The organism is Variovorax endophyticus, assembly GCF_025376855.1.
In the GTDB taxonomy this organism is placed as follows: domain Bacteria; phylum Pseudomonadota; class Gammaproteobacteria; order Burkholderiales; family Burkholderiaceae_C; genus Variovorax.
The window spans coordinates 1-46,675 of sequence record NZ_JAHUTH010000047.1 but is presented as its reverse complement, the minus strand read 5'-3'; the positions used below and the strand labels follow the sequence as shown (position 1 = coordinate 46,675).

Below are 46,675 nucleotides of genomic sequence, written 5' to 3'. Positions count from 1 at the left end.
GTCGGTGACCATGGTCACGGGCCTGATCTTCGTGATCTGCGTGCTCGCCTTCCGCAAGGGGATCATGGGCGAGATCATCGCTTTCATCGATCGGCGCAAGGCCCGATGAAGGCGCGGGGTCGGGCGCTCGCCTAGAGCTTCAGCGGCGCCACGTACCCCGTCATCTCCAGATAGCCGCGCCCCACGCGCCGACCCTGGCCATCGAGCAGGTCGCTCAGGCCTTCCCAGTACACGCCGCCGGTGGAGCCGCGGCTGTCGAGCTCCTGGTCGTCGAGCAGCGCGCGCACTTCGAACTCGCCCGCGGGCGTGCGCACGCGCCACTGCACGGGATAGCGCGCCTGCGTGCGCGGGCTGTTCCACGGGCGGCCGGCCTCGAAGCGCACCTCGTCGGGGCCGAACACGCGCAGCGTGCCGTCGCCCGCGCGAAACGAACCGCCCGACCACAGCGCGCTGCCGTCGGCGCGGCGCAGGTGGAAGGCCGTGAGTGCGCTGCCGTCGTCGAGGTTCATGCCGATCCAGTCCCAGCCCACGGCCTCGGGGTGCAGCAGCGCCTCGCTCCATTCGTGGTCGAGCCAGGCCTTGCCGCGCACTGCGAAGGGCCGGCCGTCGAGCACGATGCGGCCCTGCGCCGCGAGCTGCGGCTCGCTGTAGTAGTAGCTGGCCTGGGCCTCGTCGGGCCCCTTGCGCGAGAGGCCCGCGCGGCCCTGCAGCAGCACCGGCTGGGTGGGCGCGAAGCGCAGCTCGAGCGTGAAGCCGCTGGCGGGAATGCGCGCCGTGTAGCCGTCCGCGCCGCGCAGCAGCGACCAGTCGCGCAAACGCAGCGCGGTGTCGGTTTCGCTGGCCGAGGCTCCGCCCAGGCCCGCGCGCGCGATGCGCTGGTCGTGCCGCAGCGCGCGGCCCTCGAGGTCGGTCACGGCCGCGTGCGCGAACACCAGCTGCTGCGCCGCGAACTTCGAGCGCATGCCCTGCGTCGCGTCGACGCGCGAGCGGAAGAAGGTGACCTGGAAGCCGAAGTCGCGGCCGCCCTCGGCCTGCGCATGGCCCGTGATGTACCACCACTCGGTGCGCAGCTCGGGATGGCTGCCGAAGTCGCGCGGGAACTGCAGCATGCGCGGCGGCAGGGCCCAGGCGGGCGCGAGGCCTGAAGAGGCAGCGAGGGCCGCGAGCAGGAGGTCGCGGCGCGACAGGAGGGCGGGTGGCATGGCCGCACGAGTCTACAAGCGGCCTCGTCACGCGTTGTAACCCACGCGCGGGCGAAAGCGATTACCGTGGGCCGGCCCATAAGAAAGAAGGAGACGAGATCCATGAAGCGCACGCCCCGCCCGCGCCCTGTCGCGCGGCGCATCGCATCCCCCCGTTCCGGTTCCCTCGCCCTGCGGCTCGTGCCGCTGGCCGTGCTGCTCGCGCTCGCGGGCTGCGCCTCGGGACCGCCCGCCGAAACACCGCCATCGACGAGTACACCGCCACGCGCGCCTTCGTCGTTCGCCGTGCCGGGCCTCGAGAAGCCGGCCGAGGTGCTCGTCGACCGCTGGGGCGTGCCGCACCTCTACGCGGGCACGCTCTACGACGCCTTCGTCGCGCAGGGCTTCATCGCGGCGCGCGACCGGCTCTGGCAGATGGACCTGTGGCGCAAGCGTGGCCTCGGCGAGATGGCCAAGGACTTCGGTCCCGCCTGGGTCGAGAGCGACCGCGCCGCGCGCGCCGTGCTCTACCGCGGCGACATGTACCGCGAGTGGCTGGCCTACGGTTCCGACGCCAAGCGCGTGGCCGAGGCCTTCACGGCCGGCGTCAACGCCTACGTGGCGCAGGTGCGCGCGCAACCCGACCTGTTGCCGCCGGAGTTCAAGCTGCTCGGTTACCAGCCCGCGACCTGGTCGTCGGAGGACGTGGTGCGCATCCGCCACCATGGCCTCACGCTCAACCTCACCTCCGAGATCGAACGCGCGCGTGCCTACTGCGCGGGCGGCCCCGGCATCAAGGCCGACTGGCTGCGGCGCGAGCTCGACCCGCCCGTCAATCCGCGCGTGCCGCCCGGGCTCGATCCCTGCACCGTGCCCGCCGCCGAGCTGCGCGCGGCCTATCTGCGCGCCACCGAGGCACCGCAGTTCACCAAGGCCAACACGCCGCTGCCGCAGCAGGGCGCGGGCCCCGGCAGCTTCGCGGTGTCGCAGGCAGGCGACGAGGCACGGGCCGAGCAGGGTGACCCCACGGCCGCCTACGGCAGCAACAACTGGGTGATCGCGCCCAGGCTCAGCGCCACGGGCCGGCCGATCCTCGCGAACGATCCGCACCGCGCGCACGGCGCGCCGAGCCTGCGCTACATGGCACACCTGAGCGCGCCCGGCATGGATGCGATCGGCGCCGGCGAGCCCTTCCTGCCGGGCCTGTCGATCGGCCACAACGGCACCATCGCCTTCGGGCTCACGCGTTTCTACATGGACCAGGAGGACCTCTACGTCTACCAGCTCAATCCGCGCAATCCCAACGAGTACCGCTACCAGGGCCGCTGGGAGCCGATGGTGCGCGTGACCGAGCGCATCGCGGTGAAGGGCGAACGCGCGCCGCGCGAGCTGGTCAACACCTTCACGCGCCATGGGCCGGTGCTGCTGTCCGAGCCCGGCAAGCGCCGCGCCTATGCGTTGCGCGCGGCCTGGCTCGAGCCGGGCATGGCGCCGTACTTCGGCTCGATGGACTACATGCGCGCGCAGAACTGGGACCAGTTCCGCGCCGCCATGAACCGCTGGGGCGCGCCCGGCGAGAACCAGGTCTATGCCGACCGCGACGGCAACATCGGCTGGATCCCCGGCGGGCTCACGCCGATCCGCCCGAACTGGGACGGCCTGATGCCGGTGCCGGGCGACGGCCGCTACGAGTGGTCGGGCTTCCGCAATGGCGACGAGCTGCCCTCCGAGTTCAATCCCGCGCGCGGCTATGTGGTGACCGCGAACGAGAACAACATCCCGAGCGAGCACCCGGCCGCGAAGAAGGGCATCGGCTACGAATGGAGCGATGCGGCGCGCGCGCGGCGCCTGAAGGAGCTGTTCGCGGACAAGGTGGCCGCGGGCCAGCGCTTCACGCTCGAGGATTCGCAACGCATGCAGAACGACATCGTCGCCACGCCGGCACGGCGCCTGCTCAAGCTGCTCGCGGGCCTGGGCAGCAGCGATGCGCAGACCGCGGCCGGCCTCGCGATGCTGCAGGGCTGGGATGGCACCATGGACCGCGACAGCGCGGCCGCCGCGCTCTACGAGGTCTGGAGCAGCAAGCCGCTGCGCCAGGCCGTGCTCAAGGCCGGCGCGGGCGAGTCGGCCGTGCAGTACGCGCTGCCGGGCGACAACACGCGCATGATCCTGCTGCTCGAGAACCCCTTCGGCTGGGTCAGCAACGCGCAGCGCGATGCGATCCTGGTGCAGACCATCGCGCCCGCCATGCAGGAACTGAGCAACAAGCTCGGCGCCGACCCCGCGGCCTGGAAGTGGGGCGCGCTGCACCGCGCCGAGTTCCGCCATCCGCTCGGCGGCATCGTCGATGCGGCCACGCGCAGGAAGCTCGACGTGGGCGACTGGCCGATGTCGGGCTCGTCCTTCACGCCGATGGCCGCGAGCTATCGCGCGAGCGACTATCGGCTGACCTCGGGTGCGTCCTTCCGCATGGTGCTCGACGTGGGCAACTGGGATGCCTCGCGCGTCATCAACACGCCGGGCCAGTCGGGCAATCCCGACAGTCCCAACTACCGCGACCTCGCGCCGCTGTGGCTCGAAGGCAAGTACGTGCCGCTGGTCTACAGCCGCGCGGCCGTGGAAAAGGAAACGGTGGAGCGGATTCGTCTCACGCCCGCGCCATGAAGCTGCATGGCGGCGCCTAGACTGCGTTTTTTGCATCGGGCCCGCACCATGACCTTCGACGAACTCCAGCGCCGACTCGCCGAGGTACCGGCGCGCCACAAGGAGCTCTCGGTCATCGCGAGCCTCGACGACGAGCCCGCGCGGCCCAGCGCTCGCCTGCTCGACATCGCGCTGCGGGCCGCCTCGGCCGCGCGCGAGATCGCGCTGACCGTCTACGAGGGCCGTCCCTCGGCCGAACCGCACTGGTTCGACACCTGGCCCGGCGAGCACTACCGCCTGCTCGCCGCGCTGGTGCGCACGCTGAAGCCGATGCGCGTGGTCGAGATCGGCACCTTCACCGGCATGGGCACGCTCGCGCTCGCGCAGGAATTGCCCGCGGGCGGCAGCGTGACCACCTTCGACCTGCATCCCTGGCACGGCTTCGAACAGACCTGGCTGGCGCCTGCCGATTTCGAGCAGGGGCGCGTGCGCCAAGTGCTGCACGACATCTCCGCGCCCGGTGGCGTCGAGGCGCATCGCGCGCTGTTCGAGGCCGCCGACCTGGTCTTCGTCGACGGACCCAAGGACGGCCACACCGAGGCGCGGATGCTCGACAACCTCGCGACGCTGAACCTGCCCGCGCATGCGCTGGTCGTGTTCGACGACATCCGCGTGATGAACATGGTCGCGACCTGGCGTCGCATCGCGCGGCCCAAGCTCGACCTCACCTCGTTCGGTCACTGGAGCGGTACCGGTCTGATCGACTGGAACGCTTAGCGCAATCGGGTTGCATCGGCCGATCGCGGCGATGCAAATACCCCCGAGAGGTCTTCCGTATTCACTTCTCCCATCGCATGCGGCGGCCGTTGCATGTGCGTGACTTTTGGCACTGTTTGCCGCGACTCGCGATGCATACGCTCGGTCCCCTTCGATGCATCGCATGGCATGGCGCGCATCGGAATCCGACGCTGCTGCATTGCAGCCGCACTCATCGATCAGTTGCTACAGAGGGGGAGAACACCCATGAAATTCAAGATTGCAGTGGCCGCCGTGGCGGTCGCGTTGGCCGTTGCCGCGTGCGGCGGCGGCAGCGGAAGCTCCGGCTTCGCGTTCCTGCCGCCCGGTCAGAACGGCGGCGATCCCGGTGATCCGGGTGACCCGGGCGGTCCCGGCACTCCCGTGCGCAAGGACGCAAAGGTCACGGGCCGCGTGACCAACGCCCTCGACGGCGCCGGCATCGCGCAGGTCAAGGTCACGGCCGATGGCATCAGCGCCATGACCGGCGACGACGGTTCCTACGCGCTCGAAGGCATCACCAACGGCACCTCGGTGCTGCTGAGCTACGAGAAGAGCGGCTTCGCACCGCAGAGCCGTGCCACCGCCGCGCTCGCGGCCGCCGAGGCCAGCACCGTCATCAACATCCCGATGCTGCCGGTGGCCTTCAGCGACACCTTCAATCCGGCTCTTGCGCGCGACATCGCGGTGCCGGGCTCGACCGCGATGGTGCGCTTGCCCGCCAACGCGTTGCGCCGCGCCGATGGCAGCGCGCCCACTGGCCAGGCCACCGGCCGCCTCACGCCGATCGCGCCCGCGACCAACGTCAACCTGATGCCCGGCAACTACCTCGCCGCCACCAGCGGCGAACCGGCGGCGATGGAGAGCTTCGGCGCGCTCGATGCCAGCTTCGTCGACGCGGACGGCGCACCGCTGCAACTCGCGCAGGGCGTGAGCGCCACCGTGCGCATCGCGCCTTCGTCGCGCAGCGCCGCGCTGCCGCCGACGGTGCCGCTGTTCTTCTACAACACGAGCACGGGCCTGTGGGTGGAAGAGGGCAGCGCGAGCCTGCAGGGCACCGCGCCCAACCAGTACTACGAAGGCACGGTCACGCACTTCACGACCTGGAACGCCGATCAGGTCTACAACACGGTGCGCGTCAACGGCTGCGTGCAGAACGCGGCCGGCGAGCGCGTCGCGGGTGCGGTCGTGTTGTCGGAAGGCAAGTCGTACAGCGGCGTCGGTTCTGCCGTCACCAATGCCAATGGCGAGTTCTCGGTGCCGGCCAAGCGCAGCAGCGAGGCCTTCGTGGTGGCGAGCAAGAACGCCGAACTCTCCAATGCGGCGAATGCGACGCTGGGTGAGCAGGACATCACGATCGATGGCTGCCTCACGCTGACGGCCTCGGCCATGTCGATCAAGCTGACCTGGGGTGAACGGCCCTTCGACCTCGATTCCCACACGATGGGCGCGAATGTCGGTGAAGAGGTCTACTACGCCAACAAGGGCTCGCTCGCGGCCGCGCCGTTCATCGGCCTCGACGTGGACGACGTGGACAGCTTCGGTCCCGAGTACACGACTTTCGCGAAGCTGGCGCGCAATCGCACCTACCGCTTCTTCGTCTACAACTACTCCGGCACCTACAACCCGGGCCAGACCGGATCGCCCGCGCGCGTGGAACTGAGCAACCGCGGCGCCCAGTCGGTCTTCTCGCCGCCGGCGGGCGAGGTGGCGGACTCGACGCGCTACTGGCACGTCTTCGACCTGCGCACCGACGACAACTGCAACGCCACGGTCGTGCCGGTGCAGAAGTTCCTCGCGGCCAAGCCGCCGGAAGTCAACACCGACGCGAACGCCCAGTACTGCAACTGAGCGGCATGAACGATGACCGGCGCGAGCCGGTCGTCGTCGGCTGAAGAAGAAAGGGAGCAGGGGGAAAAGGCGCGCAGACAAAGCGCCGGCAGGCACGGGACCGCGGACATCCGCAGGTCGCGTGCCTGCTTTTTTTTTGTCCGCGCGAAGCGGCGCCTACCAGTCTTCCTTCACCGCCAGCACCGCATCCTTGCCGGCCGCGGCCCGCCCCGCCATCCACGCGGTGACGGTGCCCGCGGCCACCACGGCCGCGCACATCGCGAGCAGCCGGCCCCAGGGCAGCAGCAGGTCCATGGTCCAGTGGAAGCTCTGCGGATTGACCACCTTCACCAGCACCACCGACACCGCGAGGCCCAGGCCCAGTCCGGCCACCGCGCCGATGGCGGTCCAGGCGGCGCCTTCGCCGGCCACCACCGCGAGCACCTGCGCGCGCGTGAAGCCCAGGTGCGCGAGCAGGCCGAATTCCTTGCGCCGCGCGAGCACCTGCGCGCTGAAGCTCGCGGCGATGCCGAACAGGCCGATCGCGATCGCCACCGCCTGCAGCCAGTAGGTGACGGCGAAGCTGCGGTCGAAGATGCGCAGCGAGACCGCGCGGATCTGGCCCACGGATGCGATCTCCACTTCCGACCCCCCGCGTTGCGCCGCCAGTGCGCGCACCGCTTCCTGCACCGCGCCTTCCGAGGCGCCGGGCGCGAGCCACAGCGCGATGTCGCTGACATCGCGATCGCCGGTCAGGCGTTCGAAGTCGCGTGCCTCGATCGCGATGGCGCCGAACTGCCGCGCATAGTCGCGCCACACGCCGGCCACGAAGAAGGTGGCCGGCGCGCCACCCGCTGCGGGCGCCAGCGCGTTCGACAGCGGTGCGAAGCCGCTGCCGGGCCTGGCGTCGTAGAGCTCGACCATCGGCTCGCTCACGTAGATGCCGATCTGCCCCTCGGGCACCGGCAATGCGCGGCCCACCAGCGGCAGCGCCTGCGCCACGCCGCCTTCGAGGTGGCGCGAGATCAGCGTCACCGCGGGCTGCGCCGTGTCGAGCTGCAGCGAGCGCGTGCGCAGCGTGCCGCTGCGTTCCACGCCGGGCAGCCGCGACAGCGCCTGCACGAGCTCGGGCGCGAAGGTCGCGGTGTCGGTGCTGCTCTCGGCGCCGCTGTTGCCGCCGCGCCCGCTCGAGGTGGCGCGCACGTAGAGGTCGGCCGGCAGCACGATGTCGAGCCATTGCGTGACCGAGTCGCGGAAGCTCGCGACCATCACCGTGAGCGCGACCGCGAGACTGAGGCTCGCGACCACGCCGCTGACCGCCACCGCCGCGGTGCCGCGCATGCGGCGCGCGCGCTCGATCGCCAGCATCGGCAGCACGCGGCGCGACAGCAGCGGCGCGATGCGGTCGTAGAGCAGCGCGATCAGCCACGGCAGCGCGGTGATGCCGCCGACCAGCAGGCAGGCCACCGACAGGTAGGCCGCCACCGGCACGCCGCGGATCGCGGGCAGGTTTGCGAGCGCCGCGCCCAGCGCGATCAGGCCCAGCGCCAGCCAGTGGCTGCGGCCCTGCGCGGGCGGCGCGCCCAGGCCCTTGAGCGTCTGCGCCTCGGGCAGCGCCTGCGCCGCGCGCGCGGGCCACCAGCCGCCCACCAGCGCGGCCGCCACGCCGAGCGCGCCATAGAGCAGGGCCGCGCCGCCGCTCCAGTGCAGCGTGGGCGCCACGCCCTCGAAGTAGCCGCCGCCGAGGTCGCCGCCGAGCACGCGCAGCGCGACATCGGCCAGCGCGGTGCCGAGCGCGAGCCCGGCCACGCTGCCGATCAGCCCGAGCACCAGCGATTCGGCCAGCACCAGCCGCAGCCGCTGGCGTGGCGTGAGGCCCAGCACGCCGAGCAGCGCGAACTGCTGCGCGCGCTTGGCGACGCTGAGCGCGAGCACCGAGAACACCAGAAAGGCGCCGGTGAACAGCGCCACCAGCGCCAGCACCGTGAGGTTGACGCGGTAGGCGCGCGAGAGATTGCTCACGCGCTCGGCCGAATCGCCGGGCTCGGCGAACTGCAGGCCGGCGGGCCAGCCGGGCGTGGCCTGCAGCGTCGAAATGAAGGCCGCGCGGTCGGTGCCCGCGGCCAGCCGCAGGTCGATGCGGCTGAGCTGACCGAGCCGGCCGAAGCGTTCCTGCGCGGTGGCGATGTCCATCACCGCGATCGCGCCGCCGCCGGCCGCCACGTGGCCGGCCACGCGCAGCCGCTGCCAGTCGGCGCCGCTGCGCAGCCGCACGCTCTCCTCGGCGCCGGCCGGCGCCTGCGCGGGCAGGCCGAGCGCACTGCGCGCGGCGGCGTTGAGGAACACCAGGTCGGGCGCGAACAGCGCGAAGCGTTCGGCATTCGCATCGGGCTGCGGCATCAGCGCGGGCGCGATCGCGGGCAGTGCGAGCGCGTCGACGCCGATCGCGCGCAGCGGCACCTGACGCTCTTCGCCTCCGGGCGCCGGAGCGACCAGCGCGAGCGCCTGGAACTCGAGCACCGGACTCGCGAGCGTCACCTGCGGCTGGCGTGCCAGCGTCTCGAACACCGCCTCGTCGAAGCCGCCCTGCGGCGCGCGCAGCTCGAGGTCGGGCTGGCCGTTGACCGAGCGCACCGCGCTCGAGAACTCGTCGAGCGCCGAGGCGTTGATGAGCTGCACCGAGAACGCGAGCGCCACGCCCAGCATCACGGCCAGCACCGCCGCCGCGTTGCGCCAGGGGTGGTGTCGCAGTTCCTGCCAGGAGAAGGTGGTGAGCAATGCACGCATGGGGCGATTGTGGCGGGGCGGGGCAAGGCCTTCGTGGCGTGGCACCATCCGGGCCTGTGTCCCTGATCGAGGAATCGACGATGCGGCTTTTCTCCCGCGGTCCGCGCTGCGGCGCCCCTGCCTCGCTGCGGCGCCTGGCGCTGCTGTCCGTGTTGTCGATGGTGCTGGTCGCCCCGGCCGTCGCGCAGTCGCCGCCCGGCGCGGCGCTCTCGCTCGCGAGCGATCCGGCCCTGATCGCGCGCACCGCGCTCGGCAGCGAGCGCGGCACCGTGGTGGTGGGACTGCTGCGCGGCGGCAAGGCCAGCTACGGCGCGGCCTACAACCCCGAGCCGCCCGCGCCGCGCGCGCTCTCGGCCGAGAGCGCCGAGCAGCCGATGTTCGAGATCGGCTCGGTCACCAAGGTCTTCACCGGCCTGCTGCTCGCGCAGGCGGTGGAGCGCGGCGACATGAAGCTCGACGACAACCTCGGCCAGCTGATGGCCGGCAAGATCAAGGCGCCGCTGTCGCCGGCGGTGGCCTCGGTCACGTTGCGTCAGCTGGTGACCCACACCGGCTGCATGCCGGTGATGGCCGACGGCGTGACCGGCGGCCCGGCGCTGGCCTCGCAGATGCGCGCCTTCGAACGCCAGGAGCTCTACGACGCGCTGCCGCGCATCAAGCTGCTGGGCGCCGCGCCGCCCTGCGCGGGCGCATACAGCAACTACGGCATGGCGCTGGTCGGCCTGCTGGTGGCCGACCGCTACCACACGACCTGGAGCGAACTGGTGCGCGCGCGCATCACCGAGCCGCTGGGCATGAACGACACCGTGATCCTGCTCGGCGACAAGGCCTCGCGCATGGCGCCGGCCTTCGCGGGCGACCGGCGCCAGTCGCTGCTCGACATGAAGGCCTATGCGCCGATCGCGGCGCTGCGTTCGACCGCGGCCGACATGATGGTCTTCAGCCGCGCCATCCTTGCCGGCGCCAGCGGCCCGTTCGGACCGGCCGCCGTGCGCCTGCTCACGCCGCTCGCCAGCTACGAGGGCGCCGAGATCGCCTATGCGGTGATGGTGCGCGGCACCGAGGGCGCTCGCCGCACCTACTACCACGCGGGCGTCACCGAGGGCTACCGCACCCTGTGGATGCTCGCGCCCGACACCGGCGAGGCCATGATCCTCCTGAGCAGCAACACGCGCGCGCCGCTGCAGCGCGTGATGCTGGCGATCGGCAAGAGCCGCTATCCGGCGCCCACGGTCGAGGTGCCGGTCGATGCCGACAAGTTGGCCGAGTACCGCGGCGAGTACCGCGTCACCCCCTCCAAGTCGCTGGACTTCACGGTACGCGGCGGCCGCCTGCTGGTGCGCGAGAGCGGCCGGGGCTACAACCCGCTCAAGCCGATCGGCACCGACCGCTTCACGGTGGGCGAGATCGGCGCGCAGATCGTGTTCCAGCGCGAGGGCGGGCAGGTGGTGGGCGTGACGCTGTCGCAGGGCGGCGCGCAGGTCGCCGGGCGGCGCGTGCGCGAAGCCGCGCTGGTGGACTAAGGGCGCTCGGCGGCGTCGAGCAACTGCTCGATCCACGCCGCCCGTATCGCGCCCGGCACGCGCGTGCCGTCGCCGAAGATCAGCGTGGGCGTGCCGCTCACGTCGTAGCGCCTGCCGAGCGCCGCGTTGCGCTGCAGCGGCGAGGCATCGCAGCGGCCCGCGGGCGCGCCGGGGTCGATGCCCTTCTCGATCCATTGCTCCCAGTTGCGGGCCGGCCGGGCGCTGCAGAGGATGTTGCGTGCCTTGGCCACCGATTCCTCGCCGAGCACCGGGTAGAGGAAGACATGGACGGTGACGTTGCCGATCGCCTTCAGGTCCTTGTCGACGCGCTGGCAGTGGCCGCAGCGCGGATCGGAGAACACCGCGATGCGGCGCTTGCCATTGCCGTGGACCAGCGTGATCGCGTCCTGCAGCGGCAGTTGGTCGAACCGGAAGCCCTCGAGCTTCTTGAAGCGGCCCGCGACATCGTCGCGCCGGGCCTGGGCATGGACCATGGTGGCGGTGGCACCCCAGGTGCAGGTGGCGAGCAGAAGGCGGCGGCGGAGGTTCATCGAGACGGTCCATGACATCGTTGTGAGCGTGAATGCGGTTCGGGCAAGCGGCGAAGGTTCCCCGACCGCGCGCGCATCAATGCACTGCATCGTGCAGGGTGCGCACTTCGTCCGCGGCATGGCGCGGCCACAGCGCGAGACCGCCCGCGAGGCTCCAGGCCTGCGCATGGCCGAGGCGGCGCAGCGCGCGCGCCGCCTGCGCGCTGCGGTTGCCGCTGCGGCAGAAGAACAGGATCGGCGTTTCGCCCGGCAGCGCCAGCCAGTCGGGCAGGGCGTTGAGCAGCCGCGAGAGCGGCACGGCCTGGCGCCGCGCGGCATCGAGCACGCCGGGCTGGCCGAGCCGCTGCTCGTAGGGCTCGCGCACGTCGACCAGCAGCAGGCCCGGATGCTTGCGCAGCAGCGCGGCCGAGGCCTCGGGCGACAGCTCGGGCGTGCCGCTGCCGGCGCAGCGGTCGACCCGCGCGCCGCAGGCCATGGTCCGGTATTCGGTGAGCCCGAGGTCGCGCTCGAGCGCCGCCTTCGCGCTCGCGAAGCCCTGCGCGTCGAGGTGGCCCTCAAGCACGTCGTCGAGCAGCGGCTGGGCCATGCGCTCGGTGACCAGCGTGCTCGCGAAGCGGTCGTCGTAGTCGTGGCCCGGCAGCAGCAGCGTGTCGGGCTTGAGGGCGCGCTGCAGCTTCAGCAGGGACGGGCCGAAGGCCAGCGGCCGGCTCTGCGCGAAATCGCTGCGGCCCAGCGCGCCGGGCATCACGGTGTCGCCGACGAAGGCCAGGCGCAGCCCCTTGGCGTCGCGCAGCAGGTAGACGGTGGAGTCTGCGGTGTGGCCCGGCACGGCCAGCCGCGTGAGGCGCAGCGCGCCGAGCGCGATCTGCGTCGCGCCTTCGGGCCAGCCGAGCGCATCCACCGCGCCCGCCTCCAGCTGACGCGCCGGCACGGCGGCGCGCAGTTCGGGCCCCGAGGAGGCATGGTCGCCGTGGCTGTGGGTGTCGAGCACGGCCGCCAGCGTGTAGCCGTGGCAGCCCAGCCACTGGGTCAACTGCGCGTTCAGTTCGGGCAGCGGATCGATGACCACGCAGCGCCGGCTCTGGTCATCGGCCAGCAGGTAGCAGCAGGCGCCGTCCACCACGAAGCGGGTCAGGCGCTCGGGTGGCTGCGCCTGGTTCTGCGGCACCGGGCCCAGGCAGCTCTGGCGCAGCGACTCGCCGCAGGCGCGGATGCGCGCGCAGGCCTCGTCGATGAAGGCATCGTCGCTGGCAGGACCGAAGGACAGCCGCACCGCCGACGCGGTCTGCCAGGCGGGCAGACCCATCGCCTCGAGCACGTAGCTGCGCCGGGCCTTCGAGGCACCGCAGGCCGAGCCGCCGCTCACGCGCATGTCGGCCGCGTCGAACAGGTCCAGCAGCAGCTTGGAGCTCAGGCCCGGCACCGAGAAGTTCAGCGTGGTCGGCAGACACAGCGCGCTCGGCGCATTGAAGACCAGGCCCGGGAAGGCCTCGGCCAGCGCGGCGGCCAGGCGGTCGCGGCAGGCCGCGAGCGCGTCGGCGCGGCGGAAGGTGAAGCCTTCCTCCAACGCGCCCAGCACCGCGCCGAGCGCGGCGATGCCCGACATGTTCTCGGTGCCCGAGCGCAGCGAATCCTCCTGGCCGCCGCCGGCCATCAGCGGCGTGAAGGGCGCGCCCTCGCGCACGTAGAGCAGGCCGATGCCCTTGGGCGCATAGAGCTTGTGGCCCGAGAAGGGCGCGTAGTCGATCGGTCGCTCGCCCAGGCGCAGCGGCAGCTTGCCGAGCGCCTGCACGCTGTCGACCATCCACAGCGCCGGGCTGCAGACCAGCGCGGCCGCGATGCCGTCGAGGTCGCTGACCACGCCGGTCTCGTTGTTGGCGGCCATGGTGCAGACCATGCCGGCGCGCGGCGCGTGCGCGCGCAGCCAGTCGAGGTCGTGGCGGCCGTTGCGGCCCACGGGAATCGCCAGCACCTCGAGGTCGAGGCCCAGCAGCGCGTTCCAGTGGCGCAGCGCCTCGGGCACGGCCTTGTGCTCGGTCGCGCCGTAGAGCAGCAGCTCGGGCACGCTCTCGCCGGCCTGGCGCCGCGCGCGCAGCGCGTTCAGAGCCGACAGCACGGCGGTCTGGATGCCCTCGGTCGCGCCGCTGAGGAACAGCAGCCGCCCCGTGGGCGCGCCGATCGCGCGGCGGGCGCGCTCGCGCACCGCGTCCATCAGCGCCCGGGCCTTGAGGCCGGTGTTGTGGATGCTGCTGGGGTTGCCGAAATCGCCGGCCATGGCGGCCAGCGCGGCCTCGCGGGCCTGGGGCAGAACGGGGGTGGTGGCGTTGGCGTCGAGGTAGATGTCCATGCCTCGATTCTGCGAAGCCGCGACAGGAAAAGGCTTGCGTTGTAGACTCGATTTTCCTGGGTTTTGAGAATCAGATTCTATTTTTCATGGCAAAAATAAAACTGGACGCCATAGACAGGAAGATTCTCGAGCTGCTGCAGCTCGATGCCGGGCGCCAGATCGCCGAGCTGGCGAGCGAGGTCGGCCTGTCGCAGACGCCGTGCTGGCGCCGCATCCAGCGGCTCAAGGAAGCCGGCGTGATCACGCGCAACGTGATGCTGGTCGATCCGCGGAAGGTCAACGTGGGCGTGACGGTGTTCGTCGCCGTGCGCACCAGCACCCACACGCAGGCCTGGTTCGATCGCTTCAAGGCCGTGGTCGACGTGATCCCCGAGATCGTCGAGTTCTATCGCATGAGCGGCGAGATCGACTACCTGCTGCGCGTGGTGGTGCCCGACATCGCGGCCTACGACAAGGTCTACAAGCGGCTGATCGCCGACACCGAGCTGTTCGACGTCAGTTCCAGCTTCGCGATGGAGGAGATCAAGTTCACGACCGCGCTGCCGCTGTCGTACGCGCAATAGCGAAGGGATCAGGCCGGGTGGGCGAGCGCGAACAGCGCGCGCGCCATCGCGTCGATCTCGTCGCGCATCGCGAGCGTGGCCAGCCATGGCGCCGGAATGCCCGCCACGCCATGAAACGCGCCCGCGAGCTGGCCGCAGATCGCGGCCGTGGTGTCGGCGTCGTCGCCGAGGTTGGCGGCCGCGAGGATCGCTTCCTCGAAGGAGTCGGCCTGCGCGAAGCACCACAGCGCCGCCTCGAGCGATTCCACGCAGTAGCCCGAGCCCTTGATCGCGTCGCGCGGCTTGTCGCGCCAGCGGCCGGCCGCGAGCGCGGCCACGCCGGGGCTCGGTGCCTCGCCGAGGTCGCGCGGCGCGAGGATCGACGCCTTGTCCTCGCCGCGCAGCGCGGCCTGCAGCTGCAGCGCGAACAGGCGCGAGCAGGCGATGGCCTCGGCCGCGCCGTGCGTGGTGCGCGTGCTGTCGGCGGCAAGCCGCAGCAGCGCGGGCGTATCGGCCACGCCGAACATCGCGACCGGCGCGAGCCGCATCAGCGCGCCGTTGCCGGCGGTGCGCGGGTCTGGATCGCCCGCGAAGGGATCGCCGCTCGCGAGGTAGCGCGACAGCGCGTTCGACACCGTGATGCCGATGTCGAAGCAGCGCCCGTTGCTGCTCATGTAGCCCACGCTGCGCCAGTTGCAGTAGCGGTTCATCTGGTCGACGGCATCGAAGCCGCGGCAATGGACCAGGCTGGCCGCGAGGCACAGCGCCATCGAGGTGTCGTCGGTCCATTCGCCGGGCGCGAGGCCGAAGGGCCCGCCGCCCTGCATGCCGGTGACGGGCACGAAGCTGCCGCGCGGGCTGAATTCCACGCGCGTGCCGACGGCGTCGCCGCAGGCCAGGCCGAGCAGGGCGCCGCGGAAGCGGTCTTCCATCGAGGTCGTCATGGTTTCAGCCCGCCCGCAGCCGGTCGCGCACGGCCATCAACGCGAAGCCCAGCAGGTTCTGGCCGCGCCAGCGCGCCGGCTCGCGTGCGTCGGCATGGCTCGCGGCCATGCCGATGCCCCAGATCGCGTCGTAGGGGCTGGCTTCCACCAGCACCTGCTCGCCGGTGCGCAACAGGAACTCGCCCATCGCCGCATGCTGCGAGAACTTCGCGAGGTTGCCCTGCACGACCAGGTCGAAGGCCGCGTTCGTCCATGTCGCGTCGTCGAAGCCGCGCACCGCGCGGCCCAGCTTCTTGGCCTCGGCCGGCGTGCGCGCGGCGAGCACCTGGCCCAGGACCTCGGTGTCGCCGAACAGCCGCGCCTTGCCGGCCATCATGAAGTGCTCGGCCGTGGCGTATCGCACGCCCTCGATCTCGAACGGCGCCTCGAACCATTGGCTGAAGCAGCCCTTGCCGGCGCTGCCGTCCTTCTCGGGCTGGTGGCCCCAGAACAGCAGGTAGCGGGGCTCGAAGCCTTGGGCGATGCGGTCGATCAGGGCGGTGCGGTGGAGGGTGGTGTCGGTCATCTTCTTCATCCCGTTCTCATCTCTGGGGACTGCCGTTTCCCGCCTCGTCGGCAGAGGTTGGCCAGTGCTCGGTTAATTAGTTGTTCAGTACAACAAATTGAGGGTTGTATAGTACAACTAATCATCCGAACGTCAAGCCCGCGTGAGCAAGCCCTCTTCTTCCCCATCCTCGCTCGACTTTCCCCGCCCCCTCGTCACCGTCGACGTGGCGATGTTCACCGTGCTCGACGACGCGCTGCAGGTGCTGCTGGTGCGTCGCCCCGCCGACAGCGCCGAGCCCTATCCAGGACGCTGGGCGCTGCCGGGCGGCTTCGTGAACGTCGACGAGGACGCCACGCTGCTCGACTGCGCGCTGCGCAAGCTGCGCGAGAAGACCGGCGTGGTCACGCCCTACCTCGAGCAGCTCGGCAGCTGGGGCGGGGCGAAGCGCGATCCGCGCGGCTGGTCGGCCACGCATTGCTTCTATGCGCTGATCCCGGCGCAGGCGATGCAGTTGCGCGGCGGCGCCAACGCGGCCGAGGTGGCGTGGTTCGAGGTCGAGGCGGCGCTGCGCAAGCGGCTGGCCTTCGACCATGGCGAGCTGCTCGCGGCGGCGGTGGCGCGGCTGCGCAGCAAGGTCGAATACACCTCGCTGCCGGCCTTCCTGCTCGAGGAGCCGTTCACGCTGCCGGCGCTGCAGCACACCTACGAGGTCGTGCTCGGGCGCCCGGTCGACAAGAGCGCGTTCCGCAAGCGCATGCTCGACGGCGGCTTCATGGAGGAGGCCGGCATGCTCGCAGGCGGGGCGGGGCGCCCGGCGATGCGCTACCGGCTGCGCGACCGTTCGCGGGCGGCGCTGTTCCCGCGCACCTTCAATGCCCGGCCCGACGCGGGCTGAGCGCGCCGCGCCTCACAGGCGCAGCATCATCGCGCCGAGGTAGGTGCGCACCGCCGCGCTGCTCGCGAGGCCGATCGCGCGCTCGTAGGCCTGGCGCGCCGCGGCCCGCGCGCCGCCGGCCGCCAACAGGTGCGCGCGCGCGGCCCAGAAGGGCTGGTAGTTCGCGACGTCCTCGGCGGGGATGGCATCGAGCGTGCGCAGGCCCACGTCGGGTCCGCGCGCGTTGGCGAGCGCGCAGGCCAGGCTCACCTGCGCGCCGATGCTGGGCCGCAGCGCCAGCAGGCCTTCGTAGAGCGACACCAGCGCCTCGGGCGGCACCGGCGCGCCGACGCGGCGCTCGCAGTGCGCCGACTGGATCGCGGCCTCGAGCTGGTAGGCGCCCAGGCGCTGCATGGCCGAGGCGCGGCGCAGGCAGGCCTCGGCCTCGGCGAGCAGGTCTGGATTCCAGCGCGCCGGATCCTGCTGGTCGAGCGGCACGTAGGCCCCGCTGTCGCTGCGGCGCGCCTCGGCGCGGCTCTCGCAGAACAGCATCAGCGCGAGCAGGCCCAGCGGCTCGGGTTCCTCGGGCATCAGCGCGCAGAGGATGCGGCCGAGGTCGATGGCCTCGGTGGTGAGGCCGTCGGGCCGCGCATCGGCGCCGTCGACGTCGTCCCAGCCGGTGCCGTAGGCGGCATAGATGCCGTCGAGCACGTCCTGCAGCCGCTGCGGCAGCTCGCGAGCCTGCGGGTACTCGAAGGGGATGCGCGCGTTGCGGATGCGTGTCTTGGCGCGCACCAGCCGCTGGCTCAAGGTGGCGGGCGAGGTGAGGAAGGCGCCGGCCATGCGCGCGGCATCGAGGCCCAGCACGGTCTGCAGCATCAGCGGCGTGTGCGCGGCGGCGTCGATGGCCGGATGGGCGCAGACGAAGAACAGGCGCAGCCGGTCGTCGGGCACGGCATGGCCCTCGGCCTCGGCGGTGTCCATCTCGCCGGCCAGCAGCAGCAGGGTCTGGGTGGCGTCGTCCTGCACGCGGGTGTGGCGCCAGGCGTCGAGCCGGCGGTTGCGCGCGACGCTCAGCAGCCAGGCGTCGGGACGCTCGGGCACGCCATCGGCGGGCCAGCGCTCGAGCGCGCGCGCGAAGGCATCGGCCAGCGCGTCCTCGGAGCCGGCGATGTCGTGCGTGCGTGCCGAAAGGATCGCGAGCAGCCGGCCATAGGACTGGCGGGCCGCTCGCTCGGCAGCCTCGCGGGCGGCCGTGTCGTTCATGGCGCGTGCCCCGGCGGTCTCAACCGCCCTGGGCGCTGGCGGTGAAGGCCGGACGGACTTCCACGCCGCCGGTGGCGGCGCAGGGCGCGCGCGCGGCCCATTCGAGCGCGGCGTCGAGGTCGGGCACGTCGATCACGAAGTAGCCGCCGAGCTGCTCCTTGGTGTCGGCGAAGGGGCCGTCCTGCACCTGGCGCCTGTCGCCGCGGATGCGCAGGGTGGTGCCGGTCATCGGCGGCATCAGGCCGTGGCCGCCGAGCGCGAGGCCCGACTGGCGCACCGCGTCGGCATAGGCCACCCAGCTCGCGCGCCGGGCCTGGGCGGACGCATCGTCGCGCTGCTCGAATTCGGCAGGCGTCTGATAGAACAAAAGCATGTACTGCATGGTGCAACTCCGTCGTGAAAAGCGGATCGAGCAAGATCGCTCACACCAATGACGGCTGGCTGACCGGCATTTCGACAGCGAGTTGCATATTCTTTTACGACGCGGCCGGCAGCGCAATGGCGGTCGCCCCGACCTTCAGCATGGCGCTGGCCGGCCGGGCCGGTCGCCCGAGGCAGAATCGACCGATGCCGATGACACGCGACGACAACCTGCGCCGGGCGCACGAACTGCTGGACTGGAACCGGAAGAACCTGCGCGCGGACACCGCGCTCACGCAGGCGCTGATCGCCGAACGCTTCGCGCCGCGCTTCGTGGTTGAGGCCAACGGCCGCCGCCACGATGCCGACCACGACAACTACCTGGCGTTCCTGAACGGCTTTCGCGCCACGATCGCGCGCATCGACTACCGCGTGAGCCACGCGGTGGCGGACGAGGAGTCGGTGGTGCTCGCGATGCGCGCGCGCGTCGAGCGGACCGCGGGCGCGGTCGACCACTTCGACGCGATGCTGCTGCTGCGCTTCGATGCGCTCGGCAAGGTCGTGCTGTGGCACGAGGTCTACCTGCCGGTGGCGGACGCGGGCTGAGCCGCGCCGTCGTGATGTGGGTCGGGTTCAGGCCGCCCGGGCCTGTTCCTTCGGCGCGAACATCGCCTCGAGTTCGCTGCGCAGCTTGAAGGCGTGGGTGCCGGTGTCCATCGCCACGTCGGCCCAGGTCAGGCTCTGGCCCTTGCGTACCGGGCGCACCAGCTTGATGCCGTGCGCCAGCCCCAGCGGCAGGCCGCCGATGCGCAGCGAGCGCTCGGCCGGCAGCAGCTTGCCCCAGACCGTGTAGCCGCCTTCGCCGTCGAGCAACTCGCCGGGCGCGAGGTCGCGCTTGGCGGTGGCGACCACGTCGGCGTTCCAGCAGGTGGCCACGCCCGTGGGTTCGCCGCGCAGCGCCACGCTCGCGACCGACAGGCCGACCTCGAGCCCGATCAGGTGCCAGCGCTTGTAGAGCGTGAAGTAGCGCCCGCTCGGGTCGGTGTGGGCGTTGTATTCCTCGAAGCAGTTCTTGATGTAGTCGGTCTCGGCCTCGACCGTGACCCACACGCCCATGCGGATGTCGTAGGGGATCCTGCGGCCGTCGGCCTCGAGCGAGGAGACCACCTCGACCATGCCCTTGCGCTCGAGCACGCCGCCTTCGTCGCGCGGACGGGTCACGAATGGGATGTCCTCCACGCTGGCCGGCGGATAGAGCAGGCCGTCGGAGGGCACGCCCAGCCCGGTGGCATTGGCCACGGCCGAGCTCTCGATCGAGGGCTTGGAGCCGTCGAGGAAGCTGTTGAACATCTTCGGGTTGAGCCCGCCGCGCCGCGCCTGCTCGGGCGTGAGGCCGTAGTTGCCCCAGACGGTCTCGGGCGTGGATTCGCTGAAGTGCGGCAGCCACTTGTGGCCGCGCCCGGCCGCCACCACCGGGAAGCCGCAGGTGCGGGCCCAGTCCACCAGGTCGCAGATCAGCGCGGGCTGGTCGCCGAAGGCCAGCGAATAGACCACGCCCGCCTGCTGCGCGCGGCGCGCCAGCAGCGGGCCGCAGAAGGCATCGGCCTCGACCGTCACGTTGACCACGTGCTTGCCGTGCGCGAAGGCGTCGAGGCAGTGGTCGACCGCGGCCACGGGATTGCCGGTGCACTCGACCACGATGTCGATCGAAGGCTCGCGCGTCACGGCCTGCCAGTCCTCGGTGATCCAGGTGGCGCCGGACTTCAGCGCTTCCTGCACCGACGTTGCGTTGGCGCGCGCGGCCTCCCAGCCCACGCGCTCGAGGTTGACGCGCGCGGCCGCGGGCGAGAGGTCGGCGATCGCGACCAGCTGCACGCCCGGCGTGCGCGGGATCTGCGCGAGGTACATGGAACCGAACTTGCCGGCGCCGATCAGGCCGATGCGGATCGGGCGGCCTTCGGCGGCGCGCTGCTGGAGTTTCTGGTGGAGGCTCATGGAAGGGGTCTTGTCTCGGTGGTTCTTCTGGGCGGGGTCAGGCGATGGCCTCGAGCGTCTCGGTCGAGGTGCGCAGCGCGCTCTCGGGCAGGCCGTTCTTCCACGGCAGGTCGACCGGGTAGGGCTTAAGCAGGCAGTCGTCGGGCAGCATCGCTATCGGCGCGAAGTCGCGGTGCGCGATGTACTCGGGACGCTTGTGGCGGCGGATGTGGTTGCTGACCGCGCACAGGCTCAGGTAGACCGCCACGCGGTTGAACGGCGACAGGTTGCTGCCCGAGGCGTGCACCAGGCAGCTGTGGAACAGGATCATCGAGCCGGCCGGGCCCTTGGGCGAGACGATGCCGCCGTCCTTGCCGCCGGCGCGATCCACCAGCTGGCGGATCAGCGCGTTGTCGACCGTCCACAGCGGGTAGCTGGTGGTCGTGAGGTCGTGCTTCGCGTCGACCACGCCCTTGCGGTGGCTGCCCGGGATGAACATCAGCGGGCCGTTGTGCTCGTTCACGTCGTCGAGAAAGATCGCGACGTTCATCGCGCGCTCGGTCGGCATCAGGTCGTCGTTGAGCCAGGTGCCGTAGTCCTGGTGCCATTGCCAGACGTCGCCCTCGAAGGCCATCTTGCCGTTGATCTTGAACTGGTGCATGTAGACCTCCTCCTCGAAGAGGTCGCGCACCGGGCCCACCATGCGCGGATGGCGCGCGAGCTTCGCGAAGGGCTCGCTGTAGAGGTGGGCCGCGAAGTTCGTGCGCACCGCGTCCGAGCCCTTCTCGCGCACGTTGAAGGCCTCGCGGCGGCCGTAGAGCTCGGGCACCGCGTCGGTCAGCACGCGGGTCTCCTCGGGGGAGAAATGGCCGGGAAAGAACAGGTAGCCGTCGCGCTCGAACTGCGCGCGTTGCTCGGGGGTCAGCTTCATGCGGTGTCTCCTTGGGTCGTGCGTGGGTGGGAAGGGATCGGGGAAGAGGGGGTGGATGCGCGCGCGAGCTGCTCGGCCAGGCGCCGGCCCAGCGCCTCGCTGGCCTGCGCCACGTGCTCCTCGCTCAGGCGCGCGGCCTCGCCGGCATCGCCCGCGGCGATGGCGGCCGCGATGGCCTCGTGTTCGTCCCACAGCGACTCGCGCTGCGGCTCGGCCTGCAGCACCGCGCCCATCGCGCGGCGCAGGTGGCGCCAGTGCTGGTCGGCGCTCTGCGCGATCAGCGGATTGCCCGAGGCCGCGTAGATGGCCTGGTGGAAGGCCATGTCGGCATCGATCATGGCCTCGACGTCGCGCCCGCCCGCGGCGCGGCGCCCGCGCTCCATCAGCTCGGGGTCGATGCGAAAGCGCTCGGCCGCCGCGAGCCGCGCGGCCAGCACGTCGAGCGCGCCGCGCACCTGGTAGACCTTGCGCATCCAGTCGGCGTCGAGCGGCGCCACCAGCACGCCGCGGCCCGGCGCGTCGTGCACGAAGCCGTCCTTCTTGAGCAGCCGCAGCGCCTGCAGCACCGGTTGGCGCGACACCGCGAGCCGCTGCGCGATGTCCTCCTGCGTGAGCCGCTCGCCGGGCGCGAGCTCGCCGCTGCTGATCGCGCCGAGCAGGGCGCGGTACACCTGGTCGACGAGGTCGGGCGCGACCTCGATGCTGACGAGCTGGGCGGGCATGGGTGACTCCGTTTCTGAACTCTGTATACAGAGTACGGAATCCGGCACGGCTGCGCAGCTAGGGTTTTCACCGGCGTGGCCGGTAGCACCCGCAATGCTCGCGTAACGCGCGGTCACACAATCCAGCCCGATTTCGACGGGTATTTCCTTCCCTTCTTTCTTTCTTTTCAGGTCAGCTTTTCGCGACCTTCCGGGTGTACAACCCTCGCCCAATGCAAAACCAAGACAACAAAGCAACGCAGGACCCCCGCCACGCCTCGCCGGCCGGCCTCGCGCGCAGTCGCGCAGCCTGGCCCCGCCAGGGTGCCGTCCTGGGAGCGGCCCTGCTGCTGAGCGCCTGCACGCTCGGCCCCGACTTCAAGACGCCGGGCCTGCCGGCCGCCGCGCAGGGCGCCGACTACACGGCCTCGCCGATGCCCGGGCGCACCGCGCAGGCGCCGGTTCCGGGCGGCCAGTCGCAGCAACTGCTGCCGGGCCGGGACATTCCCGCGCAGTGGTGGGCCGTGTTCCGTTCCGAACCGCTCGACCGCCTGATCCGCGACGCGCTCGCGCAGAGCCCCACGCTGGCCTCGGCCCAGGCCACCTTGCGCCAGGCCCAGGCCAATTACGAGGCCCAGTCGGGCAGCCTGCTGTGGCCCCAGGTCAACGGCTCGCTGGGCGGCACGCGCGAGCGCGCCTCGCAGGTCACGACGCAGGTGCCCGGCGGCCAGCTGCTCACGCTCTACAACGCCCAGGTCAACGTCAGCTATGCGCTCGACGTCTTCGGCGGCAACCGCCGCGCGCTCGAGGGCGCGCAGGCCACGCTCGAGGCGCAGGGCTACCAGGTCGAGGCGGTCTACCTGACCCTGACCGGCAACCTCGTGACCACGGCGATCCGCGAGGCCGCGCTGCGCGCGCAGCTGCAGGCCACGCGCGAGGTGCTGCAGGCGCAGCAGCAGCAGCTCGACGTGATCGAAAAGCAGTTCGACACCGGCGCCATCCCGAAGTCGACCGTGCTGCAGCAGCGCACCCAGGTCGCGCAGACGCTGGCCACCGTGCCGGCGATCGAGAAGTCGCTCGCGCAGACGCGCCACCAGCTCGCGGTCTACGCGGGCCGGCTGCCGAGCGAGGCCGGGCTGCCCGAGTTCGATCTCGCGAGCCTGAACCTGCCGGCCGAGCTGCCGCTGTCGCTGCCCTCCGAGCTCGCGCGCCAGCGGCCCGACGTGCGCGCCAGCGAGGCCCGGCTGCACGCGGCCAGCGCCCAGATCGGCGTGGCCACGGCCAACCTCTATCCGAAGTTCAACCTCACCGGCAGCTACGGCAGCAGCGCCACGCGCTCGCGCGACCTGTTCCGCTCGGCCACCGACTTCTGGAGCGTGGGCGCTGCGCTCGCGCAGCCGATCTTCGATGGCGGCACGCTGCGCGCGCAGAAGCGCGCGGCGGTCGCGGCCTACGACGCGGCCGCGGCGCAATACCGCGACACCGTGCTCGGTGCCTTCCAGAACGTGGCCGATGCGCTGCGCGCGCTCGAGCTCGATGCCACGGCGCTGCAGACCCAGGCCACGGCCGAGTCGCTCGCCAGGCAGTCGCTCGACCTGGCGACCGCGCAGTTCCGCGCCGGTGCCGTCAGCTACGTGCAGCTGCTGACCGCGCAGCAGGCCTGGCTGCAGACGCACACCGCGCTGGTGCAGGCCCAGGCCGCGCGCCATGCCGACACCGCCGCGCTGTTCCAGGCGCTGGGCGGCGGCTGGTGGAACCGCGGCGAACTCGCCGACGCGACCATCGCCCCGGCCGTCGATACCGCATCCGCCCCGGCGCGGAACTGAATCCCGCCGCGGCATGAAAACCTCATGCCGCGGCACCCCATCCCTTCATCCATAACTCGAAGAGAAGCCTACCCATGACCCGGAGAATGATCATCATGATCGGCTGCGTGCTGCTGGTCGTTGCCGCGCTGGCGCTCGGCAAGTTCCTGCAGATCCGCGCATTGATTGCCGCCGTGCCCAAGCCGGGCCCGCAGACCGTGTCGACGGTCGAGGTGCAGAAGCTGCAGTGGCAATCCCAGTTCTCCGCGGTCGGCACGCTGAACCCGGTGCGCGGCGCCGACCTCGGCACCGAGGTGGCCGGGCTGGTGCGCCAGGTGCATTTCAAGTCCGGGCAGGACGTGAAGGCCGGCGCGCTGCTGGTCGAGCTCAACGCCGACTCCGACATCGCCCAGCTGCACGCGGCCGAGGCCGCCGCCGCGCAGGCCGCCACCGTGCTCAAGCGCGACCAGGCGCAGCTCGCGGTGCAGGCCGTGAGCCAGGCGCAGATCGATGCCGACACCAACGACCTCAAGGCCAAGCGCGCGCAGGTCGAGCAGCAGGCCGCGCTGGTGGCGAAGAAGTCGATCCGCGCGCCGTTCGCGGGCCGCCTGGGCATCACTTCGCTGAATCCGGGCCAGTACGTGAACGCGGGCGACAAGCTGGTCACCTTGCAGACGCTGGACCCGATCTACGTCGACTTCACGCTGCCGCAGCAGCAGCTCGCGGGGCTCGCGGTCGGCCAGGCGGTGAACCTCGCGGTCGATGCCTTCGCCGGCCAGGTCTTCAGCGGAAAGATCAATGCGATCAGCCCCAAGGTGGATGCCACCACGCGCAATGTGCAGGTGCAGGCCACCGTCTCGAACCCGAAGCAGCAACTGCTGCCGGGCATGTTCGCGACCGTGAAGATCGACATCGGCGGCGCGCGCGAACAGCTCACGCTGCCGTCCACCGCCGTCACCTACAACCCCTACGGCTCGACCGTGTTCGTGGTGAAGACGGCCGATGCCTTCAAGGCCGCGACCGCGCCCGCCGCCGGCGCATCGGGCGCCGCGCCGGCCGCGCCGGCGGCCAACGCCAACGCGCCGAGCGGCGACCAGCTGGTCGCGCAGCAGGTCTTCGTCGAGACGGGCCCGACGCGCGGCGACCAGATCGCCATCGTCAAGGGCCTGGAGGCCGGCCAGGTGGTGGTGAGCAGCGGGCAGAACAAGCTGAAGAACGGCACGCCGGTGAAGGTCGACAACAGCGTCCAGCCGGCCAACAGCCCGAACCCGACGCCGCAGGAAAAGTGAGGCCGTCCGCATGAACTTCACCGACATCTTCATCCGCCGGCCCGTGCTGGCGATGGTGGTGAGCCTGCTGATCGTGGTGCTCGGGCTGCGCGCGCTGGCCGGCCTGCCGGTCAACCAGTATCCGAAGACCGAGAACGGCGTGGTCACCATCAGCACCGCCTACTACGGTGCCGACGCCGCCACGGTCGCGGGCTTCATCACGCAGCCGCTCGAGGCCGCCGTGTCGCAGGCCCAGGGCATCGACTACCTGTCGTCCTCGAGCAGCCTGGGCGTGTCGACCATCACCGCCACCCTGCGGCTGAACTACGACTCGAACCGCGCGCTGACCGAGATCAACACGCAGGTCAACTCGGTGCGCAACCAGCTGCCGCCGCAGGCGCAGCAGCCGGTGCTGACCGTGGCCACCGGCCAGACCACCGATGCCATGTACATCGGCTTCTACAGCGACACGCTGCCCAACAACAACGTCACCGACTTCCTGGTGCGCGTGGTGCAGCCCAAGCTCAATGCCATTCCGGGCGTGCAGACCGCCGAAATCCTCGGTGCGCGCACCTTTGCGCTGCGGGCCTGGCTCGATGCGCAGAAGATGGCCGCCTACGGCGTGACGGCGACCGACGTGAGCGCGGCGCTGGCCGCCAACAACTACCTCGCCGCCGTCGGCCAGAGCAAGGGCCAGATGGTGAGCGTGCCGCTCACCGCGGGCACCTCGCTGCACAGCGTGGACGAGTTCAAGCAGCTGTCCATCAAGAGCAGCAACGGCGCCATCGTGCGGCTGCAGGACGTGGCCAACGTGACGCTGGGTTCCGAGAACTACGACTTCAACGTCGCCTTCAACGGCGTGCGCTCGGTGTTCATCGGCATCAAGGTCGCGCCCGAGGCCAACATCCTCGACGTGGCCAAGCAGGTGCGCACCACCTTCCCCGAGCTGCAGGCCCAGCTGCCCAGCGGGCTGACCGGCAAGATCGTCTACGACTCGACCGACTTCATCAACACCTCGATCAGCGAGGTGATCAAGACGCTGGTCGAGGCGCTGCTGATCGTGACGGTGGTGATCTATCTCTTCCTGGGCAGCCTGCGCGCGGTGCTGGTGCCGGTGATCGCGATGCCGCTGTCGCTGATCGGCACCTTCTTCGTGATGCTGGCGCTGGGCTACTCGATCAACCTGCTCACCTTGCTGGCGCTGGTGCTGGCGATCGGGCTGGTGGTGGACGACGCCATCATCGTGGTGGAGAACGTCGACCGGCACATGCGCGAGGGCAAGTCGCCGATGCAGGCGGCCCTGCTCGCAGCGCGCGAGCTCGGCGGGCCCATTCTCGCGATGACCGTGGTGCTGGTGGCGGTGTACGTGCCCATCGGCTTCCAGGGCGGGCTGACCGGCTCGCTGTTCACCGAGTTCGCGTTCACGCTCGCGGGCGCCGTGGTGGTGTCGGGCGTGGTCGCGCTCACGCTGTCGCCGATGATGTGTTCGCGCATCTTCAAGCCCGAGCAGGACAGCGGCAAGTTCGCGACCAAGATCGAACACGTCTTCGAGCGCGTGCACCACCGCTACGCGCTGATCCTGCGCGGCGTGCTGCGCACCTGGCCGGTGATGATCGTGATGGGGGTGATCCTCATCGGCCTCCTGTTCGTGATGTTCAAGATGTCGAAGTCCGAGCTGGCACCCGAGGAGGACCAGGGCATCGTACTGTCGCAGGTGGTGGGCGCGCCCACGGCCACCATCACGCAGATGCAGACCTATGCCGACCAGATCTTCAAGGTCGCGCACGACACGCCCGAGTACGCGCAGCTGTTCCAGCTGACCGGCGTGCCGAGCACCAATGCCGGCATCGCCGGCGTGCTGCTCAAGCCCTGGGACCAGCGCACGCGCAGCGCGCACGACATCCAGGCCGACCTGCAGCAACGCTGGAACGGCATCGCGGGCGCCAAGGTGGTGGCCTTCCAGTTCCCGGCGCTGCCGGGCGCCTCGGGGCTGCCGGTGCAGTTCGTGATCAAGACCACCGAGCCGTTCGAGAACCTCAACACGCTCGCGCAGCAGATCATGGACAAGGCGCGCGCGGACGGAAAGTTCTACTACATCGACGCCGACCTCAAGATCGACCTGCCGCAGGCCACCGTGGTGGTCGACCGCGACAAGATCGCCTCGCTCGGCATCACGCAGCAGGACGTGGGCAACGCGCTGGGCGCGGCGCTCGGCGGCGGCTACGTCAACTACTTCTCGATCTCGGGCCGCTCCTACAAGGTGATCCCGCAGGTGCAGCAGGTGGACCGGCTCAACCCCTCGGACGTGCTGAACTTCTACATCAAGACGCCCAACGGCGTGGTGCCGGCCAGCACGGTCGCGAGCCTGAAGTACAGCGTGCAGCCCGAGACGGTGAACCACTTCCAGCAGCTCAACTCGGTGACCATCCAGGGCGTGCCCAGCGGCACGCAGGGCGAGACGCTCGAGTACCTGCGCGGCGTGGTGCAGCAGCTCGCGCCCAGCGGATACACGGTCGACTACGCGGGCCAGTCGCGCCAGTTCGTGCAGGAGTCGGGCAACTTCGCCATCACCTTCCTGTTCGCGCTGATCATCGTGTTCCTGGCGCTGGCGGCGCAGTTCGAGAGCTTCCGCGACCCGATCGTGATCCTGGTGTCGGTGCCGCTGGCCCTGTTCGGCGCCATGATCTTCATCTTCTGGGGCTTCGCCTCGATGAACATCTACACGCAGGTCGGGCTGGTCACGCTGATGGGCCTCATCAGCAAGCACGGCATCCTGATCGTCGAGGTGGCGAACCGGCTGCAGAAGCAGGGCCTGAGCAAGCTCGACGCCATCGTCGAGGCCTCGGGCACGCGGCTGCGCCCGATCCTGATGACGACGGCCGCCATGGTGTTCGGCGTGCTCCCGCTGGTGATCGCCTCGGGCGCCGGCGCGGCGGGTCGCAAGGCGATGGGCATCGTGATCTTCAGCGGGCTGTCGATCGGCACGCTGTTCACGCTGTTCGTGGTGCCGGCGATGTACCTGTTCATCGCGGCGCGGCACCAGAAGGAAGAGACCGGCCAGGCCGACGCGGTTGCGCCGCAGCAGCAGGTGGCGCCCGAGGCCTGAGCCGGCACCCACGCGATGGATGAAGGGCCCGCGGTCGCGAAGACCGCGGGCTTCTTTTTTGGGGGCCTTCTCGCGTCCGTCGCCTTGCCCGCGCGCTTTCAACTGCGCGACACTAGGCTCATGCAACTCCCCACCTACGACGACGTCACCGCCGCGGCCGCGCGGCTCGAAGGCCATGCCCACCGCACGCCGGTGCTGCGATCCAGCACCGCCGATGCGCGCTGGGGCGCCCGGTTCTTCTTCAAGTGCGAGAACTTCCAGCGCATGGGCGCCTTCAAGTTTCGCGGCGCCTTCAATGCCTTGTCGAAGTTCGACGCCGAGCAGCGCAAGGGCGGCGTGATCGCCTTCTCGTCGGGCAACCATGCGCAGGCGATCGCGCTCGCCGCGCGCCTGCTGGCCATGCCCGCGGTGATCGTGATGCCCAAGGACGCGCCGGCCGCCAAGCTCGCGGCCACGCGCGGCTACGGCGCCGAGGTGGTGCAGTACGACCGCTTCACCGAGGACCGCGAGGCGCTGACGCGCCGGCTCGCCACCGAGCGCGGCATGACGCTGATCCCGCCCTACGACCATCCCGACGTGCTCAGCGGCCAGGGCACGGCCGTGAAGGAACTGATCGAGGAGACCGGCCCGCTCGACCACCTGTTCGTCTGCCTCGGCGGCGGCGGGCTGCTGTCGGGCTCGGCGCTGTCGGCGCGCGCGCTCGCGCCCGGCTGCAAGGTCTACGGCGTCGAGCCCGAGGCCGGCAACGACGGCCAGCAATCGTTCCGTGCGGGCAGCATCGTGCACATCGACACGCCCAAGACCATCGCCGACGGCGCGCAGACCCAGCACCTGGGCGAGTACACCTTCGGCATCATCCGGCGCGACGTCGACGACATCTTCACGGTCAGCGATGCGCAGCTCGTGGAGGCGATGCGCTTCTTCGCCGAACGCATGAAGATGGTGGTCGAGCCCACGGGCTGCCTCGCGTTCGCGGCCGCCTGCGCGGCGGGTCCGCTGATCGCCGGCCAGCGCGTGGGCGTGCTGATCAGCGGCGGCAACGTGGACCTGGGGCGCTACGCGGCGCTGCTCGGCGGCACCGCCTAGGGTCGTTGCCAGACGACGCGGCGCGCGTTCTCGCCGCATTCGAGCAACTGCCGGTAGGCCGGCGCATCGAAGCCCGGCAGTTCGAACAGCCAGGCCTCGAAGCGCGCGAAGCCACCGGCCAGCGTGGTGACCGCCATCAGCGGCTGCGTGCCGTCGCGCTGCGCGCAGGGCTCGATCCACACGCGCGGCAGGCCCTCGGCCATGGTCTGCGAGCGCACCGCGATCGCATCGATGGCCCCGAGCTCGACACGGGTCTGCACGTTGCCCCGGCGCACCAGCATCAGCGCATCGCTGCCGAGCGCGATGCGCGCGCCGTCGTAGGGCGATTGCGACGGGGCGGCGGGTCCCTTGCCGCGCAGCGCGCCGCGCGCCCGCTGGAACGCGCGCAGCGAGCGGCTGCCGAAGATGTAGGCCGTGCCCACCGCGTAGAAGACGGCCTGGAAGCCGATGAAGGCGATCGTCGCCGGGCCCACGCCGTTGGCGTTGCGCGTGGAAATCAAGGTCCAGAGCGCGAAGGCGCTGGCGACGGCCGCGACCGCGCTGATAGCGCCCCAGAGCCAGGCCGCCGCGCGGCTGCCGCGCAGCGCGGCCAGGAACACCAGCGCATAGACGGCCAGCCGGATGCCGATCATCGAACTGGGCCGCATGGCCACCTGCCACAGCTCGGTGGCGACGTAGATCGCCGCGATCGCGGCCAGCGGCCAGGGCGCGCGCACCGTTCAGCCGACGCGGATGCCCGCGGCCGTGAGGTGCAGCAGCCGGTCGGCGCGCGCGGCCGCGCTTTCCGAATGCGTGACCAGCACCAGCGAGGCGCCGTGCTCGCGCGTCTGCGCAATCAGCAGGTCCATGACCTTGGCGGCGGTCGAGGGATCGAGGTTGCCCGTGGGTTCGTCGGCCAGCAGCAGCGCGGGCCGGTGCACCAGCGCGCGTGCGATCGCCACGCGCTGCAGCTGGCCGCCCGAGAGCGTCTGCGGCAGCCGCGCGCCCATGCCCGGCAGGCCCACGGCCTCGAGCATGCGCGCGATGCGTGCCTCGTCGCGGCGCTCGCCGAGCAGCATCAGCGGCAGCGCGACGTTCTGCGCCACGTCGAGGTGCGGCAGCACGTGGAAGGCCTGGAACACGAAGCCCACATGGCGCCGGCGCCAGAGCGCGCAGGCCTCGGCGTCGAGCGCGCCGATGTCGGTGCCGTCGTGCACCACGCTGCCGGTGTCCCAGCGGTCGAGGCCGGCCATGCAGTTGAGCAGCGTGGACTTGCCGACGCCCGATTCGCCGACGATGGCGACGAATTCGCCGGGCTCGATCGCGAGGCTGACGTGCTCGAACACCGGCGCCTGGCCGTAGTGCTTGCCCAGGTCGGAGAGGCGCAGGGTCATTGGATAAGCGTGGGCGCGATGAGGCGAACCGCCGACTGCAGCGCGTCGGGCGCGTCGCAGGCGATCACGGTGCGGTGGGGCATGCCGCGCAGCCAGGTGACCTGGCGCTTGGCGAGCTGGCGCGTGGCGGCGATGCCGCGGTCGCGCAGGTCCTGCAGGGCGGCGGCATCGGGCGGGTCGGCGACGTCGAGGGTCTCCCAGGCCTGCCGGTAGCCCACGCAGCGCATCGAGGGCAGATCGGGCGAGAGGTCGCCGCGCGCGCGCAGCGCACGCACCTCGTCGAGGAAGCCCGCGGCCAGCATGGCGTCGAAGCGCTGCGCGATGCGCGCATGCAGCCAGGCGCGGTCGGCGGGCTCGAGCGAGAACAGCCGGCCGCCTTCGACGCCGCGCGTGGACTTGCTGTCGCTGGCGTGGAAGTGCGACAGCGGCTGGCCGCTGCTCTCGTACACCTCGAGCGCGCGCTGGATGCGCTGGCTGTCCTGCGGCGCGAGCCGCGCGGCCGTGACCGGATCGACCTGCGCGAGCCGCGCATGCATCGCGGGCCAGCCGAGTTCGGCGGCCTCGGCATCGATGCGCGCGCGCACCGCGGCGTCGGCCGCGGGCATCGCGTCGATGCCGTCGAACAGCGCCTTGAAGTACAGCATCGTGCCGCCGACCAGCAGCGGCATCGCGCCGCGCGCGCGGATCTCGTCGATCAGCCGCGCCGCATCGGCCACGAAGGCCGCCGCGCTGTAGCTCTCGCGCGCATCGAGGATGTCGATCAGGTGGTGCGGCACCGCGCGCAGCTCGTCGGCGCTGGGCTTGGCGGTGCCGATGTCCATGCCGCGGTAGACCAGCGCCGAGTCGACGCTGACGATCTCCACCGGGTGTTCGCGTGCGAGTGCCAGCGCGACGGCGGTCTTGCCAGAGGCGGTGGGGCCGGCGAGGGCGATGAAGCGGGGTGGATCGGGGGGAGAGGAAAAGGGACCCATGAAGGGGTCGAGCGTAGCAAATGGAGGGGACGAAGACGGGAACGGACTTCCGGACGCAGAGGACGCGAAGGTCTCGCAAAGGACGCAAAAGGAATGCAAGGAGATTTTCTTGAATTTCTCTTTCGCGCTCTTCGCGAAACCTTCGCGTCCTCTGCGTCCGGCTGTTGTGTTTCTATCTCAGCTCGTCTCGCGCATCCGCCGTATGTCGCGCAGCGGCGGCGCCCCGAACAGCCGCGCATATTCGCGGCTGAACTGCGAGGCGCTCTCGTAGCCCACGCGCACGCCCGCGGTGCCGGCGTCGATGCCCTGGTTCAGCATCAGCTGCCGCGCCTCCTGCAGCCGCAATTGCTTGAGGTACTGCATCGGGCTCATGCCCGCCACGGCGCGGAAATGCTGGCGGAAGGTCGAGGGGCTCATGTTCGCGGAGGCCGCCAGTTCGTCGGCCAGCACGTTGCGCGTGAAGTTGAGCTTGAGCCAGGCCATGCTCTGCGCCACCTGCTGGCTCGGCGAGCCGATCGCCACCAGGCGCTGCAGCTGCGGGCCGTGGCGGCCCGCGAGCAGCCGCACCATGATCTCGCGCTGCAGCAGCGGCGCGAGCTGCGGGATCAGCCGCGGCTCGGCGAGCAGGTCGACCAGCCGCGTCACGGCGCCGAGCAGCGTGGGGTCGAGGTCGCCGAGCGACATGGCGCGCTGGTTGCCGTCCCGGGGCGGCGGGGGCAGCGCCATCTCGGCGGCCAGTTGCACGATCGCGCGCGGATCGAGCTGCAACGCCAGGCCGACGAAGGGCTGCGCCGCGCTGGCGCGGGTGATGTGCGAGACCACGGGCAGGTCGGCCGTGGTCAGCAGCGACTGGCCCGCGGCATAGTCGAACACCTCGTCGCCGAGCGCCACGCGTTTCTGCCCGCTGACCGTGATGCCGAGGCCGAAGCCGTAGAGGCAGTGCAGCGGCGCGGTCATCGCGCTGCGGCGGTGCAGCGAGAGCGCGGGAATGGCCGTGAGGTAGTCGCCGTCGGCCTGCGCGGTGCGCGCGACGGCGCGCTGCAGGTCGTCGAGCACGGCCGGGGAATCCAGCCGCGCGGGCTCGGCGAGGTCCATCTGGATCCTTTCGAAGTACAGGTCGCGAAAAGTCTAGCCCGGGGCGTTCGCGCGGCGCGCATTTCCGCCGCAGTCTCGGTGTTTCAGGCAAGAACGCGAGCGAATCAGGCAAACGCGCGGCCGGGCTACGCCCCACACTCGCCGTCGAATCAGGCAACTCTCCTTCCCCACGATTTCCACGATGAACATAGAAAAGATCGCTTCCGTCACCGCCTCGCTCGCGCTGGCCCTGGGCCTCGGCGCGGGCACCCTGTGGCCGCGCCAGGCCGACGCCAGCCTCGCGCTGGCCCAGAAGTACGCCTGCGTCGCCTGCCACCAGCCCGCCACCAAGGTGGTGGGCCCGTCCTGGAAGGACATCGGCGCGAAGTACGGCGACGGCAAGGGCACGGCCGCGCAGCTCGCCGCCAGCATCAAGGCCGGCAGCTCGGGCAAATGGGGCCCGATGCCGATGCCGCCGCAGGCCCAGGTGCCCGATGCCGACCTGCAGGCGCTCGCGCAATGGCTGCTCGACGGCGCCAAGTGAATCCCCCTTCCCCACCCACCCACGGAGAAAACAAGCAATGACTGCGCTCCACGTCAATGGCCGTGACCACACGGTCGATGCCGATCCCGGCACGCCCATCCTCTGGGCCCTGCGCGACACGCTGGGCATGACCGGCACCAAGTTCGGCTGCGGCGCCGCGCTGTGCGGCGCCTGCACCGTGCACCTCGACGGCCAGGCGATCCGCTCGTGCATCACGCCGATCGCCGCCGCCGACGGCAAGAAGATCACCACCATCGAACGCATGACCGACGGCAGCGACCGCGTCGGCGCCGCCGTGCACGCCGCCTGGGTGCGGCACGACGTCGCGCAGTGCGGCTACTGCCAGAGCGGCCAGATCATGAGCGCGACCGCCTTCCTGCAGTCGCTGCCCGCGGGCAAGCAGCCCAGCGCCGACGAGATCGACTCGGCCATGGCCGGCAACATCTGTCGATGCGGCACCTATGCGCGCATCCGCGCCGCCGTGGCCGATGCAGCCCGCAACCTCGCCTGAAGGAAACGCCATGCTGCCCCACATCGACTACCACGACCTGCCGCGTTCGCTGCAACGCCTGATGGCCCGCCCCGCGGCCGACGAGCCCGCCGCGCTGCCCCGTCGCAGCTTCCTCAAGATCGTCGGCGCGAGCGGTTTCGCGCTCGGCACCTTCCCGCACCTGGCCCTGGCGCAGGCCGGCGGCGCGGCCCCGGCTGCCGGCGGCCTCAAGCCGACGCAACAGCCGCTGGCCTTCGTGCAGATCGCGCCCAACGGCGAGGTCATGGTGACCATCAACCGGCTCGAGTTCGGCCAGGGCGTGCAGACCGGCCTGCCGATGATCCTGGCCGAGGAGCTCGACGCCGACTGGGCGCTGGTGCGCAGCCGCAGCGGCACCAACGACGCCGCCTATGCCGATCCCTTCTTCGGCATGCACCTGACCGGCGGCTCGAACACCATCAAGAACAGCTTCGTGCAGTACCGCGAGCTCGGCGCCCGCGCCCGCGCCATGCTGCTGTCGGCTGCGGCGGCGCGCTGGAAGGTCGATGCCTCCACCCTGCGCACGCAGGCCGGCACGGTGCTCGGCCCGGGCGGGCGCAAGGCGAGCTACGGCGAGCTGGCCGAGGCGGCGATGGCGCTGCCGGTGCCCGAGAAGGTGGTGCTCAAGGACCCGAAGGACTTCCGCATCATCGGCCGCCCGACCCAGCGCCTCGACGCGGCCGCCAAGAGCAGCGGCCGGCAGGACTTCGGCATCGACGTCAAGCACCCGGGCCAGCTCACGGCGGTGGTAGCCCATCCGCCGGTGTTCGGCGCCCGCCTGGCTTCGGTGGACGACAGCGCCGCGCGCGCCGTCAAGGGCGTGAAGGCGGTCGTGCGCATTCCGCTGGACCGCGGCGCCGAGGGCGTGGCCGTGGTGGCCGACGGCTACTGGCCCGCCAAGCTGGGCCGCGACGCGCTCAAGCTGCAGTGGGACACGGCCGCCGTCGAGAAGGTCGATTCCGACAAGCAGCTGGCCCAGTACCGCGAACTGGCCGGCCGTCCCGGCAACCGGAAGTTCGACGCCGACATGGCGCCGCTGGCCAATGCGCCGCGCAAGCTCGAGGCCGAGTTCGTGTTTCCCTACCTGGCGCATGCGCCGATGGAGCCGCTGAACTGCACCGTGAAGCTGTCGGACGGGCGTGCCGAGCTGTGGGTCGGCACCCAGTCCGCCGACCTCGACGGCATCGCCGCGGCGCGCGCACTGAAGCTCGAGCCCGCGCAGGTGAAGGTCAACGTGCAGATGGCGGGCGGCGGCTTCGGCCGCCGCTTCGTGAGCACCAGCGACTTCGTGGTCGAGGCCTGCGAGATCGCCAAGGCCACGCGCGCCGCCGGCCTCGACGTGCCGGTGCGGCTGCTGTGGAGCCGCGAGGACGACATCAAGGGCGGCTACTACCGGCCGATGCACCTGCATCGCGCGCGCATCGGCTTCGACGAGCGCGGTCGCATCCTGGCCTGGGACCATGTCATCGTGGGCCAGTCCATCACCGCGGGCACGGTGTTCGCGGGCGCCATGGTGAAGGACGGCATCGACGCCACGGCGGTCGAGGGCATGCGCGATCCCTATCCGCTGCCGATGCGCCTGACGGTGCACCATCCGCAGCTCAACGTGCCGGTGCTGTGGTGGCGCAGCGTGGGTTCGACCCACACCGCCTTCGTGATGGAGACGCTGATCGACGAGATCGCGCGCAGCACCAAGCAGGACCCGGTGGCCTACCGCATGCAGCTGTTCGGCGACAAGCATCCGCGCCATCGCGCCGCGCTGCAGCTGGCCGTCGACAAGAGCGGCTACGGCAAGAAGAAGCTCGCGGACGGCCGCGCCTGGGGCGTGGCGGTGCACGAGTCCTTCGAATCGGTGGTGGCCTACGTGGTGGAAGCCTCGGTCAAGGACGGCCAGCCGGTGTTGCACCGCGTGACCAGCGGCGTGCACTGCAACCTGGCCGTCAATCCGCGCAGCGTGGAAGCGCAGGTGCAGGGCGCGGCGGTGATGGGGCTGTCGACCTGCCTCCCGGGCAGCGCGATCACCTTGAAGGACGGCGTGGTGCAGCAGGGCAACTTCGGCGACTTCACGGTGGCGCGCATCACGCAGGTGCCGGAGTTCGACATCCACATCGTGCCGAGCGCCGATGCGCCCAAGGGGATGGGGGAGCCGGGCCTGCCGCCGCTGGCGCCCGCTTTCGCCAATGCCGTGGCGCAGTTGACGGGCAAGCCGCTGCGGCGGCTGCCGTTCGAGCTGGCCTGAGGTCCTAGATCGCGGCGGGCGCGCTGTTCTCGCGCGCCTGGCCGCGCACGTCCTGCGGCGACACCGCGGGCGGCAGCGCCGGCGAGGGCGGCGACAGCTTGGGCTGGTTGCGTGCCACCATGTTGTCGGGCTTCATGCGGAACAGCTGCGTGAGCGCCGCGCGGTACTGGGCCTCGCCGACCGAGTTGGTGTTGTGGTGCGAGCCGCCTTCCACCAGCACGAACAGCTTGGGCACGGTGGCCGCGTCGTAGAGCTTGCGGCCCAGCGTCGGGTTGATCAGGCTGTCGGCGGTGCCGTGCACCACCAGCAGCGGCGCGCCGATGTCCTTGACCTTGTCGATCGCCTCGAAGCGCTGGGTGATGAAGGGACGGAAGGGCAGCCAGCCCCACTTGAAGCTGCCGACCACGTCGGCGATCGAGGTGAAGGTGCTCTCGACGATGGTGCCGCTCTCGTCGTTCACGCGCGCCGCCAGGTCGATGCCGATGGCGCCGCCCAGCGAGTGGCCGAAGATGTAGCGGTGCTGGCGCGGATGGCGCGCGGCCAGCCAGGTCCAGGCGGCGCGGGCATCCTCGCGCGCCGACTCTTCCGAGGGCAGGCCCTTGGAGCTCTTGCCGAAGCCGCGGTAGTCGATGGCCAGCACCGAGAAACCGAGTTCGTGCATGCGCTGGATGCGCGGGGCCGAGCCCGCCACGTTGTAGCGCGCGCCGTGCAGGTACAGCAGCACCGGGGTCTCGGTGGTCTCGGGCTCGCCGCCGAGCCACAGGCCGTGCAGGCGCGCGGGCTCGCCCGTGATGGAGGACTGGAAGTCGATCCACACGTCCTGCATGCCCTGGGCCATGGTGGCGGTGTTGCCCCAGCTGCGGTCGCTGGGCTGGAAGATCCATTCGCGCTGCTGCTCGTCGAAGGTCGAGCAGCCGGCGGCAAGAATGGCGCAAAGCGAAAGGACTGACGCGAGGAGGGTCCAGCGTTTCATCATGGGAATGAGGGACAGCGATGCCGGCGAAAAAGTTCATCTGCCTGCTGCCGAAACACGCCGACGTGCGTTTCGACACCTCCCTGACCAGCGCCTTGTGGCGTCTTTGGCGAACTCACCATGCAACGTGCGTGCCCGCCATGCGGATGACGGCCCCAAACCCGGAAAAACCCTCAAAAAGCCGCCAATTGGCGGCTTTTGGGACGGCTTTTGGTGCGGATTCGCTCAGCGCCCGCGCATGAACAGGGCGTCGAGCTCGCGGATCGAGAGCTGGCGCCAGGTCGGGCGGCCGTGGTTGCACTGGTCCGAACGCTCGGTCGCCTCCATCTGGCGTAACAAGGCGTTCATCTCGTCGAGCGTGAGCTTGCGGTTGGCGCGCACCGCGCCGTGGCAGGCCATGGTCGACAGCAATTCGTTCTGGGCCCGCTGCACCACGGTGCTCGCATCGTGCTGCGACAGCTCGGCCAGCACGCTGCGCGCCAGCTCGACCGGGTCGCCGTCGGCCAGCGTGCCGGGCACCGCGCGCACCGCCAGGGTGCGCGGCGAGAAGGGCGTGATCTCCAGGCCCAGGGTGGCGAGCACGGCGGTGCAGGCCTCGGCCGTGGCCACTTCCTGCGGCGTGGCGGCGAAGGTGGCGGGGATCAGCAGCGGCTGGCTCGAGATGGCGGCGCCGTCGAGCTGGGTCTTCAGGCGCTCGTAGACGATGCGCTCGTGGGCCGCGTGCATGTCGACCACGATCAGGCCCTGGCTGTTCTCGGCCAGGATGTAGATGCCCTGCAACTGCGCCAGCGCGCGGCCCAGCGGCCAGGCTTCGTCGTTGTGGGCCAGCGCCTGGGGCTCGGCCGCGAGGCCCGCGGGGGGCTGGAACGGGGCGGCCGGGGCCTGGGTGCCGAAGGCGGCGGCCGGCGCCGCGCCGACGCCGGAATCGGACAGCACGGGCCAGTGGGCCGAGGCCGACTCGGGCGCCAGCAGGGTCTCGCTGGCGCGCCGCGGCCACATGGCCTCGAAATCGCCGGCGCCGCGTTCGGCGGCCCTGAAGTTGATGGCCGGTTGCGACCACGAGCCGGTCGTGACCGGCGACACCGGCTTGAAGAAGGGCTGCTGCGCCTGGGCCGCCTGCGTGGCGTCGCCGGCGCGCGGCGCGGCCAGCGCGTTCTCGACCGCATGGCGCACCGCCTGGTGCACCTCGCGGCCGTCGCGGAAGCGCACCTCGATCTTGGTCGGGTGCACGTTCACGTCGACGCGCGCGGGGTCGATCTCGAGGTAGAGCACGTAGACCGGCTGGCGCTGGCCGTGCAGCACGTCCTCGTAGGCGCTGCGCACCGCGTGCGACAGCACCTTGTCGCGCACGAAACGGCCGTTGACGTAGAAGAACTGGTGGTCGGCGCGCGAGCGCGCCGCATCGGGGATGCCGGCGCGGCCGACCACGCGCACCGGGCCGCCCACATGCTCGACGACGACGCTCTGCGCCACGAAATCCTCGCTGAGCGCATCGCCCAGGCGTTGCTCGCGCTGCTCGCTGGCGCGCCATTGCTCGACCAGCTTGCCGTCGTGCCAGACCGAGAAGCCCACGTCGGGCCGCGCCAGCGCATGGCGGCGCACCGCCTCGATGCAGTGGGCGAGCTCGGTGGCATCGGTCTTGAGGAACTTGCGCCGCGCCGGGGTCGCGAAGAACAGCTCGCGCACCTCGACCGTGGTGCCGCGCGAACGCGCCACCGGGCGCAGTTCGCCCGTGCGGCCGTCGAGCGACCAGGCGCCGTCGGCACCCACCGCGCGCGACTGCAGGCTCAGCTCGGCGATCGCGTTGATGGCGGCCAGCGCCTCGCCGCGAAAGCCCATGGTGCCGACCGTCTCGAGGTCGTTGAGGCTCGCGATCTTGCTGGTGGCATGGCGCCGCAGCGCCACCACGAGCTCCTCGCGCGGGATGCCCAGGCCGTCGTCCTCGATCGAGATCAGCCGCACGCCGCCGGCCGCCAGTCGCACCGTGACCTGCGTCGCGCCCGCGTCGAGCGCGTTGTCGAGCAGCTCGCGCACCACCGAGGCCGGGCGCTCGACCACCTCGCCCGCGGCGATCTGGCTGATCAGCTCGTCGGGGAGTTCGCGGATCGGGCGGCGTTCGGCGGGGGGGAGGGAGGAGGTGGGAAGGGCGCTCACCGAACCATTCTAGAAGCTGGCCCGGACCGGCCTCCCGGGCGGGGCATCGGCTGTATTTGCAGCGCTTATACGGCCTCGCAACCGATCTCATTGGCGCTCGCGCGGCGCTCTCCCTAAGCTGCGGCCGCTCCACGAGAACGCCCTTCGAGAAAGACCCCCAATGACCACCCGCCCCCTCCGTTCCGCCGCCTGGTTCGACAACCCCGAGCACAGCGAACTCTCGGTCCTCCACCTGGCCTGGTACCTCAACTACGGCCTGACGCGCGAGGAGCTGCAGTCCGGCCGCCCCATCATCGCGATCGCGCAGAGCGGCTCCGACCTGACGCCGTGCAACCGGCACCACCGCGAGCTCGCGCAGCGGGTGCGCGACGGCATCCGCGAGATGGGCGGCATCGCGATGGAATTCCCGATGCACCCGATCCAGGAGAACGGCCGCCGGCCCACGGCCGCGCTCGACCGCAACCTGGCCTACCTGGGCCTGGTCGAGACGCTGACCGGCTACCCGATCGACGGCGTGGTGCTCACCACCGGCTGCGACAAGACCGCCCCGGCCGCGCTGATGGCCGCGGCCACCGCGAACATCCCGGCCATCGTGCTGTCGGGCGGGCCGATGCTCAACGGCTGGCACGACGGGCAGCGCACCGGCACCGGCACCACGCTGTTCAAGGCGCGCGAGCTGTTCGCCAAGGGCAGCATCGATTTCCCGGGCTACATCGACCTGGTCGGCTCCACCGTGCCCTCGATCGGCCACTGCAACGTGATGGGCACGGCCTCGACCATGAATGCGCTGGCCGAGGCGCTGGGCATGAGCCTGCCGGGCTGCGCCGCGATTCCGGCGCCGTACCGCGAACGCGGGCAGATGGCCTACGAGACCGGGCGGCGCATCGTGCAGATGGTGCGCGAGGACCTCAAGCCCTCGGACATCCTCACGCGCGCGGCCTTCGAGAACGCGATCGTCGTCAACTCGGCGATCGGCGGCTCGACCAACGCGCCGATCCACCTGATCGCGATCGCCAAGCACGCGGGCGTGGACCTGGCCATCCAGGACTGGGAGAGCGTGGGGCTCGAGGTGCCGCTGCTGCTCGACATGCAGCCGGCCGGCAAGTACCTGGGCGAGGAGTTCTACCGCGCCGGCGGCGTGCCGGCCGTGGTGGCCGAGCTCCATCGCCACGGCCTGATCCGCGAGGGCGCGCTCACGGTCACGGGCCGCACGCTGGCGCAGAACTGCGCGCAGGCGCCGGTGAAGGACGCCGACGTGATCCGCCCCTTCGAGGCGCCGCTGCGACAGAACGCCGGCTTCCTCGTGATGTCGGGCAATCTCTTCGACAGCGCGATCATGAAGACCAGCGTGATCTCGGACGAGTTCAGGGCACGCTACCTGAGCGCGCCCGGCGACCCCGATGCCTTCGTCGGCCGCGCCATCGTGTTCGACGGCCCCGAGGACTACGAGCGCCGCATCGAGGACCCGGCGCTCGACATCGACGCCTCCTGCATCCTGTTCATGCGCGGCGTCGGGCCGATCGGGCATCCGGGCTCGTCGGAGGTGGTGAACATGCGCGCGCCCGCGCATCTGCTCAAGAGCGGCGTCTCGGCGCTGCCCTGCATCGGCGACGGCCGGCAGTCGGGCACCTCGGGATCGCCCTCGATCCTCAATGCCTCGCCCGAGGCGGCGGCGGGCGCGGGCCTGGCGCTGCTGCGCACCGGCGACCGCGTGCGCGTGGACCTGAAGGCGCGCCGCGTCGACATGCTGGTGGACGAAGAAGAACTGCGCTCCCGCGCGCGCCAGCTCGAGGCCGCGGGCGGCTATCCGATCCCCGCGAGCCAGACGCCGTGGCAGGAGATCCAGCGCGCGATGGTCGACACGCTGTCCGAGGGCATGGTGCTCAAGCCGGCCGTCAAGTACCAGCGCGTGGCGCAGACCGCGGGGATTCCGCGCCGCAACCACTAGCCCGAACAAGCCTCATCAGAAGAACCAAGGAGACGACGATGAATCCCTACAGCCCCCTGGTCGGCGCGGCCGTCCACAAGGCGCGCTGGCGCCTGCTGCCGATGCTGATCCTCATGTACATCATGTCGATCCTCGACCGCGTCAACGTCGGCTTCGCGAAGAACGCGCTGCAGATCGACACCGGCCTCAGCGACGGCGCCTTCGCGCTCGGCGCCGGCATCTTCTTCGTGAGCTACGCCCTCTTCGAGGTGCCGAGCAACGTGATCATGACGCGCATCGGCCCGCGCATCTGGCTCAGCCGGATCATGGTGAGCTGGGGCCTGGTGGCCTCGGCCATGATGTTCGCGACCACCGAGACCTCGTTCTACCTGCTGCGCTTCCTGCTCGGCATCGCCGAGGCCGGCTTCTACCCGGGCGTGCTGCTGACGCTGACCTACTGGTTCCCGGCCAGGGTGCGGGCGCAGGCCAACGGCATCCTGCTGTTCGGCTTCGCGGGGGCGCTGGTGATCGGCGGGCCGGTCTCGGGCGCGCTGCTCGAGATGCACGGCATCGGCGGACTCAAGGGCTGGGAGTGGATGTTCCTGATCGAGGGCGCGATGGCGGTGGTGGTCGGCATCGCGGCCTTCTTCGTGATCGTCGACCGGCCGCATGCCGCGAAGTGGCTCGCGAGCGCGGAGCAGGACGCGCTGCAGGCCGTGCTCGACCAGGAGGCGGCGCAGAAGGCGGCCGGCAGCCCGCACACCGTGATGCAGACCTTGCGTAACCCGAAGGTGATGTTCTTCGCGCTGAACTTCTTCATCGTGCAGATCGCGGCCTACGGCCTGATCTTCTACCTGCCGAGCCAGGTGTCGCAGATCCTCGGCCAGAAGATCGGGCTGATGGTGGGCTTCGTCACCAGCATCCCGTGGCTGCTGGCGCTGTTCGTCGTCTACTTCGTCACGCGCTGGTCGGACCGGCACCACGAGCGGCGGCGCCTCACGGTGGCCTCGCTCTACACGGTGTTCGGCGTGTGCGTGTGCCTGTCGGCGCACGGTTCGCCGATCTTCGCGATCGCGGCCTTGTCGATCGGCGCCTCGACCTACCTGTCGGGCACGCCGATCTTCTATGCCTTCCTGTCGGAGCGCCTCTCGGGCCTGGGCATCGCCACCGGCATCGCGCTGGTGAATTCCATCGGCAATCTCGGCGGCTTCGTGGCGCCGAACCTGCGCACCTATGTCGAGCAGAACCATGGCGGTTCGGCCGCGGGCCTCTACACGCTGGGCGGCGCGGCGCTGCTCGCGGCCCTGATGCTGGCGCTGATGCCCAGGGGCTGGCGCACGGTGGCCGCCGCGCCGTGCGAGGGCTCGAGATCCGGCGCGGCGCTCGACGGCTCGGCGCTGCCGCGCGGCTGAATCCGGTTCAGAGCGACAGCCGCCAGGCGCGCGCGAGCGCCTGCATCGCGCAGTCGACCTCGGGGCGCCGCAGCGCGCCCGCGAGGCAGACGAAGCGCAGGTCGCTCTCGATGCCGACTTGGTCGGCGATCACCAATCCCTCGCGCTGGCTGGCGCGCAGCGCCACCGCGTCGCGCGCCAGCGAGATGCCCACGCCCGCGCGCACCAGCGCGAGCATCGACGACTCCTGGTCGGCCTGCGCCGCCTTCTTCAGCACCAGCCCGCGCGCCTGCAGCACCGGCGCCAGCAGCCGCGAATGCGAAGAGGTCGCCGGCGCCAGCACCCAGGGCAGGCAGCTCAGGTCGGGCCAGTCGCGGCCCATCACCTGCGGCCCCCAGCCCGGCGGGCCGATCACCTGGTAGCTGAAGCGCGTGAGCACGCTCGAATGGAAGGCCTTGCCCTCGCTGCGGCGCGAGGCCGAGCTGGCCTGCGGCAGGTCGCTCGCTTCGGGATCGCCGAGGTAGAAGCCGACGTCGACCTCCTTGTTCAGCAGCTTCGCGAGCACCTCGCCGCTGGTGCCGTGGTGCAGCTCGGTCTCGAGCTCGGGCGCCAGCGTCACCAGCTCCTTGAGCAGGCCGCTCAGGCGCGTGAACTCGGGGTCGAGGATGGTGCCGATGCGCAGCGCGCCGCGCACGCCGCCCTTCATGCGCTCGGCGGCGATCGCGAAATCGTTGAGGCCTTCGAGCGCGTGTTCCGCGTGGTTGAGCAGCGCCGCGCCGTCGCGCGTCAGCAGCAGGCCGGTGGGCGTGCGCTGGAACAGCTCGAGCTCGACCAGCGCGCCCAGCTCCTTGAGCTGCAGGCTGACAGCCGGCTGCGTGAGGAAGAGGCGCTGCGCGCCTTTGGACACCGATCCCTCGCGCGCGACGGCCACGAAGGCCTGCAGCAGCCGCGGGTCGATCTTCTTCATGCGGCGCGCATGTTCAGGGCATCAGCGTGTTCGAGGGCAGCGTCTCGTCGAGCAGCTTGCGCGCCGTCTCGATGCCGGCCACCGGCAGCAGCTTCGGGTCGAGCAGGCCCACCTGCACCAGCACGCTGGCCTGGTCCCAGTAGATGTGCTCGTGGTAGAGCTTGTCGCCGCGGAACTTGATGACCGCGAGCAGCGGCACCTCCACGCGCCGGCCCGTGGGCGCCACGCCCGGCAGCATCCACGGGATCTCGGTGGTGTGGGTGAAGGTGAAAAGCAACTCGTCGACCACCTGCGTCGCGCCGACCGTGCGCGAAATCGAGGTCAGCGCGGTGTCGGGCGGATTGCTGTTGACGAAGTGATTCGTGTAGAAGGCATGCAGGTCCCTGTAGCCCACGCCGCCGGTCATGGTCGGGATGTGGTTGACGTAGGGCTCGGCCACCATGGTCGACATGGTGTCGTCGACGTTGCGCGTGCCGAACTCATACTCGCAGTGCTTGTCCCACAGCGCCGAGAGGTCGTAGTGCGGACCGATCGCGGCCTTGAGCGCGGCGATGCTGCGCTCGTGCGCCATCAGCGCCGAGGGCTTGTGGAAGTGGTCGCTGCCCGCGCGCGCGAAGGCGTGGTCGACGCCCGGATAGACGTGCAGCGCCACCTTCGGATGGCCCTTGAGCGCCTGCACGATGCGCTCGCGCGCCTCGGGCGGGCAGAACTTGTCGAGCTCGGCCACGTGCAGCAGCAGCGGCTTGCGGATGTTCTTGGCTTCCTCGAGCGCCGCGTCGATGCCCACGCCGTAGTAGCCCACCGACACGTCGGCATCGGTGCGGCAGGCCGCGAGGTAGGCCAGCTTGCCGCCGAGGCAGAAGCCCAGCACGCCGGCCTGGCGCTCGACCACCTCGGGCCGGTCGCGCAGCACGTCGAGCGCGGCCTGGATGTCCTCCATGCCCTTGGCCTCGTCGAAGCCGCCGTAGAACTCGAAGGCCTGCTGCCAGTCGGCCTCGCTGTAGCCCAGTTCCACGTCGGGCTGCTGGCGCCAGAACAGGTCGGGCACCAGCACCACGTAGCCTTCCTCGGCGTAGTAGTCGGCCACGTCGCGCATGGTCTTGTTCACGCCGAAGATCTCCTGCGCGATCACCAGGCCGGGCCCGTGGCCCGAGGCCGGCACGGCGAGGTAGCCGCGGAAGCTGCCGCTGCCGTCTTTGGCGGCGAGCTGGATGTATTGACCTGTCATCGGTGTCTCCAAGGTGGGGATGGGTGTTCTGCAGGCGCGGTCGCGGCCTGGGGTCTTCGCCCGAGGGGCGGACGCTGCAAGGATAATCCGCCCCCATGGAAATCATCAGCTTTCTCGTCGACTTCATCCTGCATGTCGACAAGCACCTCGAGGCCTTCGTCATCGCCTATGGCCCCTGGGTCTACGCGCTCCTGTTCCTGATCGTGTTCGTCGAGACGGGGGTGGTGGTGATGCCCTTCCTGCCCGGCGATTCGCTGCTGTTCATCGTGGGCGCGCTGTGTGGCGTAGGGCTGATGAGCTTTCCGATCGCCTGCACCTTGCTGGTGATCGCGGCCATCCTCGGCGACCAGTGCAACTACAGCATCGGGCGCTATTTCGGGCCCAAGGTGTTCCAGTGGGAGAGTTCGCGCTTCTTCAACCGCAAGGCCTTCGACCAGGCGCATGCCTTCTACGAGCGCTACGGCGGCATCACCATCGTGCTGGCGCGCTTCATGCCCTTCATCCGCACCTTCGCGCCCTTCGTGGCCGGCGTGGCCGAGATGAATCGCGCCAAGTTCAGCATGTTCAACGTCGGCGGTGCGCTGTTGTGGGTGCTGGGCATCGCGACCGCGGGCTATTTCTTCGGCAACCTGCCGCTGGTGCGCGAACACCTCGACAAGATCATCTGGGCGCTGATCTTCGTACCGGGCCTGCTCGCGATCTTCGGCGCCTGGCGTGCCTCGCGGGCCGAGAAGGCGCGCGCGCAGCAGGGCGCCTGAGGCCGCTCGCCCACGAAAAAAGAGCGCCCCGCGAGGCGCTCTTTTCGTTGGTGCGGCACGGGTGCCAGGCACCCGGACGGTCAGTAGTTCGGGCCGTTGCGCGGGTAGTAATTGCCCTGCGGGTAGCGCTGCTGGTTGTAGTAGTTGCGTTCGTCGGCATTGCGGCCGACCTGGTTGCCGATGATGCCGCCGATGGCGGCACCACCCACGGTGCTGGCGGTGTTGCCGCCGATCGCATTGCCGACCAGCGCGCCGCCGACCGCGCCGACGCCCGTGCCCAGGTTCTGGTTCGGGCCCGACGCGCAGCCTGCGAGCGCCATCACGGAGGTGGCCGCCGCAGCGGCAATCCAGATGCGTGCTTTCATGATGTCCACCTTTCTGTTTAAAAAATCGATGGAGTGATCTTCTGCAAAACGGTGTTCCACGCCGTGTAGGAGCCGGCCGCGCCTGCCTGTGCGGGGCGCCGGGCCGCAGCGTGGGAAGGGGAGCCTGCGTGGGGTCGGCGCTGCCCACGCCGCCCTCTGAAAACAGGGCCCGAGGACCGCTCAGAGCTGCCGGCTGCGCGCCAGCGGCGGGTTCTGCGCGAAATAGCGCTGGATGCCGCGCATCAGCGCGTCGGCCAGGTCTTCCTGGTACTGCACGCGGCGCAGGTTGGCTTCTTCCTCGGGATTGCTGATGAAGGCGGTCTCGACCAGCACGCTCGGGATGTCGGGCGCCTTCAGCACCGCGAAGCCGGCCTGCTCGACCTGGCCCTTGTGCAGCCGCGCGCCGATGCCCTTGATCTCGCCGAGCATCGCGCCGCCGAGCTTGAGGCTGTCGTTGATCTGCGCGGTGGTGCTCATGTCGAGCAGCGCGCGCTGCACCTGCGCCTCGTGGTTGCCGACGTTCACGCCGCCGACCTTGTCGGCGTCGTTCTCCTTGTTGGCGAGCCAGCGCGCGGCGCTGCTCGAGGCGCCGCTCTGGCTCAGCGCGAACACGCTGGCGCCGCGCGCGGCCGGTGTGGTGAAGGCGTCGGCATGGATGCTCACGAACAGGTCGGCCTGCACGCGCCGCGCCTTCTGCACGCGCACGCCCAGCGGCACGAAGAAGTCGGCATCGCGCGTGAGGAAGGCGCGCATCGGGTTGCCGTTGATGCTGCTGGCGTTGATGCGGTCGCGCAGGCGGAACGCGACCTGCAGCACGATGTCCTTTTCGCGCGTGCCGGCCGGGCCGATGGCGCCGGGGTCCTCGCCGCCGTGGCCCGGGTCGAGCGCGACGATGATGATGCGGTCGGTGCGATTGGCGGTGGCGCCGCCGCGCGCGACCGCCACCGGCGGCGGCGGAGCCACCGGCCGGGGCGCGGCCGCGGGCGGGCTCGGCGGCATCGGCAGCGGGCGGCTCTCGGCGACGACCGGCGGCGGCGTCGCGGGGCCGGGCCGCATCGACTGCTGCGCCATCAGCTCGCCCAGCGGATCGGGGGCCGGCGCGGTCGCCACCGCGGGCGGGC

At 70.8% G+C, this 46,675-nt stretch carries 38 protein-coding genes and 1 pseudogene; 18 read left to right on the top strand and 21 right to left on the bottom strand.

The features are described from left to right. Positions 1 to 109 (top strand): annotated as a pseudogene (locus KV106_RS37685) (branched-chain amino acid ABC transporter permease); the annotation flags it as partial. Between the two features lie 22 nt (positions 110 to 131). On the opposite strand, the gene KV106_RS37680 reads toward KV106_RS37685, so the two are convergent. Then, the gene (locus KV106_RS37680) at positions 132 to 1,202 is read right to left on the bottom strand and encodes a lipocalin-like domain-containing protein (RefSeq protein ID WP_261217214.1); all 1,071 of its coding nucleotides are present in this window, start codon (positions 1,200 to 1,202) and stop codon (positions 132 to 134) included. 102 nt (positions 1,203 to 1,304) lie between these two features. Here KV106_RS37680 and KV106_RS37675 point away from each other — a divergent pair, with 102 nt between their 5' ends. The 3 genes from KV106_RS37675 (at position 1,305) to KV106_RS37665 (ending at position 6,470) form a co-directional block, all read left to right on the top strand. Beyond that, positions 1,305 to 3,845, top strand: coding sequence for a penicillin acylase family protein (locus tag KV106_RS37675; RefSeq protein WP_261217212.1), 2,541 nt, complete (start codon positions 1,305 to 1,307; stop codon positions 3,843 to 3,845). 48 nt (positions 3,846 to 3,893) lie between these two features. Next, on the top strand, positions 3,894 to 4,601 hold the full coding sequence (locus KV106_RS37670; protein ID WP_261217210.1) for an O-methyltransferase: 708 nt from the start codon (positions 3,894 to 3,896) through the stop codon (positions 4,599 to 4,601). Between the two features lie 246 nt (positions 4,602 to 4,847). Continuing rightward, positions 4,848 to 6,470, top strand: coding sequence for a carboxypeptidase regulatory-like domain-containing protein (locus KV106_RS37665; RefSeq protein ID WP_057597097.1), 1,623 nt, complete (start codon positions 4,848 to 4,850; stop codon positions 6,468 to 6,470). A 156-nt stretch (positions 6,471 to 6,626) separates the two neighbouring features. Here KV106_RS37665 and KV106_RS37660 read toward each other — a convergent pair whose 3' ends face one another. Continuing rightward, positions 6,627 to 9,236, bottom strand: a complete 2,610-nt coding sequence (locus KV106_RS37660) for an FtsX-like permease family protein (RefSeq protein ID WP_261217205.1) — start codon at positions 9,234 to 9,236, stop codon at positions 6,627 to 6,629. An 80-nt stretch (positions 9,237 to 9,316) separates the two neighbouring features. On the opposite strand from KV106_RS37660, the gene KV106_RS37655 reads away from it, so the two are divergent. Beyond that, on the top strand, positions 9,317 to 10,759 hold the full coding sequence (locus tag KV106_RS37655; RefSeq protein ID WP_082321749.1) for a serine hydrolase: 1,443 nt from the start codon (positions 9,317 to 9,319) through the stop codon (positions 10,757 to 10,759). Here KV106_RS37655 and KV106_RS37650 read toward each other — a convergent pair. Continuing rightward, positions 10,756 to 11,310 (bottom strand): DsbC family protein, encoded by a 555-nt coding sequence (locus KV106_RS37650; RefSeq protein WP_057597099.1) that lies wholly within the window; start codon positions 11,308 to 11,310, stop codon positions 10,756 to 10,758. The genes KV106_RS37655 and KV106_RS37650 overlap by 4 nt on opposite strands. Positions 11,311 to 11,386: 76 nt before the next feature. Continuing rightward, positions 11,387 to 13,657 carry an aminotransferase class V-fold PLP-dependent enzyme gene (locus KV106_RS37645; RefSeq protein ID WP_261217202.1) on the bottom strand — a complete coding sequence of 757 codons (2,271 nt, stop codon included), beginning with the start codon at positions 13,655 to 13,657 and terminating at the stop codon, positions 11,387 to 11,389. A 101-nt stretch (positions 13,658 to 13,758) separates the two neighbouring features. Between KV106_RS37645 and KV106_RS37640 the strand changes: the two genes are divergently transcribed. Continuing rightward, positions 13,759 to 14,220: an Lrp/AsnC family transcriptional regulator gene (locus KV106_RS37640; RefSeq protein WP_462982923.1), complete on the top strand. Its 462-nt coding sequence runs from the start codon at positions 13,759 to 13,761 to the stop codon at positions 14,218 to 14,220. Positions 14,221 to 14,228: 8 nt separating this feature from the next. Here KV106_RS37640 and KV106_RS37635 read toward each other — a convergent pair whose 3' ends face one another. Continuing rightward, positions 14,229 to 15,143, bottom strand: coding sequence for an ADP-ribosylglycohydrolase family protein (locus KV106_RS37635; protein ID WP_261217197.1), 915 nt, complete (start codon positions 15,141 to 15,143; stop codon positions 14,229 to 14,231). Positions 15,144 to 15,147: 4 nt separating this feature from the next. Further along, the gene (locus tag KV106_RS37630) at positions 15,148 to 15,708 is read right to left on the bottom strand and encodes an NADAR family protein (protein WP_261217189.1); all 561 of its coding nucleotides are present in this window, start codon (positions 15,706 to 15,708) and stop codon (positions 15,148 to 15,150) included. 142 nt (positions 15,709 to 15,850) lie between these two features. Here KV106_RS37630 and KV106_RS37625 point away from each other — a divergent pair, with 142 nt between their 5' ends. After that, the gene (locus KV106_RS37625; RefSeq protein WP_261217183.1) at positions 15,851 to 16,585 is read left to right on the top strand and encodes an NUDIX hydrolase; all 735 of its coding nucleotides are present in this window, start codon (positions 15,851 to 15,853) and stop codon (positions 16,583 to 16,585) included. A 12-nt stretch (positions 16,586 to 16,597) separates the two neighbouring features. Here the strand turns inward: KV106_RS37625 and KV106_RS37620 are convergent, their stop codons facing one another. Then, positions 16,598 to 17,830 carry an RNA polymerase sigma factor gene (locus KV106_RS37620; RefSeq protein ID WP_261217177.1) on the bottom strand — a complete coding sequence of 411 codons (1,233 nt, stop codon included), beginning with the start codon at positions 17,828 to 17,830 and terminating at the stop codon, positions 16,598 to 16,600. 19 nt (positions 17,831 to 17,849) lie between these two features. Beyond that, the gene (locus KV106_RS37615) at positions 17,850 to 18,212 is read right to left on the bottom strand and encodes a YciI family protein (protein ID WP_057596857.1); all 363 of its coding nucleotides are present in this window, start codon (positions 18,210 to 18,212) and stop codon (positions 17,850 to 17,852) included. Positions 18,213 to 18,397: 185 nt separating this feature from the next. On the opposite strand from KV106_RS37615, the gene KV106_RS37610 reads away from it, so the two are divergent. Further along, complete coding sequence (locus tag KV106_RS37610; protein WP_057596856.1) at positions 18,398 to 18,796, top strand: nuclear transport factor 2 family protein; 399 nt, start codon at positions 18,398 to 18,400, stop codon at positions 18,794 to 18,796. A 27-nt stretch (positions 18,797 to 18,823) separates the two neighbouring features. On the opposite strand, the gene KV106_RS37605 is transcribed toward KV106_RS37610, so the two are convergent. Genes KV106_RS37605 through KV106_RS37595 form a run of 3 tightly spaced genes read right to left on the bottom strand, consistent with a single transcriptional unit; the run spans position 18,824 to position 21,817 of the window. Further along, the gene (locus KV106_RS37605) at positions 18,824 to 20,185 is read right to left on the bottom strand and encodes an NAD(P)H-dependent oxidoreductase (RefSeq protein WP_261217175.1); all 1,362 of its coding nucleotides are present in this window, start codon (positions 20,183 to 20,185) and stop codon (positions 18,824 to 18,826) included. A 37-nt stretch (positions 20,186 to 20,222) separates the two neighbouring features. Beyond that, a complete protein-coding gene (locus KV106_RS37600) occupies positions 20,223 to 21,095 on the bottom strand; it encodes a phytanoyl-CoA dioxygenase family protein (protein ID WP_261217174.1) in 873 nt (290 codons plus the stop codon). Next, positions 21,092 to 21,817, bottom strand: a complete 726-nt coding sequence (locus tag KV106_RS37595) for a GntR family transcriptional regulator (RefSeq protein WP_057596853.1) — start codon at positions 21,815 to 21,817, stop codon at positions 21,092 to 21,094. The genes KV106_RS37600 and KV106_RS37595 overlap by 4 nt, the downstream gene beginning before the upstream one ends. 212 nt (positions 21,818 to 22,029) lie before the next feature. On the opposite strand from KV106_RS37595, the gene KV106_RS37590 reads away from it, so the two are divergent. The 4 genes from KV106_RS37590 (at position 22,030) to KV106_RS37575 (ending at position 29,061) form a co-directional block, all read left to right on the top strand. Beyond that, complete coding sequence (locus KV106_RS37590; protein ID WP_261217172.1) at positions 22,030 to 23,622, top strand: efflux transporter outer membrane subunit; 1,593 nt, start codon at positions 22,030 to 22,032, stop codon at positions 23,620 to 23,622. A 74-nt stretch (positions 23,623 to 23,696) separates the two neighbouring features. Then, positions 23,697 to 24,890 carry an efflux RND transporter periplasmic adaptor subunit gene (locus KV106_RS37585; RefSeq protein ID WP_261217171.1) on the top strand — a complete coding sequence of 398 codons (1,194 nt, stop codon included), beginning with the start codon at positions 23,697 to 23,699 and terminating at the stop codon, positions 24,888 to 24,890. Positions 24,891 to 24,900: 10 nt separating this feature from the next. Next, positions 24,901 to 27,975 (top strand): efflux RND transporter permease subunit, encoded by a 3,075-nt coding sequence (locus KV106_RS37580; RefSeq protein WP_057596851.1) that lies wholly within the window; start codon positions 24,901 to 24,903, stop codon positions 27,973 to 27,975. Between the two features lie 120 nt (positions 27,976 to 28,095). Next, positions 28,096 to 29,061: a threo-3-hydroxy-L-aspartate ammonia-lyase gene (locus KV106_RS37575; protein ID WP_261217168.1), complete on the top strand. Its 966-nt coding sequence runs from the start codon at positions 28,096 to 28,098 to the stop codon at positions 29,059 to 29,061. Here the strand turns inward: KV106_RS37575 and KV106_RS37570 are convergent. From KV106_RS37570 to KV106_RS37555, 4 genes are all read right to left on the bottom strand, one after another. Next, positions 29,058 to 29,777 carry a hypothetical protein gene (locus KV106_RS37570; RefSeq protein ID WP_261217166.1) on the bottom strand — a complete coding sequence of 240 codons (720 nt, stop codon included), beginning with the start codon at positions 29,775 to 29,777 and terminating at the stop codon, positions 29,058 to 29,060. The two genes, KV106_RS37575 and KV106_RS37570, sit on opposite strands and share 4 nt — an antisense overlap. Positions 29,778 to 29,780: 3 nt before the next feature. Next, complete coding sequence (locus tag KV106_RS37565) at positions 29,781 to 30,434, bottom strand: ABC transporter ATP-binding protein (RefSeq protein ID WP_261217165.1); 654 nt, start codon at positions 30,432 to 30,434, stop codon at positions 29,781 to 29,783. Then, the gene (miaA, locus tag KV106_RS37560) at positions 30,431 to 31,405 is read right to left on the bottom strand and encodes a tRNA (adenosine(37)-N6)-dimethylallyltransferase MiaA (protein ID WP_261217164.1); all 975 of its coding nucleotides are present in this window, start codon (positions 31,403 to 31,405) and stop codon (positions 30,431 to 30,433) included. The genes KV106_RS37565 and miaA overlap by 4 nt, the downstream gene beginning before the upstream one ends. A gap of 177 nt (positions 31,406 to 31,582) precedes the next feature. Continuing rightward, positions 31,583 to 32,500: an AraC family transcriptional regulator gene (locus tag KV106_RS37555; protein ID WP_082321742.1), complete on the bottom strand. Its 918-nt coding sequence runs from the start codon at positions 32,498 to 32,500 to the stop codon at positions 31,583 to 31,585. A 181-nt stretch (positions 32,501 to 32,681) separates the two neighbouring features. Here KV106_RS37555 and KV106_RS37550 point away from each other — a divergent pair, with 181 nt between their 5' ends. Genes KV106_RS37550 through KV106_RS37540 form a run of 3 tightly spaced genes read left to right on the top strand, consistent with a single transcriptional unit; the run spans position 32,682 to position 35,791 of the window. Continuing rightward, positions 32,682 to 33,023 carry a c-type cytochrome gene (locus KV106_RS37550; RefSeq protein ID WP_261217161.1) on the top strand — a complete coding sequence of 114 codons (342 nt, stop codon included), beginning with the start codon at positions 32,682 to 32,684 and terminating at the stop codon, positions 33,021 to 33,023. 37 nt (positions 33,024 to 33,060) lie between these two features. Continuing rightward, entirely contained in the window at positions 33,061 to 33,534 is a 474-nt protein-coding gene (locus KV106_RS37545) for a (2Fe-2S)-binding protein (protein ID WP_057596845.1), read from the top strand. A 10-nt stretch (positions 33,535 to 33,544) separates the two neighbouring features. Next, positions 33,545 to 35,791, top strand: coding sequence for a xanthine dehydrogenase family protein molybdopterin-binding subunit (locus tag KV106_RS37540; protein ID WP_261217158.1), 2,247 nt, complete (start codon positions 33,545 to 33,547; stop codon positions 35,789 to 35,791). 4 nt (positions 35,792 to 35,795) lie between these two features. Here the strand turns inward: KV106_RS37540 and KV106_RS37535 are convergent, their stop codons facing one another. Both KV106_RS37535 and mutL read right to left on the bottom strand, forming a co-directional pair. Continuing rightward, positions 35,796 to 36,764, bottom strand: a complete 969-nt coding sequence (locus KV106_RS37535) for an alpha/beta hydrolase (RefSeq protein WP_057596858.1) — start codon at positions 36,762 to 36,764, stop codon at positions 35,796 to 35,798. Positions 36,765 to 36,989: 225 nt separating this feature from the next. Beyond that, on the bottom strand, positions 36,990 to 38,918 hold the full coding sequence (gene mutL, locus KV106_RS37530; RefSeq protein WP_261217150.1) for a DNA mismatch repair endonuclease MutL: 1,929 nt from the start codon (positions 38,916 to 38,918) through the stop codon (positions 36,990 to 36,992). A 160-nt stretch (positions 38,919 to 39,078) separates the two neighbouring features. Here mutL and KV106_RS37525 point away from each other — a divergent pair, with 160 nt between their 5' ends. Together KV106_RS37525 and KV106_RS37520 are read left to right on the top strand one after the other, a co-directional pair. Next, positions 39,079 to 40,866 carry an IlvD/Edd family dehydratase gene (locus KV106_RS37525; protein ID WP_261217148.1) on the top strand — a complete coding sequence of 596 codons (1,788 nt, stop codon included), beginning with the start codon at positions 39,079 to 39,081 and terminating at the stop codon, positions 40,864 to 40,866. Between the two features lie 38 nt (positions 40,867 to 40,904). Then, positions 40,905 to 42,257: an MFS transporter gene (locus tag KV106_RS37520; RefSeq protein WP_261217146.1), complete on the top strand. Its 1,353-nt coding sequence runs from the start codon at positions 40,905 to 40,907 to the stop codon at positions 42,255 to 42,257. A gap of 7 nt (positions 42,258 to 42,264) precedes the next feature. Here KV106_RS37520 and KV106_RS37515 read toward each other — a convergent pair whose 3' ends face one another. Beyond that, positions 42,265 to 43,203, bottom strand: a complete 939-nt coding sequence (locus KV106_RS37515) for a LysR family transcriptional regulator (RefSeq protein WP_261217144.1) — start codon at positions 43,201 to 43,203, stop codon at positions 42,265 to 42,267. Positions 43,204 to 43,216: 13 nt separating this feature from the next. Beyond that, positions 43,217 to 44,431: a dienelactone hydrolase family protein gene (locus KV106_RS37510; RefSeq protein WP_261217142.1), complete on the bottom strand. Its 1,215-nt coding sequence runs from the start codon at positions 44,429 to 44,431 to the stop codon at positions 43,217 to 43,219. Between the two features lie 95 nt (positions 44,432 to 44,526). On the opposite strand from KV106_RS37510, the gene KV106_RS37505 reads away from it, so the two are divergent. After that, positions 44,527 to 45,189: a DedA family protein gene (locus tag KV106_RS37505; protein WP_057597698.1), complete on the top strand. Its 663-nt coding sequence runs from the start codon at positions 44,527 to 44,529 to the stop codon at positions 45,187 to 45,189. An 80-nt stretch (positions 45,190 to 45,269) separates the two neighbouring features. On the opposite strand, the gene KV106_RS37500 is transcribed toward KV106_RS37505, so the two are convergent. Together KV106_RS37500 and KV106_RS37495 are read right to left on the bottom strand one after the other, a co-directional pair. Beyond that, complete coding sequence (locus tag KV106_RS37500) at positions 45,270 to 45,554, bottom strand: glycine zipper domain-containing protein (RefSeq protein WP_057597702.1); 285 nt, start codon at positions 45,552 to 45,554, stop codon at positions 45,270 to 45,272. Between the two features lie 180 nt (positions 45,555 to 45,734). Further along, on the bottom strand, positions 45,735 to 46,675 hold a 941-nt coding region (locus tag KV106_RS37495), incomplete at its 5' end, for an N-acetylmuramoyl-L-alanine amidase family protein (RefSeq protein WP_261217140.1).

Coding starts and splice junctions, on each gene's coding strand:
- KV106_RS37660 (WP_261217205.1), bottom strand. CDS start 9,236: ATGCGTGCATTGCTCACCACCTTCTCCTGGCAGGAACTGCGACACCAC.
- KV106_RS37600 (WP_261217174.1), bottom strand. CDS start 21,095: ATGAAGCTGACCCCCGAGCAACGCGCGCAGTTCGAGCGCGACGGCTAC.
- KV106_RS37550 (WP_261217161.1), top strand. CDS start 32,682: ATGAACATAGAAAAGATCGCTTCCGTCACCGCCTCGCTCGCGCTGGCC.
- KV106_RS37580 (WP_057596851.1), top strand. CDS start 24,901: ATGAACTTCACCGACATCTTCATCCGCCGGCCCGTGCTGGCGATGGTG.
- KV106_RS37620 (WP_261217177.1), bottom strand. CDS start 17,830: ATGAACGACACGGCCGCCCGCGAGGCTGCCGAGCGAGCGGCCCGCCAG.
- KV106_RS37595 (WP_057596853.1), bottom strand. CDS start 21,817: ATGCCCGCCCAGCTCGTCAGCATCGAGGTCGCGCCCGACCTCGTCGAC.
- miaA (WP_261217164.1), bottom strand. CDS start 31,405: ATGGGTCCCTTTTCCTCTCCCCCCGATCCACCCCGCTTCATCGCCCTC.
- KV106_RS37565 (WP_261217165.1), bottom strand. CDS start 30,434: ATGACCCTGCGCCTCTCCGACCTGGGCAAGCACTACGGCCAGGCGCCG.
- KV106_RS37515 (WP_261217144.1), bottom strand. CDS start 43,203: ATGAAGAAGATCGACCCGCGGCTGCTGCAGGCCTTCGTGGCCGTCGCG.
- KV106_RS37555 (WP_082321742.1), bottom strand. CDS start 32,500: ATGGACCTCGCCGAGCCCGCGCGGCTGGATTCCCCGGCCGTGCTCGAC.
- KV106_RS37670 (WP_261217210.1), top strand. CDS start 3,894: ATGACCTTCGACGAACTCCAGCGCCGACTCGCCGAGGTACCGGCGCGC.
- KV106_RS37645 (WP_261217202.1), bottom strand. CDS start 13,657: ATGGACATCTACCTCGACGCCAACGCCACCACCCCCGTTCTGCCCCAG.
- KV106_RS37535 (WP_057596858.1), bottom strand. CDS start 36,764: ATGAAACGCTGGACCCTCCTCGCGTCAGTCCTTTCGCTTTGCGCCATT.
- KV106_RS37545 (WP_057596845.1), top strand. CDS start 33,061: ATGACTGCGCTCCACGTCAATGGCCGTGACCACACGGTCGATGCCGAT.
- KV106_RS37630 (WP_261217189.1), bottom strand. CDS start 15,708: ATGACCGACACCACCCTCCACCGCACCGCCCTGATCGACCGCATCGCC.
- KV106_RS37675 (WP_261217212.1), top strand. CDS start 1,305: ATGAAGCGCACGCCCCGCCCGCGCCCTGTCGCGCGGCGCATCGCATCC.
- KV106_RS37605 (WP_261217175.1), bottom strand. CDS start 20,185: ATGAGCCTCCACCAGAAACTCCAGCAGCGCGCCGCCGAAGGCCGCCCG.
- KV106_RS37505 (WP_057597698.1), top strand. CDS start 44,527: ATGGAAATCATCAGCTTTCTCGTCGACTTCATCCTGCATGTCGACAAG.
- KV106_RS37575 (WP_261217168.1), top strand. CDS start 28,096: ATGCAACTCCCCACCTACGACGACGTCACCGCCGCGGCCGCGCGGCTC.
- KV106_RS37510 (WP_261217142.1), bottom strand. CDS start 44,431: ATGACAGGTCAATACATCCAGCTCGCCGCCAAAGACGGCAGCGGCAGC.
- KV106_RS37590 (WP_261217172.1), top strand. CDS start 22,030: ATGCAAAACCAAGACAACAAAGCAACGCAGGACCCCCGCCACGCCTCG.
- KV106_RS37650 (WP_057597099.1), bottom strand. CDS start 11,310: ATGAACCTCCGCCGCCGCCTTCTGCTCGCCACCTGCACCTGGGGTGCC.
- KV106_RS37665 (WP_057597097.1), top strand. CDS start 4,848: ATGAAATTCAAGATTGCAGTGGCCGCCGTGGCGGTCGCGTTGGCCGTT.
- KV106_RS37525 (WP_261217148.1), top strand. CDS start 39,079: ATGACCACCCGCCCCCTCCGTTCCGCCGCCTGGTTCGACAACCCCGAG.
- KV106_RS37610 (WP_057596856.1), top strand. CDS start 18,398: ATGCCGATGACACGCGACGACAACCTGCGCCGGGCGCACGAACTGCTG.
- KV106_RS37540 (WP_261217158.1), top strand. CDS start 33,545: ATGCTGCCCCACATCGACTACCACGACCTGCCGCGTTCGCTGCAACGC.
- KV106_RS37635 (WP_261217197.1), bottom strand. CDS start 15,143: ATGACGACCTCGATGGAAGACCGCTTCCGCGGCGCCCTGCTCGGCCTG.
- KV106_RS37615 (WP_057596857.1), bottom strand. CDS start 18,212: ATGCAGTACATGCTTTTGTTCTATCAGACGCCTGCCGAATTCGAGCAG.
- KV106_RS37680 (WP_261217214.1), bottom strand. CDS start 1,202: ATGCCACCCGCCCTCCTGTCGCGCCGCGACCTCCTGCTCGCGGCCCTC.
- KV106_RS37585 (WP_261217171.1), top strand. CDS start 23,697: ATGACCCGGAGAATGATCATCATGATCGGCTGCGTGCTGCTGGTCGTT.
- KV106_RS37500 (WP_057597702.1), bottom strand. CDS start 45,554: ATGAAAGCACGCATCTGGATTGCCGCTGCGGCGGCCACCTCCGTGATG.
- KV106_RS37520 (WP_261217146.1), top strand. CDS start 40,905: ATGAATCCCTACAGCCCCCTGGTCGGCGCGGCCGTCCACAAGGCGCGC.
- KV106_RS37655 (WP_082321749.1), top strand. CDS start 9,317: ATGCGGCTTTTCTCCCGCGGTCCGCGCTGCGGCGCCCCTGCCTCGCTG.